Below are 54,682 nucleotides of genomic sequence, written 5' to 3' on the forward strand. Positions count from 1 at the left end.
TTCAACGAGTCGTTCCACGCCGCGGACACCGACGGCGACGGGATCCCCGACCGGAACCTCGAGTCGCTGTACGACGAACTGCTCGAGGCCAATCCCGGGGCTGCCGACGTGGTCTATCAGAACGCCGACGGCGAATACGAGGCGATCCAACTCGTCGTCGCCGTCCGCGGGGATGCGCCGACGAACGATGTTACCGACGACATGCGAGCCATCGCGGCGGACTTCGACGACGACGGGGGCGATAGCCGCTGGAGCGCCACCGCAACCGGGGGTCCGATCGTCAACCACATCGTCGAACAGGATCTGCTCGAGACGGTGCTCGAGAGCCTGCTGATCACGCTCGTCGCGGTGTTCGCGTTCCTCTCGGTCGCCTACTGGCTGACCGGCAACAGCGCCTCGCTGGGGGCGGTGACCCTCTTGCCCGTGGCGTTCTCGGTCAGCTGGATCCTCGGCACGATGTACCTGATCGGGATGCCCTTCAACGTGCTCACGGGGATGATCACCAGCCTCACCATCGGGCTCGGCGTGGCGTACAGCATCCACATCAGTTCCCGGTACACGCTCGAACTCGAGCGCCAGGGCAACGTCTGGACGGCGATGGAAACCACGGTGACCGGCACCGGCGGCGCGCTGCTCGGCAGCGCCGCGACCACGGTCGGCGGCTTCGGCACGCTGGCGCTCGCAATTTTGCCCGTCCTCCGCCAGTTCGGCATCATTACCGGGCTCACGATCATCTACGCCTTCCTCGCGAGCGTGATCGTTCTTCCCTCCCTGCTGGTGCTCTGGACGCGCTACTTCGGCCCCGACGTCTCCTTCGACGCCACACGGGCCGGTGCGAGCGCGCCAGCGGCCAGCGACGGCGGCCGGGACGAACCCGCCGCCTCGAGCGGGGGTGAGGACCGGTGACCTCCGAAACCGACGCCGTCGAGGCGTTCGAGCGACTGGGGCTGACCAGCTACGAGTCGAAGGTGTTCATCGCCCTCCAGCGTCTGGGATCGGGAACCGCCCGCGACGTCGCCGGGGTCGCCGACGTTCCTCGCTCGCAGGTGTACAGCGTCGCCGACAGCCTCGAGTCCCGCGGCTTGCTCGAGGTCCAGCAGTCGAGTCCGATCCGGTACCGGCCGGTGAGCCTCGAGGAGGCTCGGAACACCCTCCGCGACCGCTTCGAGAGCGAGCAGGAACGCGCCTTCGAGTACGTCGAAACGGTCCGCGAGGAGACCGGGGGCGAAGAGGAACAGGAGGACATCTGGACCGTCCGCGGGCGGGACCGCGTCGACGACCGCGTCGTCGACCTGCTCTCGGACGCCGACGACCGGATCCTGTTCGGGACTCGTCTTCCGGCGCTGCTCACCGACGAGGTGCGAGATACGCTCGAAGAGCGGGCGGCCGCCGGCGTCGACGTTGCCGGCGTGAGCAGTTCGGCGGACGTCCGGAGCCGACTCGAGGCGCTCGCGGGGGTGGCGGCGTTCTCGCCGCCCGATCACCGCGCCGACGACGATCGGTCGGGGCGGATCGTCCTCGTCGACGACGACACTCTGCTGCTGAGCGTCGTCGACGACGACGGGAGCGAGACCGCGATCTGGAGCGCCGGATCGCTGTTCGCATCGGTGTTGATCCAGTTGATCGAGGCCAGCGACGAAGCGCTCAGGTAGAGACGAAATGCGACTCACAGAGTCGGAAAACGACGTCTAGGGACCGCGTTCGGCGGAGTGGAAACCGAACTACTCGAGCCGGTAGCGCAACAGCGCGGCGATCCCTCCCAGGTTCGAAAGCTGCTGGCCGGGCGGGAACTCGCTCGAGAACACCGTGACCTCGCCGCCTTTCTGTTCTGCCGTGCGCACCACGTCGTCGACGTCGATGGTCCACTCGCCGTCGGGGCCGCGCTCCTGGCGGAGTCGGTCGTCGACGATCAACAGGCGCTCGATGGCGCCGTACTCGGCGGCTTTTTTCACCTCTTCGGGGCCGTACGCCGCCTTCGCACCCTCGGCGATCCGCTTCGTGAGTTCGTCGATCGCCGCGGCCTCGCTCTCGATCCGGGTCTCCTGCTGGACGTCCGCGACAGCCCCCCGCTTCAGGACCTCGTGGACCCCGCGGTCGCCGACGCCGGCGGTGTCGACCATCGTGATCAGCTCCGCGACCTCGGGTTCGTTCTTCTCGAGGTACTTCCTCGCGTCCTGTTTCGTGAAGCCGGGACCGGCGAGGATGATCGCGTCGACGTCCATCCGCTTGAGCACCTTCGCGAGTTCGGCGAACAGCTCCGAGCGCTCGCGGGCGTACTCGCCCTTCCCGGTGGGGCCGGTTATCGTCGCCCGCTCCTCGGTGCCGTACTGGGCGACCGTGTGAACGAACGCCTGTCCCTCCTCGACGGTGGCGATGGCGACGTCGGGGTTCTCCGTCGACGCCTCGGCCTCCTCGAGGCGGGCCTCCTGGTCGGGCTTGAACCGCTTGTCGATCGAGAGCTCCTCGCGCTCCTCGATGTTGAGGGTGTGATGAAAGCCGAGTTGGTCCTCCCGCGAGCAGGCGACGATCTCGCCGCCGACCCGCAGGCGGTTGGCGAACTTATGGAACTCGATCGTGTCGACCGCGATGGCGACCCACATGTGCTCGCGCTCGCCGCCCGTGTCGCGCATCTGTTCGTCGTTGCGCTGGATCCGGCGGGTCGTGTCGCCCGCGACGCGGTCGCCCGGCTCTAAGACGTACTGGAGGTGCCAGAGGTCGTCGAGGCTCTCGGGGACGACCGTCACCCGCTCGCGTCCGCCCTCGAGCGGTTCCCGGCTTTTGATCTGCATATCCAGAAGTGAGCCCGCGCGGACCAAGTGCGCTCTGGTCTCGCCTGTAGCTTGTGTGGAATGGAACCAACCCACACTATATTTTTTAGATACTGTTTTCAAGAAAAATGTTTATCCAATTAGAGGTTAATATACTCTCGAAGACTGATGGCAACCGAAGTACCCGAAACACCCGACGCACAGTTTCCCGAGACGGACCACGCACCCGCCGAGACGAGCACCGGACTGGACGAGAACGTGCTCGGAGCGCTCGCGTACCTGTTCGCGTTCGTGAGCGGCCTGCTCGTCTACTTCCTCGAGGACGAGAACGAGTTTGCGCGCTATCACGCCGCCCAGAGCATCGTGCTCTCGGCCGCCGGCTTCGCCCTGGCGGTCGGATTCAGCGTGATGAGTTCGGTCGTCGCGCTCGTTCTCGGCGAGATCCCGCTGCTAGGTCTCCTCGTCGGCCTCGGGATGCTGTTCGTCTCGGCCGCCCTGGGGCTGATCGGACTGGTGCTCTGGCTCTACCTGATGGTGTCGGCGTTCAGAGGCAAGCGGACACGGCTCCCGGTCGTGACGAACGTCGCCGAGACCCACCTGCTCTGACGATTCTCGTTTTTCAGCTTCGAAGTTCCTGGAGCGTGTCCTTCGCCTTGTCGACGGCCGTCTCGAACGTCTCCTCGAGTTCCTCGACGGAGCGCTCGACGTACCGGACCCGTTCTTTGGGAACCCGGCGGACGACGTCGTTACCCTCCTCGTCGGTCCCGTAGGCGAACAGCCAGTGGCCCTGGAAGTAGGCGATGTGGTCGTTGTCGACGGTGACCTCCTCGGGGTCGCCGTCGGTCGGTTCGTAGACGATCGTCGCCGTGCCGACCTCGCGGTCGGAGCCCTGCGTATCCGGATCCACCATAGAGACGGCGTCCACGGCCGCCGGGGTAGGGCTGACGCAGGCAGGTGCAGCCTCAGCCGGTGTGACGGAGCCTGCCAAGACGGTATGAGCGGTCCGATTCGGCGGCGTGGGTCGGCGGCGCGGTCCGGTGGAGAGGGCGCCTATCAGGCCCGCTATCTATCCGTGCTGCGGTCAGTCGCATATATTTAACTAGATGGTTAAATATTAGGGCGGCGTACACTCAACCGGATGGTTGAACGACAGGCGGACGAGCCGGATCTCGACGCGATCTTCGGAGCGCTGGCCCACCCGACCCGACGGGCGCTGCTCGAACAGTTGGCCACCGGTCCCTCGAGCGTCGGCGAACTCGCGGACCCCCACGACGTCTCGCTGGCGGCGGTGTCGAAGCACTTGCAGGTACTCGAGGACGCGGGCTTACTCGAGGTCGAGAAAGATGGACGGGTTCGACGGTGTCACCTCGAAGCCGCCCCGCTTTCGGCCGCGTTCGGCTGGCTGACCCGGTACCGCGTCTTCTGGGAAGACCGGCTCGACGCGTTAGCCATCCACCTGGAGGACGAAGACCAATGACCGCAGACGAAACCGAACTCACAGATTTCGACCCGAGCGACTACGACATGACCATCACGCGGACGTTCGACGCGCCACGAGAGCGCGTGTTCGAAGCCTGGACCGACCCCGAAAAGGCCGAGGAGTGGTGGGGGCCGACGGGATTCACGAGCACGGTCCACGAGCTAGACGCCCGCCCCGGCGGTTCCTTCCGCGTCGACATGCACGCCCCCGACGGCACCGTCTACCCGGACGCCGGGGAGTTCCACGAGGTCGAGCCACCCGAACGGCTCGTGATGACCAGCCGGGCGTTCGAAGACGAGGACGGCAGCTACGGACTCGAGGTGTCCAACACCGTCACCTTCGCCGACCGCGACGGGAAGACGGTGCTGACGCTCGAGGCGGAGGTCGTCACGGCGACGCCGGAGGTGGCCGAGGCGCTCGAGGGGATGGAGGAGGGCTGGAGCCAGAGCCTCGACAAGCTCGACGAACAGCTGGCGGCTCACTGATCGACGGAGGTTGGCGGAGGCGTGCCCCTCGTTATTCGTCTTTGATCCGGCTCCCACCCGGCGGCAGGAAGTGCGCAATTTTGTCCGGACTGGCGATCTTGCGGACGAACGACTCGTCGGTGAAGCGCTCGCGCAGCCGGCGGTAGATCCGCTTTGCAACGTCGCCCTGGGCGAAGCGGCCGGGTTCGACTTCGATCGTCGTGACGGCCTTTCCCTCGAGCGACGACGGCGGTCCCCCGATCACGCGGGTGTAGGGCTCACACTGGATGCCGACGGCGGCACCGACCGGCGTATCGTCGAGGTAGCGCCGATCCCCGCGAACCGCGAACCCGCCTTTCTCGAGGTACTCGCCGCTCTCGGGGGTCTTGGACACCTGATCGGAGTCCACCACGTAGACGTCGTCCGCGTAGCGGCCGTCCTTCCACACCGAGGAGTAGGAGACGGCGAACTGGGCGGCCTCCTCGATACTCGTTTCGGGGATCTCGATGTCCGAGGAAGACGCCTCGCTGGGGTCGGTCGCTTTCAGCACCGTAACGGGACCACCGTGGGCCTGCGTGTGGAGCACCTTGTCGCCGCGCTCTAAGTACTTCTTCACTAACTCCTCGTTCTGGTCTGCGTTTCGCCCGCCGATGACGAGGAAGCCGTCGCTGGTGTGGAACCACCGGAACCGGCCGTACCACGGCTCGTTCTCCCGGATCGGGATCGAGGGCTCGTTGAGCCAGTCGGTCGCTTCGGCCTCCTCGTCTCCCTCGTCGTCCGGCTCTCCGGCGTCGTCGGCCTCCCAGGCGTCCCGCTGGCGCTCGATCTCCGCGAGTTCCTCGCGGGTGTCCTCGATGGCGGCGAGCGCGCCCTCCTTCTTCTCGGCGATGGCCTTCGCTTCGGTGTAGAGCCGGTCGGCGTTCTGCTCGACACCCTGGCTCGCGTCGAGTTCGACGTACTCGTCGTCGATCGCCACGGTGACGGTTCCCTCGCTCTCGTCGAACTCGAGGACCGCCTCGGCGGCCTCGATCCCCCGTTCTTTCCCCTCATCGAAGGTCTCGGCGATTTCGGCCCACGGCCGGTCCTGGGCGCGGGCGTTCTGGATCGTCGAGAGGATCTCGTCGACCAGTCCGTAGTTCGCGTACAGGAGTTCGGCCTGCTCGCGGGTGTCCTCCGCCTGCCGCTCGAATCCCTCGATCGCCCCCTGCTGCTGGTCGATGATCCGCTCGTGTTTGGCGATCCGCTCCTCGAAGTCCGGGCGCTGGCTCGTCGGGTCCGGCTCGTCGGCCTCGAGATCCAGCCGGAAGAAGTAGTCGTCGAGCGCCGCGAGGAAGGAGTCGTACGCCTCGGCGGGGAGTTCGGCGTGCTCCTCGAGCGGGAACGGGGTGACGTCGACGACTGTCTCGGGAGTCGCCTCCTCGCCCCGTTCGTTTTCCTCCGTATCCTCGAGGTAGAGCCGCGGATCGAAGTTCCCATTTCGCACGTCGAGCGCGAGCCGTTCGATCGCCTCGTAGATTCGGTCGTACTCTGCCTCCCCTGCCTCCGTGATATCCATCGCCTTCTCGACGCCCGCGCGGGTGCAGACCTCCTCGGCGTACAGTCCGCCGAAGTTGAGCTGGGTCGCCAGCGTGCGCACGACGTCAGTGTCGGAGTCGTCCATCTCGTGGTCGAAGGCCTCCCGCGAGACCGACAGCGGATTCGTCCGGGAGTCGGGGAACTCGTAGCGCGAGCCGGGGACGACGGTTCTGGACTTCAGGCGAACTGTCTCGAGGCAGTCGATCACCTCGTACTCGCCGTCGGTCACCGCGACGTTGCCCTGGCCGAACAGTTCGACGATGATCCTCGTGGTGCCGTCCTCGCGCTCGAAGACGAACTCGAGGATGCGGTCGAACTCGAACTGCTCGACGCCGACGAAGTCAGCCCCCGACAGGCGGTTGCGAAGCATCATCGCGAACTGGGGCGGCCGGCCGGGGGCGTCGGGCACCCGCTCGGGGGCGACGGTGTGGGCGCGTTTGATCTCGCCGACCTCGAGGACGAGCTCGAGGCGACCGCGGTCGAAGTCGCGCATCTTCAGGCGCACGAGGTCGTCGCCGTAGAGGTAGGCCTTGTCGACCTTCGCTCCCTCGTAGGCTCCGAGTTCCCGGACGAGGGCGGCGAGGTCGACGCTCGTAAGTTCCCGCTTGGGATCCATACCGTACCTGCCGGGTCCGATCAAAAAGACGTGTCGCTCTGGGCCGGGGGTTAGCGGTCCTCGACCGCTGAGAGCGCGTTCACGCGTCCGGCGCCGCGTTCGGGATCGCTCTCTCCCGCATCGCCGTCCGCGCTCCCCTTGACGAACCGTTCGATCCGGTTCGAGTTCGCGTCGGGCTCGAGTTCGCGAAGCAGGCCCACGATGCCGGCGACCTGGGGGGCAGCCATCGAGGTGCCGGCCATGTATGCGTACCCGCCGCCGGGGACCGTCGATAGCACCAGGTTCGTCGGGTACGGCCACTCGACGTCCGCATCGGGATCGAGAGACTTCTCCTCGGTTTCGTACCCGCCGCCGGGTGCGGCGACGTCGACCTGGCCCTGCCCGTAGTTCGAGTAGAAGGCCAGTTCGTCGTTCGGCCCGGTTGCACTGATACTCATCGTCGCGGGGAGATCACTCGGCGTCACGAAGTGGCCGCCCTGCAGGTCGGTTTCGCTGTTCCCCGCCGACGCCGTGAGGACCGTTCCGCTGGTGGCCGCGTACTGGTAGACCGGCGTCAGGACGCCCCGATAGCCGCCCGCGTTGAACTCCGGCGGGAGCGGCTGCGTTCCGAGGCTCAGGTTCGCCGCGTCGGCACCGATCTCGGCCGCGTAGACGACGGCGTTGAGGAGGTCTTCGGTCGTCGTCACGAGCACCGGATCGTCCTCGGGGTCGTCGGGTTCGACGAAGTAGAACATCTGTAACGAGACGAGTTCGGCGTCGGGTGCGGTGCCGATCACGCCCACCTCGCCCGTTGCGGCTGCGGTTCCAGCGACGTGTGTCCCGTGGCCGTGCGGATCGCCCTCGTGGGGGAGGACCTCGCCCTCTCTGAACCTCGCGCTCAGCTCCGTGTTGACGTTTCCGAGATCCGGATGACCGTCGTCGATTCCGGTGTCGATGATCGCGATGCGCGTGCCGGACCCGGTCGCGTACTCGTGGGCCGGAACGGCCTCGGTGACGTGCTTGTCCCACTGCAGGTCGTACAGCGCCGGTTCCTCCTGCCCGACAGCGGTCGCGGCCGCCGCGGGCGCTTCGAACTCGAGGCGCAGGTTCGATGTCGCGTGCGAAACGCCGTCGACCGACTCGAGGTCGCTCGGTGCCCCGCCGGTGACGGCGTACACCTTACCGTCGAGGATCTCGCGGCGAACGGTGTATCCCGCCCGCTCGATACGCGTGCGAACGTCGCCGTCGTCCGTGGCTACCAGCGCCGTTTCGGTTCGCTCGGCCGCGGTAACCGACCCCGCCGCTCCGAGTGTTAGTGCCCCTGCTGCAACTCCGTGGATGAACGTTCGTCGTTTCATGTGTGTCTGCACGTGAGTATGAGAATCCCACGCACCGATGGGAATGTTGAACAGCGATTACTTATTGATTCCGGACGATTTCATGGGATGAAAAACGTATGCGCAGATGGAGTATCGACTCCCCGTTCACGCGGCCGATAGTTTTCCAGTGGTAGCCGTTGTCTGTACACGGCATGCCGTCACTCGCCGAGGTGCTCGTCGTTGCCACGGTGGCGGGCTGTGCCACGGGCCTCGGAGCCGTCCCGACGCTGTTTACCGAGCGCGTGAGCCACCGCGTCTACGACGGCGCGCTCGGCTTCGCCGGCGGGATCATGACCGGCGCGGCGGTGTTCGCGCTCGTCGTCCCCGGCCTCGAACTGGGCTCGCCCTGGGAGGTCGTCCTCGGGGTCCTCGTCGGCGGCGGCTTCCTGCTCGTCGCGAACGCCGTCCTGCCGCACCTTCACCTCCGGTTCGGACGGGATCGGCTCGAGGGAACCGCCGCGCTCGAGGTCGAACCCGGAAACGAGGACGCCGTCGACGACCGGCGACGCGCCCTCCTCGTCGGCAGCGCGGTGACGATTCACAACGTTCCCGAGGGGCTCGCCGTCGGTATCGCCTTCGCCAGCGGCGAGGCGGGGCTGGGGCTCGCGATCGCGACCGCGATCGCCGTCCAGAACGTCCCTGACGGGTTCGCGATGGCCGTTCCGGCGGTTCGAGCGGGCGTCTCGCGGCCGCGGACTCTGCTCTACACCACGCTGTCGGGCGGGGCCCCGGAGCCCCTCGCCGCCGCCGTCGGCTTCTCCCTCGTAGTCGTCGTCACCGGCCTCTTTCCGCTCGCCGCCGGGTTCGCCGCGGGCGCGATGATCGCCGTCGTCTTCCGCGAACTCGTCCCCTCGAGTCACGGTCACGGCTACGCCGACACCGCGACGGCGACGTTCGTCCTCGGGTTCGCCGTCATGCTCGTCGTCGACACCGTTCTCGCCGTCTGAACCGACTCGAGGCGGGAGTCTCGCGTCACCGGCACACCGGCGCGCGAACGCGGTCGCTCGGCGTCGGTGGCGGTCGTGATCATCGCCGTCGGCCGACTGTCGCTACGCGTGGCCGACTTGCGTTCCGGGTAGCGAACTGTTATGTAGCTCCGGCATACCGTACACGGTATGGATGGGGCTGGACCGATTTCCCCGCAGCGGACACTATCGACGGCACAAACGATACTCTACGTCGACGGGGATGCGGCCACTCGTGAGACGGCAAAACGCGAACTCGGTGACGGTGACGAGCGGACCACGATCGAGGCGGTAGCGACTGCCACGGAGGCGCTCGAGGTGCTCGAAGCGGAAACGATCGACTGCATCGTGACGGAACTCGACGTCGGTGTGGGGACCGGCGTCGACTTCCTGGACGATCTCGACGCCCAATACCCGGACGTTCCGGTGCTCGTGTTCACGAACGTCGGGAGCGAAACGCTCGCGAGCGAGGCGATATCGGCGGGGGTGAGCAACTACCTCCAGAAGGGTGCAACGCCCGCCGACTTCGACGTGCTGGCGACACAGATCGACGATGCGGTGGCCCGGCGACAGATCCAACGAGAGATGAGCCACGGCTTCCTCGCCATCGAGGCCGCGAACGAGGGCGTCTGCCTGCTGGATGCGAGCGAACAGCTCATCTACGTCAACGAAGCGTTCGCGACGATCTACGGCTACGACCAGGAGGAACTGGTCGGCACGGACTGGGAACGACTCGACCCGAACGGCGTGACAGAGCGGGTCGACGACGAGGTCCGGCCGATTCTCGAGTGCGAGGGTGACTGGTCGGGCGACGTCGAGGGACTTCGAAAGGACGGCTCGACGTTTACCGCCTCGATGACGCTCGCCCAGACCGACGACCACGGACTCGTCTGCGTGGTCCACGACATCACCGAGCGAAAGGAGCGGGAAGAACGCCTCCAGCGCCAGAAAGACCGCCTGGACGACTACGCGGGAACGGTCTCACACGATCTGCGGAACCCGATCGCGATCGCCCGGATGCACCTCGAGCTCGCCCAGGAGACCGGCGACGAGCGACACCTCGAGTCGGTCGCGGACGCGATCGAGCGGATGGAGGCGATAACCTCCGACATGCTCGATCTCGCCAGAAGCGAGGGTGGTGACGCGATCACGGAACCCGTTTCGCTCGCGGACGCCGCCGATACAGCCTGGGCGGACATCAAATCCGAAACCGCCACGCTTGATTGTGATGTCGACGGTGCGACCATCAGCGCCGACGAAACGCTGCTGGTCCAGCTTCTCTCGAATCTGTTTCGGAACGCTGTCGAACACGGTTCGACAAGCCCCGCTTCGAACACTCAGCGGGACGCTGTCGAACACGGTTCGACAAGCCCACCTTCGGCCGCTCAGGAGGACGCTGTCGAACACGGTTCCACGAGCCCACCCCTGAAAACACCGGGGGACGCCGGCGAGCACGCCGGAACTGGCGTCACCGTCACCGTCGAAACCATCGCTGGCGGGTTCGCCGTCGAGGACGACGGTCCTGGAATCCCGGAACCGGACCGGGCCGAGGTCTTCGCCTCGGGCGCCACTTCCTCGGATGGCTCAGGGCTCGGCCTTCATATCGTCGACTGGGTCGTCGACGCACACGGCTGGGAGGCGACAGCCACGAACGGTGACGACGGCGGTGCTCGGTTCGAACTCGAGGGCGTCGAGTTCGTCGACTGATCGACCGTTGCTTCCGAATACAAACGCCGCGAGGCGCTACAGAGACTTCGAGACGTACGGTCCGTCCTGGTGGTAACCGAGCTTGTTCCGATAGTATTCGCGAGCGCCGATGCCCGAGATGACACTTACCTTGTCGTAGCCCGCCTCGCTGGCGAGTTCCTCAGCCCGTTCCATTAGCCGGCGACCGTAGCCCCTGTGTTGGTGCTGGTCGGCCTGGCCGTCGGCACCCATGGAGACCTCCGAGCCGTAGACGTGAAGTTCGCGGACGAGCGCCGCGTTCTCGAGTTCCGGACGGACCGGCTCTCCGGGGAACCGAAGCCGACAGAATCCGACCAGGAGATCGCGGTCGAAGTCCTCGAACGAAACGAAGTGTTCCGTGCCGCCGCAGGCGTCGTACGTCATGACCTCGAGTTCGACGTTCTCCGGCTCCTCGTCGTTCATCCCGGCCTCCCGACAGCGGATACACTCACACGACCAGCCGTGTTCGGCCATCCGTTTCCGTGCGAGCTGGCGCAGGTTCGACTTCCAGACGCCCGCATCGATGAAGTCCGCGGGAATGTCGCGCTGGACCCGCTGGAGCCGGGTGTAGCGGGGCACCATCGACTTGATCTCGGCGACGAGTTCGGCCGCCTCGTCGTTCGTGAGGGGGTCGTACTCGCCCTTGTGCCACCAGTCGTACGTCGCCGTGCCGCGGACGATCAGCGTGGGGTAGATTTTGAGATAATCGGGTTTCCACTGCTCCTGCTCGAAGATGCGCCGGAAATCCTCGAGGCACATCTCTTTGCTCATCCCGGGCTGCCCCGGCATCATGTGGAAGCCGACCTTGAACGCCGAATCCCGGAGCCGTCGATTGGCGTCGATCGACTCCTTCGCGCCGTGGCCGCGGTGCATCTCCCGGTTGATCCGCTCGTAGGTCGTCTGGACGCCCACCTCGACTTTCGTCCCGCCGAGGTCGAGCATTCGGTCGATCTGTTCCGGATCACACCAGTCCGGCTTGGTCTCGAACGTCGTCCCGATGTTCCGAACCGAGTCCGTCTCGTTCTCGGCGATCACGTCCTCGAGGTACTTCCACTCGTACTCCTCGGGGTCCTCCGCGAAGCTCACGCCCTCTGCGGGCTCGGGCTCCTTCTCGACGTCGTAGTCGTTCATCGCCTCCAGGGCCCGCTTGACGAACCACTCCTGGTAGTCATGAGAGCGGGCGGTCATCGTCCCGCCCATCAGGATCAGTTCCACTTTGTCGACCGGGTGGCCGATCTCGCGCAGTTGCTCCAAGCGCAGCGTCACCTGTCCGTAGGGGTCGTAGTCGTTCTGGACCCCGCGAGCGGCCGCGGGCTCCTGGCCGGTGTAGCTCTGGGAGGACGAGAACTCGGAGTCTGGGCCGCCCGGACAGTACAGACACTTCCCGTGCGGGCAGCGCTCGGGCGAGGTCATGATCGCCACCGGCGACACCCCCGAGGCCGTGCGAACCGGCTTGCGCTGGAGGATCGGCTCCAGGTCCTCGCGGTACTCCTGGGGGGCGTAGTCGAGCAGTTCGGAGTTCTTCGGCACCTTCGGCGCGGAGTGCTCCGAACAGGCCTCGAGCTTCGCTTTCTCGACGTCCTCGCGGTCGACGTCGCCGTCGAGAATTCGCTCGACGAGCGTCTCACAGACCGCCTCGAACGCCTCCGACTCGGTGACACCGCTCATCGGCACATAGTCGCCGCGGGTCGCGGTTAAGCGTGTCGCTCTCCCGAATCAGCTCTCGTGATCAGGTTTCGTACTCGAGGTCCCGATCTCGATCGCGGTCCTCGGTTCGCTCCCCGTCGAGGCGACCCCGCTTCCACGCCGCCGCGTCCTCGACGGTCTCGACCTCGAGCAGCCGCTCGAGTTTGTGCTCGAACTGCTCGTCGGTGAGGTCTCCCGCGGCGTAGCGGTTCCTGAGGGTCTCGAGGGCGTCGCGGGTCTGCGGATCGTCGACCCCCTCGGATAGCTCTCCGTTACTGAGGTCGAGTCGCTCGCGCTCGTCCTCGTCCCACCACTCCTCGATGTCGGTTTCGTCACCGTACAGCAGTGCGACGAGCGGCACGACGACGATGTAGCCGACCAGCAAAACGGCGAGCCAGAGCGAGCCGCCGACGCCGGAGAGCAACAGCGCAAGCCAGAGACCGGTCACTCCCAGCGACGCAATCTCCGTCGCGTTGTTTCGTAGCCGAGTCGCCGGATCATCGCGCATAGTATGCACTCCTCAGCCGACGCTGAAAGAGATTACTTTCGAGAAACGAGAGCGAACCGTCCGTGTGGATCAGTCGGCCAGTTCCCCGAGCGCCTCGAGGGCAGCCTCGCGGACTACATCGCGTTCGCCCTGCAGGAACTCGACGTGGCCGTCACGGCCGCCGACGACGGCGACGCCGGCGTCGGGAACCGCCTCGGCGATCGCGTCGCCCAGTTCGCGGACGTCGATCCCGTCGGCACCGCGGACACGGAGTTCGTCCTCGTCGACGCCGAGGGTGAACACCGCGTCGCGACGACGGTGGAGTTCGTCGAGCAGCAGGTCCGTCGTCGGGAAGTCAAAGCGGTGAGTGAACGCCGCCGTGTCGAGGACGGTGACGGTCCCACCGTCGATCTCCCGGCTCTCGAGGTTCTCGGTCGCCGTTCCGAGTTCGGTTTCGAGCTTGTCGCGGAACTGTTCGGAGACGTGCGCCGCGAGATTGCCGTCTCGAGACGTCTCACCGTCGCCGAACAGCAGATCGGTGACGAGTTCGCGCTTGTCCTTGTAGGACTGGTAGTACGCCTCGAGAGCGACGGCCTCTCGGCGCTCGGAGATGCCGGTCTCGTCGTAGCCGGCCTCGGTCGCGAGGTCGGTGTACGCCTCGGGGGTGTCCTCCCAGTAGCTCACGGCAGGGAGGTGAACCAGGTCGTCTCGCACGTCGTCGTTGACGTGGGCGGCGATGTTCGCAGCCAGCGCACTCGAGGTGACGTCCGCGACGTCGGCACCGGCGAGCGACGGCGCGACGGCGACGGAAACCGCGTCGACGATCTCCTCGTCGGCTCGGCTGTCGTCGACGACCATCGACTGCGCGCCGTACAGCTCGAGCAGGTCGTAGCCGTCGACGGACTCGGCGGTCGAACCCGCGTCGACGAGGACGACCAGCGGGAGCGACTCACCGTGGCGGTCGCGTGCCTCGAGCATCGAGGTGACGTCGGCGGTCGCGGCGTCCATGTCGTAGACGCGACCGTCGAGGGGCCGGCGCTCGAAGTAGTGGTACTCGGCGTCGTCGCGCGTGTGTTTCTCCCGGATGAGCGGGAGTGCGGCGCGCTCGATGGCGGCGCCGGCGACGTAGCCGTCGGCCGTCGCGTTGTGACGGACGACGATCGGACGCGCCTCCATGACCGCCCGGCGGATCGCCGTCACGGCGTCGACGAGTTCGTCGCGGACGGCCGAGACGGCGTCGTGGTCGGCCAGCAGGTCGACGCTCGCGGGCGCGGCCTCCTGTTCGAGTGCGTCCTCGAGACGGCTGGAAACCGTCTCGCGCTCGTCGCCGTCGAGGATCTCGAGCGCCTCGGTTTCGATCTGGAGGTCGCCGTGGCGGCGCTCGACCTCGCCCTGGAGCGCGACGACGTCGTCGACGTCGACGTCGGGGTAGGCCCGGACGCCGGCCTCCTCGAAGGCCGCACAGTCGACGGTCGCGGTTTCGTCTCGAAGTTCGAAGATCGTCGGGCCACTCGTCTGGCGAACGCTCGTGATCTCGCCCTCGAGGTGGACGACGCTGCCGATCTGGTCGTCGATGGCGTCGACGGTCGTTCGGTTGAGGCCGCTGTCGGTCTCCTCGGCGAGCGTCTCGCCGGCCGGCTCCGTCTCGGTCGCGGCGGCGCTCGAGCCGCTGCCGTTCGGAACGGGGACATCGGCGGAGGACGCGGCCGTCTCGCCGCCCGAATCGCCGCTTGACTCGGCGTCTGACTCAGCGCTCGCAGTCGGCGTACCGACGTTTGCCTCGGCGGCGTTTCCGTCTTCGTCGTCGACCTCCTCGGGGAGGAATTCGCCATCGGGAGTGTCGATCAGCTTCCCGCGGAAGTCGCGTTCTTCCTGGCGGATCGACCAGCCCAGGTCGACGTTGCCGTTGTCTCTGACGTCCAGTACCTGTACGTAGACCGTCTCGCCCGACTCCCAGTCGAGGCTCTCGAGTCGACGGTCGAGTTCGCTTCGGTGCAGCAGTCCCGTGACGTGGTCGCCGATGTCGATGAAGACGCCGAAGTCGGCGTAGCCATCGACGGTCCCCCGGTAGTAGCGGTCGGGGGTCAGCTGCGAGGGGGAGTTGCCGTCGAATTCGAAGACGACGTCCTCCTGGTGACTCGCACAGACCAAGCCGTCAACGGGCTTGCCGCAGATGATGCAATTACCCATCTAATCGGTACAAGCAGGTTCGCCCTAAAACGGTTGTCGAAATACGGCGGCAATGGTCAGCGGAGACTCTGGCGCATCGATGGACCGGCGACCCCAATCGCTGCTTGCGATCTCGCGGAGACGCACTACTCGAAGACGGGCGAGTCGTCCTCGAGCGCCTCGATGTCGCGGGCGATCCGTCGAACGTCCTCGGGAAACAACGACACCTGGACCTCGTTCCCCTCGCCGTCCTCGAAGACGAGTTTGACCCGTTTGTCGCCGAACTCGCGGGCCTCGGCCGATTCGACGTCGAACAACTTCGCCGTCGCGGACTTGTTCGTCGGGCCGACGTTCTTGATCGATCCCTCCTTCAACTCGAGCATGAACTCCTCGAGGCTCAGTGTGAGCATACCATCGCTTCGGTCGCCGACTAAAAAACGGCACGTCATTGTCGTGCCCTGTCCCTGGGTCGCGTGACGCGCGACCGATACGACCGCGTGGTGTGTCTTCGCTGCGCGGCTCTCGAGCGTACTTACTAGCGGGTGATAAATGGTGGTGATCGTCCATACTCACGCCCAGGTGAGCGCCTTTATAGTCCATGCAGCGGGCTCGGAGGGAGTGCGCTCGAGTCGGCTCGAACGCGTTCTGAGTACGGTTAGTCGACGGCCGGACGACGCTTCGTGGTAGGTTCGCAGTGCTCCCAACCCAGACTCTCCGAGAACGCGGACTATTGGGTTTTGATGGTCGTCTCTTCGGTGAGCACGACGATTCCCTCGGGCACCGTATGGTACACTTTCGGCATGTATGCGTACCCGGCCGGGATCCCGTCTCTGTCCGCTCGATTTTTACTGTGGGTGAACAATCGCGTCCCTTCGACGGCAAGCGCACCGATCAGCGCTTCTCGAGAGACCAGTGCGTGAAGCGCAGGTGCGGCTCTGTCCGGGACTCCCTCGAGAACGATTTTGCGAGCGGGTGACGGAGAAACCGGCCGTACACTGACGGTGTCGGGCTCGGTGTCGGATCCGATGAGGAACGAGGAGAAGTCGATGTAGATCGCATCCGTCGTTGCGCCCCGGACGGGCCACTCGTCTGTCGGAAATGCGTAACATCCGATGGTCGTGTGGCCGTCGGAAACGGCAACAGGGTCACCGGATTCGAGATCCAACTCCGCCATTGTTTCCGGATGAATCAGGCATCTTTCTCTGACGGGGGAGACCCCCACTTTGGCCCGAAGTTCACGCTCGTTCCCCATGGTTGTTCACTGCCGATACTCGAGTTAGTACGGGGGGCGTAGTGAGTCTACCCTTATTCAAGCCAGACTCGCAGTGGAAAGCGACACGCGGGTTCCCGCTGTAGATCGTATTCTACGCGCACTGGAACGAAAAATCCGGGGACACACCATCAACCGCGACCCCTGTTCGGAACGAAGCGGATACCACCGACGCGGCCACTTTTAAGTCGGTCTCCGATGAACCCCCGCGTGGCATGCAACTCACCTGGCACGGCCACTCCACGTGGCACGTCACCGTCGGCGACACCGACCTGTTGATCGACCCCTACTTCGACAACCCGAAGACCGACCTCGAGCCCGCCGACGTCGAGACGCCCGACTACGTACTGCTCACGCACGGTCACGCGGATCACATCGCCCACGCCGGGGAGTTCTCGGAGGCGACGCTGGTCGCGACCCCCGAGTTGGTCTCGTACTGCGAGGAGGAGTTCGGCTTCGAGGACGCCGTCGGCGGCATGGGAATGAACCTCGGCGGTACGGTCGAGTGCGGCGACGCCTACGTGACGATGCACCGGGCTGACCACACGAACGGGATCATGACCGAGCACGACTCCTCGGCGGGGATGCCGGCAGGCTTCGTCGTCTCGGATACGAAGCCGACCCAGATCGAAGACGAAGAGTCGACGACATTCTACCACGCCGGCGACACGAGCCTCATGGTCGAAATGCGCGAGGTTATCGGGCCCTACCTCGAGCCCGACGCCGCCGCCCTGCCCATCGGCGATCACTTCACGATGGGGCCAGCCCAGGCCGCTATCGCCGTCGACTGGCTCGACGTCGACCACGCGTTCCCGATGCACTACGACACGTTCCCGCCGATCGAACAGGATACCGACGACTTCGCCCGCGAAGTTCGAGCGGCCGGCAGCGACGCCGAGGTTCACGTCCTCGAGGCGGGCGACCCCTTCGACCTCTCGACGTAGCGGTCGACCGCTATCGTTTCTCGGCGTCGCTCCCTCGGCCCGAGAACCCCTGGCGCACTCGCCGTCATCGGTCGGGAGAGTGAAATACCGATGACGAGTACCTCAATCCAATGGAGTACGATCGCGCGTTCGGTCGCAGGCTGCTCGTCGGATCGCTCGTTGCGGCGTTGTTCTTCCTCGTCGCCTACGTCGCCGTCTCGTTTCTCGCAGTGATCGTCTTCTCGGTCTTTCTCTACTACGCGGTCCGGCCGATCTACCGGGCGCTCGAGCGCTTCGGTTTCTCGAGACGCCCCAGGGCGATGCTGGCGCTCGTGTTGTTCGGCGTCCCGTTCATCGTGCTCGTCGCCTACACCCTCGTGATCATCGTCCTCGAGACGCAGGCGTTTCTCGAGGCCTACGGGCTACAGGACCAGTTCTTCGAGGGGGCGCTCGCCGAAATCGACGAGCGGGGGCTGGAACTCGAGGAGATCCAGGCGATGCTAACGGAGGCGGCGACGCAGGCCTCGCTCGGACTGGTGCTCGTAAGCCTCAGCGGGATACTCGGTCTGGTCGGCGGAGCGATCATCCAGGTGCTCGTTATGGTCGTGCTGACCTACTACATGCTGATCGACGGCCCGCGGTTCGTCTCCTGGCTGCTGTCGACGTACGACGACTCGGACGTGCTCGACACCTACGCCCGCGCCGTCGACCCGGAGCTCTCGATGACGCTCTTCGGCAACATCGTGAACGTGTTCGTGACGGCCGTCGTCGGCGTCATCACGTTCTACACGTACAATTTCTTCGCGCCGGCAGCCGTCCAGGTTCCGTTTCCGGCGCTGGTCGGCGCGCTCGCGGGCATCGGCAGCCTGATCCCGGTCGTCGGTATCAAGATCGTCTACATCCCGGTGGCGGTCCTGCTTGCTGTCAACGCGTGGCTCGCCGGGGACCTCTCGCTGCTGGTCCCGGTCGCGGTGTTTACGGCGGTAAGCGCCGTCGTCGTCGACTTCATCCCGGACTTCTTCATCCGGGCCCACATCAGCGGCGACCAGACCCATACCGGGATGTTGCTCGTCTCCTACATCGTCGGCCCCGCGGTCTTCGGCTTCTACGGGCTGTTTCTCGCGCCGATCCTCCTGATCCTCGTGATCAACGCGGTGTACATCCTGGTGCCGTACGCACTGACCGGCGACCCGCCCGATACCCGCCAGGCGACCCTGCCGGAGTACGCCGACTCGGGTCCGTCTCCCGAACCCACCCGGCCCGACGTTCTCGCGAGCGCCGACGAACCGGGTAACTGAAAGCGCGATTGTAGCCTGGAGAAGACACTTATCAGCTCGGAGAGACGAGAAGCCGTGCACCGACGCACCGCTCTGCTGGCTGTCGGCACCGTCCTCTCGGCGTCCCTCGGCGGGTGTCTCGAGGACGGGAGCCTCGCAGCCGGCGGCGAAACCGACTCGACTGACCGCCTCGTCGAGTGCGAGCGCCGCTACATACGGAACCGCGTGGTGACGCGGGACGACGAGGCGGTCGACGACCCGCTCGAGCCCGTCGTCGTCAGCACCGACTCTCGATCGTCGGGCGAGGTCGTCGAACTGCGAACCGAATTCGGCGTGACTCGAGCGGCCGACGACGCCCCGGATCCCCATCTGGATTACCGCGTGGAAGCGACGTATCTCGTTTCCGACGACGGGACCTACCGAACCGACGGACTCGAGGAGCCGCGTGACGGAACCGCGGTCGATTGTTGAGGCGATCTGTTACACGGACCGAGTCCGGACACACCGACCGGGAGAACAACGTTTACCCTCCCGGGCGCCCACGTCCCGAACGCAATGTCGAAGCAAGTCACCACCATCTCCGAGGAGGGATTCAGCGCGACGAACGAGATCCGCGACTTCGAGACGCAGATCGACGCCACCGGCGAGGACGCCCCCGACACCCTCGAGGCGCTGCTCGCGGCCTACGGCTCCTGTTACGTGCCCGCCCTGCGCGTCGGCGGCCAGCAGCGCGGCGTCGAGGAACTCGGAAAGATCGAGATCGCCTCCTCCGGCGAACTGAACGACGACGACAAACTCGAGTCGGTCCACTTCGACATCCGCGTCGAGGCCGACGTCGACGACGAGACCGGCCAGAAGATCATCGACCGCGGCTTCGAACTCTGTAAGGTCCACGACGCGCTCAAGGAGAGTCTCCACGCCGACACGAGCTTCGAGGGCGACGCCTTCTAGCGTCCAACCTGGATTTCGACCTGTACACATTCCGGATGCGTGCTGTTTTGCAGAGAGCGTGTCGAATACAGCGTGCACACCCCCCAGCGGGCCGTATCCGGACCGAATCGGCTACTTTAGTCACTAGAGCGAATAGCGATCTCTCCGTTCGAGTGTGGAGAATGTTAACATAGGATGCTGGCGTGCTCATAGAGTAGAGGACTGATGGAAACGATCACGTCAGCAGATGGAACTGAGATCGCCTTCGAACGGACTGGAAACGGGCCACCGCTCGTGCTCGTACACGGGAACGGCGACGTTCGAAGGTTCTGGGATCTGGCCGGAGCGCGTTCCGCTCTCGCGGACCACTGTACGGTCTACGCGATCGAGCGTCGTGGTCGCGGTGAGAGCGGTGATGCTACCGAGTACGGACTGGAACGGGAAGCCGAGGACGTGGTTGCGGTCGTCGGTTCGATCGACGAGCCGGTGACCGTGCTCGGCCATTCCGGAGGAGCACTCTATTCGCTGGAGGCAGCCCTGCGAACTGACAATCTGGGTAGGCTCATCCTGAACGAACCTCCCATTGCGGTCGGCAACCACGAACCCGGCGCCGAAGCGGGAATTGCCGAAATGAATCGGTTACTCGATGACGGTGATAACGAGCGGGTGCTCGTGTTCTTCCTCCGGGAGGTCGCCGGCCTCACGTCAGATGAACTCGACGCCGCTCGCTCCAGTCCGACCTGGCAAGAGATGGTTGACGCCGCACACACGATACCCCGTGAATTGCAAGCGATCGCCGAGTACGAGTTCGATGGGAGCCGGTTCGAAGAGATGAGGACCCCGACCCTGCTGATGACCGGCGGCGAGAGCCCTCCGTTCTACGGGGACGCGATAGAAGCAGTCAGCGATGCGCTCCCCGACAGTCAGACCGTTACCTTCGAGGGCCACCAACACGAACCGATGAACACCGCGCCAGACCGCTTCGTAGACGAGGTACTCACGTTCTGTAACCAGCGCTAAACCCACCCTCTGTATTCAGTACACGTGCTATCAATTTCCGCGTTTTTCAACGAAGCCGGCTCTCTGCTGGCTACAGATTCCAAACGCTTGGAGGAGACGCGTCCGTGACTGTTCGGACTCGGTCGACGTGCCACGAAAAATCTGCGGCGGAGCGAGTTATTCGTCGTCGTTCTCGTCGTCACCCTCACCGTTTTCAGTCTCTTCGCCGTCGTCACCCTCACCGTTTTCAGTCTCTTCGCCGTCGTCTCCTTCACCGTTTTCGGCTTCTTCGCCGTCGGGGGTCGCGCCCTCGAGTTCGAACGTCACTTCCTCGTCCTCGTCACCCATCGTGACGTCCTCTTCGACGGTGTCGAACTCGTCGGCTTCGCTCTCGACGGAAACCGTGTGATCGCCGTCCTCGAGGTCCTCGAACACGATCTGGCCGTCCTCGATGACGTCCGGGCCGCGGCTGTGGGTGACCGGCGAGTCGTGGATTTCGACGTTGACCACGACGTTCTCGGAAATCGGCTCACCGTCCTCGTTCTCGAGGGTGACCGTGAGCGTCGGCTCGTCGTCGCCGTTCGCTTCGGCGCCGTCTGCCCCGTCGTCTGCCTCGGTGTCGTCCGGCTCAGTCTCGTTCGTTTCGTTGTCGGTGTCGTCACCCTCGTCGCCGGCACAGCCCGCGATGGAGAGCGAGAGGGCGGCGGCTGCTGCGGTACCGAACTGGCGGCGTGTGGGTCGGAGGTTTCCCATACTGGGCCCTCGTCCGGAGAGACGTAAAACCGTTCTGAAGGCATGAGTTGACGCCTCTCGCGGCCAACGACACCATTTCACACGGTCGGATACGCGTCGGTTCGAGGTCGCGGCCGACAGCCGACGAACGCGGACGACGATCCCGGAGACGGCGTGAGGGAAACGCTGATACGACCGCCGGTCCAACCGGTGGTCATGACCGAGAACGCGTGGACCGATCGGATCGTCGGCGAGCGAATGACCGTCGACCAGGAGTTCTCGCGGCGCGTCGCGAACTCCCGATTTACGAGCCAGGAGTGGAGCCTGATCATGACCGCGACGGAGTTCGAGATCGAACATCCCGACGATCCCGATCGGGCCCGCATCGTCGCCAACACCGACAAAGTCGAGCAGATCCTTCCCGAACTCGAGAACGTCCGCTCGCAGGTCGGTGCAATGGGCGGAGCGACCCCGGACACCGGAAACTCCGGCGGCCTCGTCGACTCGATCAAGGGCGCACTCGGGATGGGTAGCGGGGGCGGAAGCCACGACGAAGAGCGAGAGGCAGCCGAGACGCTCACCCAGGAGTACGCCGACGAACTCCAGTCACACCTCGAGTCGAACGGGCGCTGGGAGTCGGTCTGTGCCGTCGCAGCCGGCGAGTGATCGGCGAGCGGGTCGTCGCGAGGCCGCACTCGAGCCCTCCGACGATCAGTCGCCCGCGTGATACAGCGTGTACTCGCTGGCCTCGTAGATGTTGATGAGTTCCATGATGAGTTCGTCGTTGGACTCGTCTTCGATACGCAGCGCATCGAGCCGTTCGATCGTCTCCTCCTCGAGTTCGATCGTTGGCATACGAATTGGTACGCTCGGAACGCGCATAAACCCCTCCCGAGCCACAGGGTCTTTAGGTGTGCTCCACGTCAGTGTGGCTATGACAGACGATGTCGAAACCACGACGTTCTCCATCGAATCCGACGACGGCGACGCAGACGAAGTCACGGTTCCAGCGGGGCTAGTCGACCTCGTCGCAGAGGGTGGCCAGTCGCCGAGCGAAACCATCGGCGACATCGTGATGCTCTCGCTGGCCAACCAGGCACACCACGTCGTCCACCACGGCGAGGGGACAGACGAGGCGCTCGAGACACAGGAGGCTCGCGCGATGGAACTGTTCGAGGAGCGCTTCGATACTACTTTCGGCGAGATGACCGGCCACCAGCACTAGCTCCGGAACTCCGTCGGCGCTGACCGCTGACTCCCGTTCGTCCGCCCGAGGCTCCGACCGGAGACCAGCGGCAGCTACGCGAACGCGGACGCTGGCTCCGCCGGGGCGATTTCGATCGCCACCGCAGCCTCGTCGTCGCTCGTCACGACCTCGTGGGTCGAGAGTCCGTCGAGTGCGGTGGCCGGAATCGGGACCGAAAACGAGAGTTCGATCGATTCGCCACCCTCGAGGCTCACCACTGACTCCCCGACTGGCTGGCCGTCGATGCGGTAAACCACCTGGTCCGTCGCCGCGAGGTCGCCCTCGTTGGTCACCGTCGCCGTAACTGTGATGGTCTCACCCGCCAGTGCCGTCTCCGGGGCCGAGAGGTCGCTCACGGCGAAGAACGCGGGCTCACCCTCGTCGGCTGGCTCGAGTTCGACGGTCGTCTCGTCGCTATCGGTGTCGCTCTCGACTAGCACGGTGTACTCGCCCGACTCGAGGTCGGTCGTTTCGACCGTGAACGTGACAAACACCGCCTCGTCGGGTTCGAGAGAGACGTCCGCCGAGTCGACCGTCTCTCCCTCGAGTGCGAGCGAAACGGCGTCAGTTGCCGACTCGGGGCCCTCGTTCGTGACAGCGATCGTCACCTCGAGCTCCTCGCCGACGGCCACCGGTGCGTTGGTCTCGACGACCTCGACGGCGAAACCGGCGTCGGGAACGACCGTGACGACGGCATCCGAAGCGATCAGCGCCCCCTCCCCGTCGACGTACGGTTCGTCGGTCTCGCCCTCGGTTTCGACGTAGCCGAACAGTCCGTCTGCATCGGTATCCTGGAACGCGACCGCAACGAGCGTCTGCTCGCCCGCCGACAGGGAGTCCTCGTCGAACTCGAGGCCAGGGACGTCGAACAGGTCGACGCTCAGGTTCTCGTACTCGCCCGGCTCGAGATAGTCGGAGACGCCGAGAACGCTCTCCCGGAGGGTTTCGTTCACCGTCTCGTCGAGTTCGACCGGCTCCTCGAACTCGTCGAGTTCCTCGAACAGTTGCTCGTCGTGGATCGTGACGAAACCGCCCTCGGGAAGGAACGCCTCCGCGACGACGACCGACTGGCCGTCGCTCTCCTGGGTTCCGAATACGAGCGCAGCCTCGAGTTCGTACTCGATCGTCTCGCTGGCGAGCACGGCGTCCGCATCCGCCGGGAGGTCCGCCTCGTCGGTCGCGACGACCGCGACCTCGAGGGTGGCGCCTGACTCGAGCGGGGGCTCGAGTTCGAGGACGACGTCTTCGATCGTCTCTCCGGCGTCGACGGAGTCGGTCTCCGCGAGCAGTTCGTCCGTTTCGTCGATCACCACCAGCGCGTACTCGACGGACGCGGTGGCCGAGTCGACCAGCAGCGTCTCGCCGTCGCCAACCTGATCGGCGACGGTGAGGGTCGCCTCGAGCGGGATCTCGGGCTCCGGCGGCTCTTCCTCCGCTTCGGGGGGCTCCGCGGGCGGGGCCTCATCCTCGTCTTCAGGTGGCCCTTCCTCATCTTCGGGCGGCACCTCGTCGTCTTCAGGCGGCGCCTCCTCGTCCTCGGGCGGCACCTCCTCGTCTTCCGGCACCGCTTCTTCCTCGTCGGGCGTCGGCTCCGCCGGCTCTTCGATCGGCGGTTCCTCTGCCTCCTCCGGTGGTTCTTCGACCACATCGGCGGGCGGCTCCTCGACCGTTACCTCGGTCTCCAGCGCGATGAGTGCGCGATCGGCGACGAACGCGCCGTTCTCGTCGAGATACGGCTCGTCCTCGAGCCCCTCGCTCTCGAGGTAGTCGAACGTTTCGTCACCGGTCGTCTCGAGGTGGGCGACAGCGAGCACTGACTGGCTCTCCGTCAGGGGTTCTTCGAGTTCGATCTCCACGTTCTCGTGGGTGCCGGCCTCGAGGTAGTCGGAGACGCCGCGGACGCTCTCGACGGGGTCGTCAGCGAACGTTTCGTCGTGGATCGCCACGTACCCGCCATCGGAGAGTTCGATCCGGTCGACGACGACCGATTCGCCGTCGCTCTCCTGGTCGCGTAGCGCCACCGCGGCCGTCTCCCCGCGTTCCTCGACCGTTTCGAACGCCTCGGCGGCGTCGGTCTCGGCGACCTCGGCGATCTCGATCTCCGTCTCGAGGTCGGCGTCGGCCGCCTGAGTGACGGTTTCGGCGGCGGTGTCGGCCGTGATCGCCTGCAGTTGCGTCACGGACACCCGCTGGAACTGGCTCTGGCGTGCCGCCGCCTCGCAGGCGCCCTTCGCCGCCGCCTGGACCTGCTCGACCGTTGCGACCTGCGCCTGCGAGAGCGCGCCGCTCGAGGCGCCTTCGGCGAGCACCTGCACCTGTACGACGTTCACGATCTGGATCTGGGTGACTGCACCCGCGCCCGCGCCGCGGGCGGCAGCCTGAATCTGTTCGACGTCGACGATCTGGTGCTGGACCGCCGACTCGACCGCCCCCTTCGCGGCACCGGTTGCGGCCCGCTGGACCTGCACCACCGACACCTCCTGGTGCTGGACCAGCGTGCCGCCCGCGGCACCCCAGGCGGCGGCCTGGATCTGCTCGACCGTGGCCTGTTGGCTCTGGACGATGGCGCCCTTCGCGGCGCCGAACGCGGTCTCCTGGATCTGCGTGATGGTGATCTTCTGGACCTGCTCGACGTGGATCAGCTGCACCTGGAGCAGCGAGCCCGCCGCCGCCCCGAAGGCGGCAGACTGCGTCTGCTCGATCGTCACCTGCTGTTTCTGAACGAGCGCACCCTTCGCCGCCCCCATCGCGGCCGTCTGTACCTGCTTGATCGTCACCCGCTGGTACTGCTCGATCTCGACGCGCTGCTCCTGTTCGAGCAGGAGTTGGCTCCCCTCGAGCGCTCCCGCGGCCGCCCCCGCCGCAGCGTACTGGGCGTGCTCGAGGGTTACCGTCTGGCGCTGCTCGACGGTGAGTTTCTGGTACTGTTCGAGAACGCCGTAGGCCGATCCCTGGGCGGCCTCCTGGATCTTGCCGATCTCGTCGACGTCCTTCTCCGCAGCGTGGTGAGCCGCACCGGCGGCCGCGCCGCTGGTCGCGACCTGGATCTGTTCGACGGTAACTGCCTGCTGTTGCGTCAGACCCTGGGCGACCGCCCCGTGAGTCGCCCCCCAGGTCGCGCTCTGCAGTTGGGTCGCGTTCGCCCGCTGGTGCTGGGCTAGCGCGCCGTCGGTCGCCCCGCCGACGGCGACCTGCAGCTGCTCGATGTCGACCTGTTGGCTCTGGACGAGCGCACCGTGAACCGCCCCGGTCGTCGCCGCCTGCACCTGTTCGACCTCGGCCGCCTGGTGCTGGGCGACGGATTCGCTCGCGCCCTCGAGGGCCGCTGCGCGCTGTTCCTGGCTCACCTCGACGCCCTGGGCCTGGACGAGCTCGATCCCCTCCTCGACGCCGCGTTCGACGGCCGCTTCGTACTCCTGGGTGAGTGCGGCGGTCGGCTCGAGCGTCGGGGGCGGCACCGAAATCAGGTCGACCGCCTCCGGCGGTGCTGCTTCGGGGTGGACCGCGACACCGCCCTCAGCGGCCGCGGCACCCGCCTGACCCTCCGCTGCTCCGGTGTCGGCCTCGGCGGTAGCCCGCTCGAGCGGTGCAAAACCGCCCCCTAACAGGGGCAGAACCACCAGCCCCGAAACCACTCCCGCGGCGACGAGGACCGCGAGGACGCCCGCGCGCTTCATGGCCGCCCTCTCCGTTTCACAGCTGCCTGTCCTCCGCGTTTCACCGCCGTCCGCGGCTGCCCTCGGGTGTTCGATTCTCGGCCCTCGATCCCCCCGCCTCTCGCCGTGACCGGCCTCCCACCGGTGTACAATGTGCTCATTCCACCCACGCTCGAGGGAGGCGCAGATCCAGTGTATAACGTCGCCGGTCGTTTCAGCAGACCTGGAGACAACAACAGGTGATTACGCGGTGTGGCCCCGTCAGAACGGGTGATCGGTGAACAGACAGGTAGTCTTCGGTTGTCGCGGAATCGGCCGTCCCGTTTGCGATCGGGTCCGCGTAACGCAGCGCCTCATGTGAACGGAGCGCCACGTCGTAAACCAGAGGTTTAATCTAGGTTTACGAGGGAGCCACGGTATGGCAACCGAACACGATTCCGTCGATCTCGTCGGCGCGGACGTGGTGTTCCCGTTCGTGCTGTCGGCGCTGCTTGCCGCGCTGATCGGCGCGAGCGCCTACGTCTCGATTCCGATCCCGCTCTCGCCCGTTCCAGTCACGCTCCAGGTACTGTTCGTCTTCCTGGCGGGACTCGTCCTCGGCCCGTACTGGGGGGCGTTCTCGATGATTCTCTATCTGCTCGCCGGACTGCTCGGCGCGCCGGTGTTCGCCCAGGGAACCGCCGGGCTGGGGGTGCTCGTTGGAGAAACCGGCGGCTACCTCTGGTCGTACCCCCTCGCCGCGTTCCTGATCGGCGTCGTCGTTCACGGCACGGGCGGTCGGGGGAACCCAGCCGAGACGCCGCTACCGATCCTCGTCGGCGCGCTGCTCGCCGCGCTCGCGCTCATCTACACGCTCGGCGTTGGCTGGCTCGCCTGGGTGCTCGCACTCGAGCCCACCGAGGCGATTCTCATCGGGGCCGCCTACTACATCCCGCTGGACCTGCTGAAACTCGTCGTCGCCGTCGTGATCGTTCGCAGCGCCGCGCTGGCGGACGCCTGGTCGTAGGATGATCGAGTTCCGCGACGTCTCCTACGCCTTCGGCGACGTTCCCGTCCTCGAGAACCTCTCGCTGTCGATCGACGACGGCGAGTTCGTCCTCCTCGCGGGCGCGAACGGGAGCGGGAAGACGACCCTGCTGCGCCACTGCAACGGCCTGCTCGAGCCCGACTCGGGCACGGTGCTCGTCGACGGGGTCCCGGTGAGCGAGAACCTCGTCGCCGCCAGAACCCGCGTCGGGATGGTGTTCCAGCACCCGCGCGACCAGTTCGTGACCGCGACCGTCGGCGCGGACGTCGCATTCGGCCCCGAGAACCTCGGGCTCAGCCGCGAGGAGATCGACCGTCGCGTCGAGGCGGCGCTGGCCGCTGTTAACATGACCGGTCGGGGCGACGAGCGGATCGACTCGCTCTCGGGGGGCGAGCAGTCCCGCGTCGCCATCGCCGGCGCGCTCGCGATGGAGCCGACTCACCTCGTGCTGGACGAGCCGTTCACCGGACTCGACCAGCCGGCCCGCGACGCCGTTCTCTCGCGACTCGAGTCGCTCTCGAGGCGAGAAACGGGGATCGTCGTCGCGACCCACGACCTGCGCGACGTCTGGGAACTCGCCGACCGCGTCGTCGCGATGCAGGGAGGGGCGATCGCGATCGACGACCGACCGGCGGCCGCACTCGAGGCGCTCGAGTCGCACAGCATTCGCGTTCCCCGCCGATACCGCGACGAATGCTGAGCTACGAGTCCGACGACACGTTCGCCCACCGGCTCGACCCGCGGTCGAAGCTCGCGTTCCAGGCGACGTTCGCGCTCACCGCGCTGGCACACACCGGACCACGCGCGCTCGCGGCGCTGACCGTCCTGACCTGGCTCGTCCTGACCGCCGCGGGCGTCTCGCTCCGGCGTGCGGTGTACGCCTACCGCTTCGCGGTTCCCGTTCTGCTCGCCGCCCCTCTCGTTTCGGCGCTCACGCTCGGCCCGCCGTGGTTCGATTTCGAGCAGGCGGTCGAACCCGCGCGGGCGAGCTATCGCGTCCTCCTCGTCCTGCTCGTGAGCGCCGCCTACGTGCGGTCGACGCCGGTTCGCGACTCCCGTGCGGCGATCCAGCGAACGGTTCCGGGGAAGCCGGGACAGTTACTCGGGATCGGCGTCGCGCTCGTCTTTCGCTTTCTCCCCGTCCTCCGGGCCGATCTGCGAACGATCCGCGAGGCCGTGGCGACCCGCCTCGGTGATCAACGCGGTCCCGTCGACCGCGCGGGCCGCCTCGGGACGCTCGGACTCGCTCGCGTGTTCACTCGAGCCGACCGCCTCTCCCGTGCGTTACAGGCGCGGTGTTTCTCGTGGAACCCGACACTTCCTCGACTGTCGTTTTCCCGCGACGACGTCCCGGTTCTCGTCGGAGCGATACTGCTGGTCGGCTCCGCGTTGCTGTGAGAGATCGACCCGGGGCGTCGACTACCGCCGCCGGGGAGCCAAGCGACTTCGCGAGCGGTCTCAACGGCCTCGACGCTACTCCTCGAGCGACGCCGAGACGGACGCGTAGAGCGCCTCGAACTGCTCGTCCGGGTGGTATCGAACGAGACTCCGCTCCCGGTCGTGCGTGACGATGTCGTTCGCCGCCAGTCGCGGAAGATGCGTGTGATGGACCGCGATGAACAGTTCCTCGTAACTGGGGACCGAATCGTCCTCGCGTTCGCACTCTGCGATCACGAACTCGAGGAGTTCCTCGGTCGGAACCGAGGAATCCGGCCGCTCGAACAGGTACTCGAGGAGCTTCCGGCGGTGTGAGTCCGTAAGCAACTCGAGATCGCCGTCCGCCGACCGTCTCGAGTCGAGCCCCACCACATTACTTGCAGACTCCAAATTACCAGAAGGATCGTCAGACATTACGATCGTACAACAACATGTAGGCATAAAAGATATTTGCTTGTATGGAGGAATGTGAATGGTAATCGTAATAGAGTTGTCACGTAGGCACCAGTAAGTCCGCCTACACGGATTTGAACACCGGAACGTGGATCGCGTCGCTCCCTCGTTCCGGTGTTAAAAACCCTCTACGGCCGCTCTTCTGCCTCACCTTGCTCGTCAGAAAGAGCCGGTGGAGGGGATTATGAGCCACGGTCGCAGCGAAGCTGCTCCCTGATTCAATTCCTCCACGGCTCGCTTTGCTCCTCACGGTTGTTCGTCACAAAAGGTAAGCCGGTGGAGGGATTTGAACCCTCGACCTAATCCTTACGAAGGATTCGCTCTGCCAGTCTGAGCTACACCGGCGCACCGTCGCTGGCTCGCACTTCTACGTAGGTCCGAACCGAGCCATAAGGGTTGCGAATCGTCCTGCACGTGGCACTGACAGTCGTGGTGCCCAGTTACCCCGCGCGCTCGAGTCGCACGTCCAGACAGACGTTCAGTTCGTGAGGAGCGTACGAACGCACGATTCGGCGGGTTTCGACGGACACCTCGTACTCGGGCTCTGCAGCGGCACGGATCGCCCGCTCGCCCCCTCCGAAGGGGTCGTCCTCGTGCTGGATGTCGTAGTAGTGGATCACACAGGTTTCCCCGGCGAGTCGGACGGCAGTCTCGAGGAACTCGTCGGCGCTGTGTGGGAGGTTCATCACCAGCCGGTCGGCCCAATCCGTATACTCCCCGTCTACCTCCCGCACGTCGCCACTGATCGCCGTCACCCGGTCCTTGACGCCGTTTCGCCGGGCGTTCTCCCGGAGATACTCTACCGCCCGTTCGTTGACGTCGACGCCGACGCACTCAGCGCCACGTTTCGCGAAGGGGATCACGAACGGGCCGACGCCGGCGAACATGTCGAGCGCCCGTTCGCCGGCCGCTACCTGCTCTGTCACCCGGTGGCGCTCGGTCGCCAGCCGCGGCGAGAAGTACACCTCCGCGAGATCGAGTGCGAACTCGCAGCCGTACTCGCGGTGGACGGTTTCGGTCGGCCGGCCGTCGTCGGAGCCGTCGACGAGCACCGCCCAGTCGCGCACCCGCGTCTCGCCCTTGATCTTCGAGCGCTTGTTGAGCACCGTCTCGAGCGGGAGATCCGAGTCGGCGATCGCCCGTGCAATCTCCGCAGCCCGGTCCGCGTCGTCCTCGTCGAGCAGCGCCACGTCCCCGAGGCGTTCGTACGAGGGCTCGAACCCGAGCAGGTCGGCGGGTGTCGTCTGCGTCTCGCGTTCCGGTGGGTCGTAGTCGACGACCTCGAGCCCCGCCGGCACCGCTTCCGGTCGAGCGACGGGAACGTAGAGCCACCCGTCGGAAACGGTGATCTCGAACTCCTCGGCGATGAGATCCGCGTCGGCGAGCTCGCGGCGAGTCGCCTCGCCCTCGGAGGGCCGTACGCGGACACACGGCACGTCCATACCGGCACTCGCGCGCGGCGAGCCGTAACGCTGACGCTTTTCTGGCGCTCGCGGTCCGACGCGGCCCGTCCCACGAGTGCATCGCGAACTGATCGATTCTGCTGAGAGAACCGCTTTCTCCGTAGCCGGCGTCAGTACTCTCACGAGAGCACACGAGAGAACCCGCCTCTCGCCGACTCATGAGTACCGAAGACAACACGCCGAAAATGCTCGCGCGCCGGATGCAAGAAGACGTCTGGAACGAGGGCGACGTCGACGCTATCGACGACCTCCTGGCCGAGGACTTCGTCCAGCACTCGCCCTGGACCCCCTCCGAACTACGCGGTCGCGAGGCGTTCAGGCGACAGGTCGAGGACTTTCACGCCGCGTTTCCCGACTTACACGGTACGGTCGACGACGTGATCGCAGAGGGGAACACGGTCGCGAACCGCTTTACGATGCGCGCGACCCACCAGGGTGAGTTCATGGGCGCCGAGCCGACCGGGAACGAGGTCGAACTCGTCGGCACCATCTTCGCCCGCGTGGAGGACGGCAGGATCGCCGAGCGGTGGGTCGTCGACGACGTGCTCGGCTTCCTCGAGCAACTCGACAAAGTCGAAGAGCGGTAGACCCCGGTCGTTCGCGACTATCGGTCTTCCTCGGCCACCTTCCGCCAGCGGTAGCCGTAGACGGGCGAGAACACCACCGCGTCCGAATGGCGAACCGTCGAGGGGAGCGTCGATACCCGCGTCGAGGCGCTGTCCGGCAGCGGCCCCGGCGGTTTCAGCGAGACGGCCGTCGGGTTTCGCGAGTTCCCGCCGGTGAAGCGCCCCTGATTTTCGTCGTACACCCGTTCGAACGCAGCGTGGCCCTGTATGGCAGCCTTCCGCCCGACCGTAACCGCCTTCACCGCCTGCTGCTGGAGCGCCGCCTCCGTTGCCTCGGTTTCGAGTTCAGAAACGACGTTCTCGAGCTCCGCCGCGGTTTCGGACTCACCGAGTGTACCGCCCGTCGAGTCGTCGCCGACGACGCCTTCGAGCGGGCCGCCCTCCCCCACGACGTCTTCGAGTTCCTTGTCGAACGCCTGCTTCGCCTCCCAGAACTCGACGAGGTCGACGGACCCCCACAGCTCTTTCAGTTTGATCACCTTGCGGAGCTTTTTGAGATCGAGGGCGAGATCCGGATCGTGTTCGCGGATCGCTGCCGGAATCTCGTCGACCTCGACCAGGTCGGGAAGCTCCTCGAGGTCGATGGCGTCCGGAAGTTCGTCCGCGTCGATCGTCCGGAGAACGTTCTCGATCGCTTCCACGACCTCCCAGAGCTCCCGGACAGTCTCCGACACCGTTCCCTCGGCTTCGCCGCGTTCGATCGACTCACCGATCCGATCGAGGACGGCCTCGATCTGCGTCGTCACGTCGCGGAGTTTGGTTGTGCTCATACTGGGGACCTCGTCGAGAGAAACGCTCTCGAGCGGTAAAGTTGTTGTTTGAGTAATATATTCTGGCAGTCAGTTCGGTCGACCGGTCCGCGAGCACCGACTCGAAAGGTTATAGCGAGCGCTCTCACTACGGACGGCCATGCTCACCTTCATCGGTCTCGGTCTCTACGACGAGCGTTCGATCACCGTCGAGGGGCAAGCGGCGCTCCGGGCCGCCGACCGGGTGTACGCCGAGTTCTACACCAGCGAACTGATCGGCACGACCGTCGAGGCGCTCGAGTCCCACCACGGCGTCGACATCGAGGTCAGCGACCGAGCGGGCGTCGAACAACAGCCCGGGGAGATTCTCGAGGCCGCCGCGAGCGAGGACGTCGCCTTCCTCACCGCCGGCGACACCATGATCTCGACGACGCACGTCGATCTCCGATTGCGCGCCCACGAGCGGGGGATCGAGACGCGGGTGATCCACGGCGTGACCGCCCAGACGGCCACGAGTTCGCTCACCGGCCTCCAGAACTACCGCTTCGGGAAAGCGACCACGCTCCCGTTTCCCTACGCCCACGGCGCCGACGGGCTGCCAGCGAGCGTCACCGACACGATCGACGGTAACCGCTCGGAGGGACTCCACACGGTCGTCTACCTCGACATCAAAGTCGACAACGAGGCGGCGATCCGTCGGGCGGAGTCGGCCGGCGGCGAACGCGACGGTGACGGGGCCGACCAGACGTACATGACGGCCGACGTCGGCGCGTCCCTCCTCGCCGAGGCGTACCCCGATCTCGTCGGCGTCGTCGTCGCCCGCGCGGGCAGCCCCGACCCCGTCGTCGAGGCCGCGACGATGACCGAACTCGCCGACCGCGAGTTCGGCGATCCGCTCCACCTGCTCGTCGTTCCGGGCGAGTGTCACCTCCTCGAGGCCGACGCCCTCTGTGAACTCGCCGGGGCAGATCGGGATGCGCTCGACGTCGTCTGAGATCAGGGTTCGAGCGGTCGCTTGCGGCCGGGTGTGGTTTGCGAGTCGAGTGCCAGCCGTCGGGACGAACCGTTCGGTTGCGCCGGTACCGGGAGACTCTTTAGGCGTAATCCGTTACTCGACGTATAGATCAGATGACCGATACTGGTACTCGAAACCGGGAGCAAGCGGTCGGTCGAGTGTACCAGGCGCTGGAGGCAGCGAGTGAGCCGATCGGTCTACTCGACGGGAACGGCGAGTTCGTCTACGTAAACGACGCGTATGCGGCAACGTTCGGCTACGAACCGGCGGCACTGCTCGGCGAATCCCTCACGGTACTCGGTATCGGAGACGATCCTGAGCGGTGCTTGCCGACCGATCCGGACGAAGGAAGGGTAACGCAGCCGGTGACCTGTACCCGTAGCACCGGGGAGGACATCCGTGTCGAACTGTCGTTCACGCTGACCGAAGACGGCGATATCCTCTCTCTCGTTCGCGAGACGAGCGGGGAATCGTCTAACGGTCAAAACGAATCAGCGGCCCAGCTGGACGCCGTCAACAGCGCGGATTCGCTCGGAACGTGGGTCTGGGACATCACCGACGACCGACTCGTCGCCGATGCGTCGTTCGCACAGTTGTTCGGCGTCGAGACGGACGAAGCCGTTGTCCAAACGCCACTCGAGACGTTCACTGAAGGGATCCACGAGGCGGATCGCGAACGAGTCGAGACGATGATCACCGAGGCCATCGATACCGACGGCGAGTTCACCGCGGAGTACCGCGTTCGGACGGTCGACGACGAGGTTCGATGGGTTTCGAGCCACGGCACGGTGAAGTACGACGAGAACGGCGTCCCCGTTCGGTTCCCCGGCGTCGTCGCCGACATCACTCCCCTCCAGGAGGCGATCGCCGAACTGCAGGAACGCGAGGAACGGCTGCGTGCCGTCTTCGACGGCACCTACGAGCTCATCGGCCTCCTGGACGACGAGGGAACGGTGCTCGACGCCAACCGCGCCGCTCTCGAGTGGGACGGTGCGAGCAGGGAGAAGTCGCTCGGCAAACCGCTCTGGGAGACACCCTGGTTCACGCACACGCCAGGGATCCCGGGACAGGTGCGACGAGACGTCGCTCGCGCGGCCGCCGGGGAGTTCGTTCGCTACGAACTGTCGCTCCAGGACGCCTCGGGCGAGGTGACGACGTACGACTTCTCGCTTCACCCGGTCACGGACGAGCACGGAGACGTCGTCTACATCGTTCCGGAGGGACGTGACATCAGCGAGCGCAAACGACGGGAGGAGCGCGATCAGTTCCTGCTCTGGCTCGACCAGGCGCTTCAGCCGCTCTCGGAGCCGAAGGAGATCATGGCCACCGCCTCGGAGCTGCTGTGTGAACAGCTCGAGGCCGACCGCTGTGCGTACGTCGAAGCCAGCGACGACGACCGCCTCAAGATCATCGGAGACTACGCCCGCGGCGAGACTGCAAGCCTTACCGAGCCGTGGACGATCTCCGACTTCGGCAACGAGGCACTCCGATCGATGCGGGAGAACACGGTGTACGTCGTCGACAACGTCGGTGCCGACGAGCGGATAACCGACACGGCTCGAGACGTGTACGAGCGCCTCGGCGTTCGGAGCACGGTCTTTGTCCCGTTGCACAAAGACGGTGCGTTCACGGCCGGGATGGCGATCCATCAGGAAACGCCCCGTGAGTGGCACACCTACGAGGTCGCACTGGCGACGACGGTCGCCCAGCGCTGCTGGGAGTCCTTACAACGGGCACGGACGATGCACAGACTTCGCGACAGCGAAGAGCGACTGCGACTCGCACTCGAGGCGGCGGAGATGGGCGCGTGGGAACTCGATTTACAGACCGAGGACGCCCCCGTTCGCTCGTCCCGTCACGACGAAATCTTCGGCTACGAGGAACCGCTCGACGACTGGAGCCTGGATCGGTTCCTCGAGCACGTTCACCCCGACGACCGCGAGCGGGTTCAGCGTCGCTTCGAGACCGCCCTCGAGACGGGCGAGTGGGAGTTCGAGTGCCGGATCACTCGGGCCGACGACGAACGTCGGTGGATCACGGCCCACGGCGAGTTCTTCTACGACGATGCGGGCGAGCCGATTCGCGCTATCGGGATCGTACGCGACGTCACCGGCCGCAAGGAACGAGAGCGGAAGCTCGAGCAACAGAACAAGCGCCTGGAGAGCTTCGCGAGCATGCTCGCACACGAGCTCCGGAACCCGCTCAGTATCGCCCAGATCTACCTCCAGAACGCCCGACGGGGTGACGAGACCGCGTTCGAGCAGGTCGAGGTCGCTCACGAGCGGATCGAGGAGATGATCAACGTGTTGCTCGTCCTGGCAGAGAGCGGTGAGTCGACTGTCAATCCCGAACCGGTCAGGCTCGAGGAACTGGCGACCGAGGTGTGGGATACGCTGTCGGCGTCCCGCGACCAGCTGGTCGTCGAAACCGACGTCGTTCTCGCGGTGGAGCCCCACCACCTCCGGCACATCCTCGAAAACCTCTTCGAGAACGCCCTCGAGCACGGGTCGGCGCCGCATCTCTCACAGCTAGACGACACGACCGATCCGGGGACGGATGCCCGCGACGACGGCGTCACCATTCGCGTCGGGAACCTCGAGGACGGCTTCTACGTGGCAGACGACGGACGGGGAATCCCCGACTCGAAACGCGAGCGGATCTTCGAGGCCGGGTTCACCACGGATACGAACGGAATCGGCCTCGGCCTGACGTTCATCGGACAGCTCGCGGACGCCTACGGCTGGGAGTGTCGCGCAACCGAAAGCGAGTCCGGGGGTGCCCGGTTCGAGTTCTCGAACGTCGAGATCGCCTCCGACGAGTGACGGACTCGCCTTCGAGCGACGAGGGCTCGAAAAGGACCCTACAGCCGATCGACCACGGCGGCCGTCACGTCTTCGGTAGTGGCGTCGCCACCAAGATCCGGTGTTCGCGGGCCGGACTCGAGGACGTCCTCGACGGCCGTCCGAACCGCCGACCCCTGCTCGTCGTGGCCGAGGAACTCGAGTAACATCGCCGCCGAGAGGACCGTTGCGGCGGGGTTCGCGACGCCCTCGCCCGCGATGTCCGGGGCGGTGCCGTGGACCGGCTCGAACAGTCCGCGTTCGGGGCCCACGTTGGCGCTCGGGAGGAGTCCGAGGCCGCCGACCAGCCCCGCAGCGAGGTCCGAAAGGACGTCGCCCGCGAGGTTCGGACAGACGACGGTATCGAACTGCGCCGGGTCGAGACAGACGTGCGTCGCGAAGGCGTCCATCAGCACCTCGTCGGTCTCGACGCCGTTCTCTTCGGCGACCGCAAGAACGGCATCCCGGAAGCGACCGTCCGTCTCGCGCATCACGTTCGCCTTGTGGGCGACGGTGAAGCCGTCGGCCCCCCGCGTCTCGACGAACTCGCAGGCGAACTCGGCCAGCCGTTCGGAGGCCGAGTCCGTGACGACCCGCGTGAGCGTCGAGAGGTCGTCGCCCAGTCGGTCCTCGTGGCCCGCGTAAACGCCCTCGGTGTTCTCCCGGAGGAAGACGAGATCCGTCTCGGGACGAAGGGCATCGACGCCCGGATACGCTTTGGCAGGGCGGACGTTGACAAACGAGTCGACGGCCTCCCGCAGCGGGAGGATCACGTCGGCGGCCGTCTCGCCGGCCGCGCCGAACAGCGTCGCGTCGGCGCTCGCGGCGAGATCGTAGGTTTCCGACGGCAGGGCCTCACCGGTCTCGTCGGCGACGGCATCGCCCGCCTCAGCGGACGTGAACTCGAACTCGAGGCCCGTCGCCTCGAGCACGTCGACGGCGGCGGGGACGACCTCCTGGCCGATACCGTCGCCCGGAATAACCGCGATTTCGTGGCTCATACGGAACCGCCGTCCTCCACGTACGGCAGCGACGCCGCGGTTTCGCGGACCGATTCGGCGTTGGCCTTCATCAGCGCGGTCGTGTCCCAGACGCCCTCGACGAGGGCCTTCCGCTGGGCCTCGTCGACGCCAACGTCGACGGTTGTCTCGCCGTAGGTGACCGTCTCGCTCGCGACGTCGACCTCGACGTCACTGTCCGGGTTCGCCTCGACCCAGTCCTGGATCGTTTCGACCGTGTCGGCGTCGGCGGTCACCGTCGGGATGCCGAGCGCGAGGCAGTTACCCGCGAAGATCTCGGCGAAGCTCTCGCCGACGAAGGCGTCGATCCCCCAGCGCTGTAGCGCCTGCGGGGCGTGCTCCCTCGAGGAACCGCAGCCGAAGTTGGCGTTGACGACCATCACTGAGGCGTCGCGGTGAGCGGGCTCGTTCAGCGGGTGTTCTTTCTGGGTGTCCGCTACGACGGCTTCGCCGTCTCCGTCTCGCGACTCCTCCGAAGTCGCGCTCTCGAATCGCTGGTCGAAGAAGGCGAACTCGCCCAGCCCGTCGAAGGTGACGACCTTCATGAAGCGGGCGGGGATGATCTGGTCGGTGTCGATGTCGTTGCCGCGAATCGCGACGCCGGTTCCCGACACCGCCTCGACGGACGGAATCTCGACCGTCTCGGTCCCCGTCATTGCAGAGTCACCTCCTTCAACTCGCGAACGTCGGTCACTTCGCCGGTGATCGCCGCCGCGGCGACCATCCGCGGGTTCATCAGGACGGTGCGGCCGTCCTTGCTCCCCTGGCGACCGACGAAGTTGCGGTTCGAGGAGGAGGCGCAGGCCTCGTCGCCCTCGAGCTGGTCCTCGTTCATGCCCAGACACATCGAACAGCCGGCGTTACGCCAGTCGAAGCCGGCCGCCTCGAAGACGTCCTTGAGTCCCTCCTCCTCGGCGACCCGCTGGACGCGCTGGCTGCCGGGGACGACGAGCGCCCGCACCTCGGGGTGGACTTCGCGACCCTCGACGATTCGCGCCGCCCGTCGCAGGTCCGGCAGTCGGGCGTTCGTACAGGAGCCGAGGAAGGCGACGTCGATCTCGTAGCCCGCCATCGTCTCGCCGGGCTCGACGCGCATGTGGTCCTGGGCGCGGCGGGCGGTGTCGCGCTTGTCCGCGGGCAGGTCTTCGGGTGCTGGAACGGGGTCGGTGATGCCGATCCCCTGGCCCGGGGTCGTTCCCCAGGTGACGACCGGCTCGAGGTCGTCCGCGTCGATGGTGACGACGTCGTCGTACGCTGCCGTCTCGTCGCTGCGAACCGACTCCCAGTAGGGCTTGAGCTCGTCGAATTTCTCGGGATTCTCCCGGAAGTAGTCTGTCTCCTCCAGGTAGTCGTAGGTGGTCTCGTCGGGGTTGACGTAGCCCGCGCGAGCGCCCCCCTCGATCGACATGTTACAGATCGACATCCGACCCTCCATACCGAGACTCTCGATCGCGGAGCCGGCGTACTCGTAGACGTAGCCGACGCCGCCCTCGGTGCCCAGCCGGCGGATGATCTCGAGGATGACGTCCTTGGCCTCGACGCCGTCGCCGAGTTCGCCCTGAACCTCGATTTTTCTCACTTTCTGCTTCTCGAAGGCGAGGGTGCCCGTCGCGAGCACGTCGCGGATCTGGCTGGTGCCGATCCCGAACGCGAGCGCGCCGAACGCGCCGTGGGTCGAAGTGTGCGAATCGCCGCAGACGATCGTCTTGCCGGGCTGGGTGAGCCCCTGCTCGGGGCCGACGACGTGGACGATACCCTGGTCGCCGCTGTTCGGGTCCGAGAACTCGATGCCGGCCTCGCGGACGTTCTCCTCGAGTTCGCGCATCATCTCCTCTGCGGCGTCCTCCCGGTAGGGGCGGGACTGGTCGGCGGTCGGGATGATGTGGTCGACCGTCGCGTGGGTCAGTTCGGGGTAGGCGACCTCGAGGTCGCGCTCCTCGAGCATCCCGAACGCCTGCGGGCTCGTCACCTCGTGGATGAGGTGGAGGCCGACGAACAGCTGTTCCTGGCCGGTCGGCAGCGTGGTCACGCTGTGGCGGTCCCACACCTTGTCGTACAGCGTTCGCTCGCTCATTCCTCGTACTCGACGGCGACGTCGTCCTCGCTGCCGCCGCGTTCGAATACCCGGTTGGCGTCCTCGGACTCGTTCGGCGGGGTGTGGCTCACGTCTTTCATCTGCCGTGTTTCATCGTTCATCTGCCGTGTCTCATCACGATCGGCGTCGGGTTCGACGGCGTTGGCGCGTCCCCCGTCGGCGGCCACGATCGGCCCGCGGTTGAACAGCTGACCGGTGCTCTCGCCGGTGTAGGGATTGGTGTGGCTCACGCCTTTCATCGGCTGTCGTCGGGCGGTTCGGGTCTGTCGTCGGTCGTCGGATGCGTCGGTTGCAGTCATTGTCTCAGGTACTCCGTCGTGGTCGCGTTCAGTCGTCCGCCGGCACTTCCGCCGGTTCCGTTTCGTCCTCGGTCTCCTCCCACTCGAACAGATCGCGCAACGGCGCGCCGATCTGCTCGATCTCGTGTTCCTCTTCCTGGCGTTTCAGCTGGGTGTACGCCGGCCGGCCCGCCTGGTTCTCGTTGATCCACTCGCGGGCGAAGGTGCCGTCTTGGACCTCCTCGAGTAGTTCCTCCATGTTCTCGCGCACCGAGTCGTCGATGATGCGGTCGCCGCGGCTGAGCCCGCCGTACTCCGCGGTGTAGCTCACGGAGTGCCACATCCCGCCGAGTCCGTCCTCGTACATCAGATCGACGATCAGTTTGAGCTCGTTCAGACACTCGAAGTACGCCATCTCCGGCGAGTAGCCGTTGTCCACGAGCGTCTCGAAGCCGTGTTTGACGAGCGCGGTAACGCCGCCACAGAGCACGGCCTGTTCGCCGAAGAGGTCCGACTCGACCTCCTCGCGGAACGTCGTCTCGACGACGCCCGCGCGGGTCGCGCCGATCGCCTGCGCGTAGGCGAGGGCTTCGTCCTTCGCCTCGCCCGTGTAGTCCTGATAGACCGCGATCAGGGCGGGCGTGCCGCCGCCGTTCTCGTAGTCCCGGCGGACGATGTGGCCTGGACCCTTCGGGGCGGCCATCGTCACGTTCACGTCCTCGGGTGGCTGGATCTGGTTGTAGTGGATGTTGAACCCGTGGGCGAACATGATCGTGTTTCCGGCCTCGAGTTCCGGCTTGATCGCCTCGAACACCGCGGGCTGGACGGTGTCCGGGACGAGGAAGATCACCACGTCGGCCTGTGCGGCCGCCGCGTCGGGCGTCGTCACTCGCAGGCCGTCGGATTCGGCCTGTGGCCACGAGGACGAGTCCTCGCGGAGGCCGACGACCACGTCGACCCCGCTGTCGTGCAGGTTCCGCGCGTGGGCGTGACCCTGGCTGCCGTAGCCGAGGACGGCAACCGTCTTGTTCTCGATGTGTCCGGAGTCGGCGTCGTCGCCGTAGTAGATGTTCGTCGTGAATGCGTCGTCTGCGTTCGTCTCGGTTGTATCAGTCATTTGTCTGGGGTGCAGTGTACTGCGTGTTCGGTTGTTCTGCGCGCTGTGCGGTCTGGTTCGCCGTCTTTCCGGCGGTGTCCTCGGTGCCGCGGGCGAGCGCCGTCGTTCCCGTCCTCGAGATCTCTCGGATGCCGAACTGGGAGAACGCCTCTATGGCCGAGTCGACCTTCTGGCGGGCGCCCGTGATTTCGACGGTCGCCGTCTCCGGGCTCCCGTCGACGGTCTTTCCGTCGTACATGTCCGCGACGGCGGCGACCTGATCGGGTCGAGTGGCGTTCACCTTCACGAGCGCGAGTTCCCGGCGCATCGCGTCGGGCTCGAGTTCGCGCACGGCGACGACCGGAATCAGCTTCCGCAGCTGTTTTTTCACCTGGTCGATGCCGGGGTCGGTCTCCTCGACGACCAGCGTGATCCGGGCGCGGCCGTCCTCCTCGGTCGGGCCAACGGTGAGGCTCTCGATGTTGAACTGCCGTCTCGAGAACAGCCCCGAGACGTCCGAGAGCACGCCGGGTTCGTGTTCGACGAGCGCCGAGATCACGGTCCGCCGTGGCTCGCGTTCGGCCTCGACTTCGGGATCGATCCGAATCCCCTGGGCGTTCCGGCGTCCCACGGGAGTGGGGCGTTCATCGGGGGCAGGGCCGTCGATCCCGCCGGTTCCGGGCTGCGAGCCCGTCATAGCTGGTCCTCCGACAGCGCGAACTGTCCGTTATCGCCACCGCTCGGCACCATCGGGTAGACGTTCGCCTGCGGGTCGATGTGAACGTCGATCACCGAAGGGCCGTCGTAGTCGACGGCTTCGGCGATGGTCTCGGCGACCTCGTCGTAGTCGTCGATCCGATACCCGTTCGCGCCGAAGGCCTCGGCCAGCTTATCGAAGGCGGGACACCAGTTGTACTCCGAGGCCGAGTGACGGCCCTCGAAGAAGGCGTCCTGCCACTGGCGGACCATGCCGATGTACTCGTTGTTGAGCACGGCGACGGTGATGTCCAGGTTCTCCCGGACCGCGACGGCCAGCTCCTGCATCGTCATCAGGAACGAGCCGTCGCCCTCGACGCAGATCACTTCCTGATCGTCATCGGCCGCGAGCCGCGCCCCGATAGCCGCGGGAAGGCCGTAGCCCATCGTGCCGAGGCCGTGACTCGAGACCCAGGTGCGAGGCTCGGTGAACGTCCAGTACTGGCAGGCCCACATCTGGTGTTGGCCGACGCCGGTCGTCACGATCGCGCGGTCGCTCGTGGCCTCGTCTAACGCCTCGACGACGAACTGGGGTTTGACCGGTTCGTCTGCGGGGGCATCGTAGGCCATCGAGTACTCCGACTTCCACTGCTGGCACTGCGCGCGCCACTTCGTGGCTTTCGGCGACTCCTCGACGGCCTCGGTCAGCTGGGAAACGACCGTCGCGGCGTCGCCGACCAGCGGGTACTCCGCGTGGACGTTCTTGCTCATTTCGGCGGGGTCGATGTCGACGTGGATCACCTCCGCGTCCGGTGCAAAGCTGTCGATGCCGCCGGTGAGGCGGTCGTCGAACCGGGTGCCGACGGCAACCATCGTATCGCAGTGGGTGATCGCCATGTTGGCGTAGCCGGTGCCGTGCATTCCCGCCATCTCCATGGCGAGTTCGTGATCCTCGGGGAACGAACCGATACCGGGCATCGTCGTCACCACGGGAATCTCGTGTTCGATCGCGAACGCGCGACACTCCTCGTGGGCGTCGCCCTTGATCACGCCGCCGCCGAGCAGCATGATCGGTTTCTGTGCGTCCTCGAGCCGTCGGGCCGCCTCGGCGACGATCGTCGGGTCCGCTCGCTCCTGGATGTCGTACGTCTCTGGCGTCTGCGGTTCGCCGGGTTCGCGGTCGGTTTCGGCCAGCGTGACGTCCTTGGGCAGATCGACCAGCGTCGGGCCGGGTCGACCTTCGCCCGCGAGGGCGAACGCCTCGCCGACGTCGTTTCCAACGGTGTGGGGATCGCTCGAGAACGCGTTCGCCTTCGTGATCGGGGCGGTCACGCCGGTGGTGTCGGTCTCCTGGAAGGCGTCGTTGCCGACCAGTTCCGTGGGAACCTGGCCGGTCAGCGCGATCATCGGATCCGAGTCCATGTCGGCGTCGGCGATGCCGGTCACGAGGTTGGTCGCGCCCGGTCCCGACGTCGCGAGACAGACGCCCGGCTCGCCGGTGACGACCCCGTAGGCGTCGGCGGCGTGGGACGCGCCCTGCTCGTGGGCCATCGTTACGTGCCGGATCGGCGAGTCGTAGATGGCGTCGTAGACGGGCATGATCGCCCCGCCCTGGACGCCGAAGGCGTACTCGACGCCCGCGGTTTCCAGGGCGCGAACGACCGCCTCGGCACCCGTGGTCACTGGGCGGGTGTCGGCCGGCGTTTCGGCGTCGGAAGACGCACTCGAGTCCGCCGCGGACTCCTCAGTACTCTCTTCGCGGCTGCGATCCTGTTCGGTTCGTGGCGGGACCGGTTTCGCGCGCTCGCTCATCGATCCCCTCCCGCCGCGGGGGTGCGGCGGTGTCGTTGTGTGTATCGTGTCATCGGCTGGTGGGCTGGTCGCTCTGAAAACGGTGCGGATCCGGGTCGGTGAGAGGGGTGAGTAGGGGCTAGGCGGCCCCTACAATAATGAGCGAAACGGACGCGGCGCTGTCGGCCGTGCGAGCCGAAGCGGATTCGCGTCGCGCCATTACTGTTCTCGTAGCGAGCCCGATCGGTATAAGGCTTGTGTGGGTGGCAACCATTGCACACCCGCCGGTACGCCAGCCGGTGCTCGCCGGTGGTGTGTGCCGGGGGCCGCATCGTCAGGCCCGCACCTCCGGTTGCCGTTCGCGGTCGACGCCCTCGGCCTCGGCGAAGCGCTCGAGGTCCGCCACCGTGACCCGGCGCTTCTCGGCGCCGTAGTCCTTCACGCGGCGGGTGACCGCCCGTACTTCGGCGTCGGTGGGATCGAACCCACACTCGCTCAGGCGCTCCCGTACCGAGTGGGTGCCGGTGTGCTTGCCCATGACCAGCTTTCGCTCCGCGCCGACCATCTCGGGGGTCATGACCCCGGGTTCGAACGTATCGGAGTTCTCGATGACGCCGGCGGCGTGGATGCCGCTCTCGTGGGAGAAGGCGTTCGCGCCGACGATCGGTTTGTTGCCGGGCGTCGCCATCCCGCTTTTCTCCTCGACGACGCGGGAGAGTTCGGTGATCCGGGTCGTGTCGATGCCGGTGTCGGTCTGGTAGACCGACTCGACGGCCATCACGAACTCCTCGTAGGCGGCGTTGCCCGCCCGCTCGCCGATGGAGTTCACCGAGACCTGGGCCTGCTCGGCGCCGGCCTCGACGCCGGCCAGCGCGTTGGCGGTGGCCAGTCCGAAGTCGTCGTGGGTGTGGACGTCGATCCGGGCGTCGGTGTGGTCGCCGATCGTCTCGATCAGGTCGTAAAAGCGCCGCGGAGTGGCGACTCCGCAGGTGTCCGGAACGTTGATCCAGTCGGTGCCCGCCTCGGTGACGGCCTCGACCACCTCGAGCAGGAACGACTCGTCGGTTCGCGTCGCGTCCATCGGCGAGAACATGCAGGTGGTGCCGGTCTCGGTAACTCGTTCGACGGAGTCGACCGCGCGCTGTACGACTTCCTCGCGGGTGGCGTGCATCGAGTCTTCGATCTGGACGTCACTGGTGCTCACGAAGACGTGGACCATCTCGACGCCGGAGTCCAGCGCCGCCTCAACGTCGCCCTCGACGACGCGGGCTAACCCGCAGGTCGTCGTCTGCGTCGAGGACGCGATGTCGCGAACGGCTTCGAACTCGGCCTCGCCGTTGACGGGGAACCCGGCCTCGATGACGTGGGTTCCCATCTCGTCCAGAATAGCTGCGATCTCACGCTTGTCGTCGGAGGAAAACGACGTGCCCGGAGACTGTTCGCCGTCCCGGAGCGTGGTATCGAAAACCCGTGCCGCCTGAATCTCCTCAGTGGAATCTAACGTGCCCTGGAAGAACTCGACCGCCCTGACTGGTGTCAGAGCCGGGTGTGTCTGATGTAGACATTGTATCTCGCTTCGAGGCTCGAGGTAGTATATAAATCTGCCGCTGAAACAGATTTCGGCAGTATTTGTACAGAGCCGTCCGGATATGTACGCCGCCGAAACCGCACGACATCAACGACCTATGTTTCAACATACGTCCTTATACAGTACCGGATGATACTATGCAAATGTCGGACACGGTAGAGCGTGACGTTGTATATTCCGGCCGAGTTCTTGAGAATCAAACATCCAGGGCGCTGACGCGCGGGGACGAGTGGACAGTCGTCCACTCACCTGCCCCTTCGACACCACACGCTCCCGCTCCCCGAGCCGTCGCCCGAGTGCGAGCGCGTGTCAGCATTATACCGCCGCTCGTGGTACGCCGCGTCGCAATGGCATCCGACGACGTGATCGACCTGCTGAGAGATGCGTACATCGACGAACTCGAGACCGTGATGAACTACTTGACGAATTCGATCGTCCTCGACGGCGTCCACGCAGAGGAGGTCAAAGAGAGCCTCGCGGCCGACGTCGAGGAGGAACTCGAGCACGCGCGGCTGCTCGGCCAGCGGCTGAAACAGCTCGAGCACGCCCCGCCCGGCTCCGAGGGGTTCGAGGCGCGCCAGTCGAGTCTGCAGCCCCCCGAGGACACGACGGACGTCCAGTCGGTGATCGACGGCGTCCTCGAGGCCGAGGAGGACGCGATCGGGACGTATCGGTCGCTGCTCGAGGCCGCCGAGGAGGCGAACGATCCCGTCACTGAAGACGTCGCGGTGACGATCCTGGCCGACGAGGAGGCCCATCGAGCCGAGTTCCGCGGATTCAAGAAGGAGTTCCCGTCCGACTGACCGAGTAATTATAAAGGGACACACTCCACTCCAGGGGAACGTTTTTCTCGTCTCCCTTCGACCCACGACCATGAGCGACTTCGACCTCGATCTCAGAGCGGTCGAGGAACACATCGACGAGGAACTCGAACTCGACGGCGAACTCGTCCTCGGCGTCTTAGACGGGACCCACGACCCCGACGAGTGGCTCGAGGCGATCGCGAGCGGCAACGTTCTCGTCCTCTACGTCGACGGCAGCGTCAACGAACTCGCCTCCGGGTTCGCCCGTGACGTCAAAGAATCGGGCGGCAGTCTCGTTCACTTCCGTGGCTTTCTGATCGTCGCACCGCCCGGCATCGACGTGAACACGGATCGACTCTGAGCCGCCCGCTTCCTGCGAGAGTAGTCGTTGAAACGGGTTACACCCGGTCACAGCTGTGCGGCCAGCCGTGGCCGTCGCGACGAGGCTGACCGCCGATGATCGTGACCGGGTGTGCACTGACTGTCACCGACGACGATACTGTGAGTCCGCATCGACGACCGTGAGGTGGTGGCCGTCGGGATCGCGGATCACGACGTCGTCGCCGCGGTCGATTTCACACGCCCGGTCGGCGACGGCATCGGCCGCGGCGTCCGGGTCCGCCGCCGCAAACCCCAGGTCCACGTGAACGCCGCCGCGAGCGTCCGCGATTCCCAGTTGTGGCTCCCAGAGCTCGAGCGCCATCGGCCCGTTCATCCGCACCCGTTTCCGGTCGTCGCCGCGGTCGACCGTCTCGAATCCCAGACCGGCGTAGAACGACTCCGCGCGGGGGAGCGACTCGACCTCGAGGACGACCTCGAAGATCCCGTCGATCCCCGGCCCCGGAAGGCCCTGCTGGCCGAGTTCGACGCAGTTGCCGTCGGGGTCGTAGCAGTAGAGCGATTTCGCGCTGCCGAACGTGAACTCCTCGAGATCGTACTCCTCGCTCAGGCGGTCCCACCAGTCGTCGTACTCCGCGTCGGGAATCGAGAACGCGAAGTGGGTGTGAAGCCCGCCACGGGGGACCCCGGAGGGACGCCGGAGGACCAGGTCGGTCTCGCCCGCGGCGAACGCCACGGCGTCGTCGCGGTCGTCGGTCACCGATAGCTCGAGGCTCTCCTCGTAGAACCGCCGCGCGGGCTCGAGATACTTGACCTCGAGGGCGAGCCAGGCCAGCCGGGTCAGCATACGCCTTTCTACTCCCGCCGGGATCAAAGAGGCGTCGGCGGAACGGACCGGCCAGTGTTGGCCGCGCCCTTATGGCTTCGCCCGTGCTAGCCAGCGCATGGCATTCCGCGTCGACGAGGACGCGACGGCGTTTCGGGAGATCGATCGATTCGAGGGTGGCGTCGGCTGGCTCGCACACTCCGAGGAAACGATGCAGCGAGCGAGCCACGCGCTCACCGTTGACGGCGAGGTGTGGCTGTTCGACCCCGTCGACGCGGACGGGCTCGACGACCTGCTTGCCGAGTTGGGCGAGGTCACCGGCGTCGTCGTCGGCGTCGACCGTCACAAGCGCGACGCCGCTACCATCGCGAACCGCCACGACGCACACGTCTACCTCCCCGAGTTCTTCGAGGGCGTCGCCGAGGAGATAGCGGCACCCATCGTCCGGTTCGGCGACGAACTCGCCGACACCGGTATCGAGGTTCACCCGCTCCACGAAGGGCGGTTCTGGCAGGAGGTCGCGCTGTTCGAGCCGGAACGGGGAACTCTCGTCGTCCCCGAATCGCTGGGGGCGGCCCCCTACTTCCTGGCCGGGGGCGAGCGCCTGGGGGTTCATCCGATGCTGCGAGCGGTACCGCCGCGCGAACAGCTTCGCGGCCTCCACCCGGAACGGGTGCTGGTGGGCCACGGCGAGGGCGTGATGCACGACGGCGCGCGTGCGCTTGAGGACGCGCTCGCCGGTTCGCGTCGGCGGATGCCGCGACTCTACGCCGGGACGCTACGACAGTTCCTCCCGGTGTAGTCGGGACTTCCCGAGTATCGGCCAGCGTGACAATCGGTTATCGACGAATTTCACGCCGTAGAACGCTCCGGGACGCCACTCACGGGGAGTACAACTATTGTCGCGGCCGCCGTGCATATAGTGTGATCTACATAACCCGCGCCCTCGTCGACGTGCTGATCGACCTCGCGAGAGACGCAGACCCCGAGCGGGTGAGTACGGGCGTCTCCACGACCCCTGCGGGCGATCTCGAGGGAGCCGACGAGCTTCCACCCGAGACGCCCGTCTTCACGGATTTCTATCTCCCCGATCCCGGCAATCCAGTCAACGCCGTCTTCGGCGTCGATCTCACGACGCCGGCCGGCCAGACCCAGGGTCAGTTCGTCTCGCATCCCGTCGGCGAACTCGAAGTATCGAAGCGGGACGACCTCGCGCCGGTAGTGTTCGTCGCGACCCTTCCCTGGGGAACCGGCCAGGAGTCCTTCGGCGCGTTCGATCGCCTCGGCGAGCGCCAGCCCCTCGAGTTCGTCGACGCGAAACCGCCGGAGGGGTCGCTCCCCGAGGAGTCCCGCGTCTGACCGGCGAGCCGCGCGTGCGCGGCGAAAACCGTCAATCCAGGTAGCCCAGCCCCTTGAGCTGTTCCGTGATGTCCTCGAACTCGGCCTCCGTTAGCTCCCCCGAGCGCTGGTGCTGGATGACGATGCTCCGGAGCAGAAACCGGACGAGATCGCTCGTACTCTGAAAGCTCGTCCCCTCGATGGTCTCGTCGACCCGTTCGGCCAGATCCTTCGGAATGGAAACCGTCGTGTACTCGGTCATACGGGTATCGAACACCGGCGGCGTCAAATCGTTGTCGACGGCCGCAGGTACGTCCGGTAGGTGGGGCCGTCGGTCGTAGCGATTTTGAGACCCGAGTGTCTATCCGTCGGTATGGGAGTACGGCCACCATCGAACGGAGACTCAGAGGAACCCGACAGCATCGAGTTCGGCATCGCCGCCGTCGACGCCCACCTCAGGCGCAGTGACCTCTCGTTTCCCGCCTCGAGAGACGACGTCTCGGCGGCGCTCGGTGGGAAGCGGATTCCGTACGACGTCCACGGCAACGACGTTGAACTCGACGAAATCCTGAGCGAGGTCGACCGCTCGGAGTTCGCGAGCAGACAGGAACTGCTGAACGCCCTGCACCCACGGTTCGAGGAGTATCGAAAACGTCACTCCGGCGGCGTCGTCGCACAGTTCCGATCGCTCCTTCCGTTCTGACCCGCAGTTCCGACTCCCGGTCTACCGTTCGTTCCGTCCGTTCTCCCGCGTGATTCGCTCGAGTCGACGCCGCTGTTCGCGGTGGAGCGTGACGATCATGTCCGAGAGCACGCCGAACATGAGCAGTTGTACCCCGAGCAAGATCGCGGCCGCGGAGACGACGGCGAGGATCTCGTGGCCGATCCCGTACCAGACCCACTGCGTGAGCACGTAGAGGGCGATGGCGCTTCCCGAGGCGATTCCGGCGAACCCGAACACGCCGAAGTAAAACAGCGGATTGTTCGTCTTGGCAAGGGAGTACAGCGCGAGGAGGATCGTTCCGCCGTCTCTGACCGGATGGAGGTTGGTTTCCGAGTCGTCGGGTCGAGCGCGGTAGCTGATCGGCACCACCGTGGTGTCGATCCCGTGTTTGACACACTCGACGGCGAGTTCCGTCTCGATGGTAAACCCGTCCGAGTCGAGCGAGATGCGCCGAAACGACTCGGTGGTAAACGCCCTGTATCCCGACAGGATGTCCTCGTAGGCCGCCCCGTGGATAAACCGGAACGCCCGGTTGATCAGCCGGTTGCCGACGCCGTTCAATCGTTTCATCGCATCGTCGTCCATGTTCGCAAACCGGTTGCCGATGACGTGCTCGTAGCCATCGGCGAGGGGCTCGAGCATCCTGTCGGCGTCGGCCGGATCGTAGGTCCCGTCGCCGTCGGCCATCAGCACGTAGGGAACCGCGACGGAGGAGAGCGCCTCGCGGACCGCCTGTCCCTTCCCGCTGCCCGACTGGGTGAGTACCTGTGCGCCGCGCTCGCGGGCAATCTCCCGCGTTCGGTCGTTGGAGTCGCCGTCGACGACGAGGACGTTGGTGTAGCCGTAGCTCGCGAAGCCGTCGATCACGTCGCCGATCGTCGCCGCCTCCTCGAGCGTCGGCAACAGGATACAGACCTCGTCGGGGGCGATCGCCCGTTGCTCGCCGGTCACGGTAACACCACCATCGATTCGGGGACTCGTGTCCGTACGAGCCGCGTCGTCGTCCATTGGCATGGTTTCGATGCCGAACGCCGAAAAGCGTACTGATCGAATTCGGCTAGTGACACGTTCGACCGGTAACGCGTCGGGGACCGGCCGTTACCAGGTCAACCCCTCGTACACCTCGAGATCCCGGTCATCGACGTCGATCCGCCGCCCGTCGACGAGCACCCGTCGGGCCATCCCGTCGAACTCGAGGTCGTCGAACTCGGGCCAGTCCGTCGCGACGACGGCGCCGTCGGCACCCTCGAGAGCGTCCTCCGCGGAGTCGGCGTACTCGATCTCGGGGTACTCCCCGCGAACGTTGTCCATCGCCACCGGATCGTAGGCGACGACCGACGCCCCGCGCTCCGCGAGTTCCGTGATGACGTCGAGTGCGCGGGACTTGCGGGTATCGTCGGTGTTCGGCTTGAACGACAGCCCGAGGACGGCGATCCGGGCGCCCGCGAGGTCGACGTGGGACTCGAGGGCGTCGACCAGCCGCACGGGCTGTTTGTCGTTGACCTCGACGACGGCGTCGAGCAACGTCGGTTCGTACCCCTGTTCGCGCGCACCCGCTCGAATCGCGTTGACGTCCTTCGGGAAACAGGAGCCGCCCCAGCCCAGGCCCGAACGGAGGAACCGCTCGGAAATTCGGTCGTCGAGGCCGACCGCCTCGAACACCTCGTACGCGTCGGCACCGTACTCAGTCGAGATGTTGCCGAGTTCGTTCACCAGCGACACCTTCGCCGCGAGGAAGGCGTTGTTGGCGTACTTGATGAGTTCGGCCTCTCTCACGCCGGTTTCGACCAGATGCGTCTCCTCGCGCTCGAGGATCGGCGCGTACAGTTCCCGAAGCGCGGCGAACCCGTCCTCGCTCGTGGCGCCGACGACGACCTTGTCGGGCTCGAGGAAGTCCTGGACAGCAGTGCTCATTCGCAGGAACTCGGGGTTCATTGCGAGGTGGAGGTCCTCGCCGACGCGCTTGCCGGAGCGGTCGGCGACGATCGGTCCGACCACGTCCTCGGTGGTCCCCGGAAGCACCGTCGACTTGACGACGACGAGGTGGTCGTCGTCCTTTTCGGCGAGGGCGTCGCCGAGCGATTCGGCGGCCGCCTCCATGATCGCGAGGTCGAGGCTGCCGTCCTCGGCCTGCGGGGTCGGCAGACAGAGGAAGGTGAGGTCCGTGTCACAGACGGCGCCGTAGTCGGTCGTCGCTCGGAGATTCGATCCGGCGTGTTCGGCGATCCGCTCCTCGAGACCCGGTTCGTGGATCGGAGCCTCGCCCGCGTTGATCGCGTCGACGATCCCCTCGTCGATTTCGACGTTGACGACGTCGTGGCCGATGTCCGCGAGACAGGCGGCGATGGTGGTGCCGACGTAGCCGCTGCCGACGATCGAGACGTTCATGACCGAAGCAACGACGGGAGGGTGTTAGTGGTTTTTGGGTCTGGCCCGGTGCGGGCACTGCGACGGGGTCGAACGACCGGCAGCCGACGGGTCATCGGTAGCCCAGTGACTCGAGGCGATCCAGAGCGGCTTCCTCGTCGTCGTACTCGACTGCGTCGTCACGGGCGGTGGCGGCCGGCGGTTCGTACCGGGCGAGCAGCGCGTCTAGCTCCTCGCGGAGTTCGCGCGTTCGGTCGGGTCGCTTCGCGGCGAGATTGTCCGTCTCCTCGGGGTCCGCCTCGAGGTCGTACACCTGCTCGGCGTCGCCGTGAGTGCGCTCGCAGTACCGGCACGTGGGGTCGTCGACCGCCCGCAGGTACTTCCAGCGGTCGGTTCGCACGCCGCGAAAGCGCTGGGTGTTCGCCTCCTCGAGCAATAGCGACTCCCGCGGCACCCAGCCGTCGCCGCCCTCGAGTAGCGGGCGCAGCGAGCGCCCGTCGGCGTCGGTGGCCGGCACCTCGAGGTAGTCGAGCACCGTCGGGGCCACGTCGACCAGGCTGACGAGTTCCCTCGAGCGATCGGCGGTATCGTCGGGAGTGTGAACGATCAGCGGCACCTGCGTCGTCGGCTCGTAGAGGCCGTGGTGGTCGAAGTAGATGTCGTGCTCGCCGAGGGACTCGCCGTGGTCGGCACAGACGACGACGAGCGTCTCCTCGAGCGCACCCCGGGAGCGAAGCGCCTCGAGCAGCCCCGAAATCGTCCGGTCGGCCTCCGTTGCCGCCGCATCGTACTGCGCGCGTGCGAGTGCGGTACCGACACCGACGTCGTGGTCGCGCCAGCGGTCGTTCTCCTGGTTGACCACGCCCCCCGGTCGGAGGCTGCTGGCCGTGATCGACCCCGCCGGAAACTCCTCGGCGACCACCGACAGCGGCCGGTTCTCGTAGTCGAACCGCTCGAGGTACTCCTCGACGAGCGCGTCGTCGACGTCGTAGGGGGTGTGCGTGTCCATGAGGTGGACGAGCGAGTAAAACCGGTCGGCGTCGTCGACGAACTCCGCGAACTCGGCGACGACCTCGTCCTCGTCGTCGCTCCCCGTCCGGTCGGTTATCGCGTTGTAGACGCCCGAGATCGTATCGCCGATCGCCGGGTGAACCCCGTAGAGGGCGGTACTGACCGCCTTTTCGGCCGCCTTGAGTCGCCAGTGACTCGAGGCGAGTTCGGGGTACCGATCGAACCCCCGACGGTGCCACCGGCCCAGCGGGCGGCCGAACGCCCCGGTCGCGACGCCGGCGCTCGAGAGCGCGGCCGGGAGCGTCGGCGTCCCCTCGACGGCGCGTTTCTCCGCCGGGGTGACGTGCGAGCCGTGGTTGCGCACGCCGTGCGTCCGCGGATAGCGCCCCGTGTGCAGCGAGGTCAGAGCCGGATCCGTCGCGTTCGTCGTGCTGTACGCGCGTTCGAACATCGTTCCCTCGGCCGCGAGCTCGTCGATCGTCGGCGTCACCGGACGCCCGCCGTAGGCGCCGACCCGGTCGGTTCGGAGGGCGTCGACGACCACCAGGAGCACGTTCATCGACAGGTAGATCCACGTCGAGGCGTAATAATACTCCGCGTTCGTGAAACGTGCCACGAGCGGTCGCGGATCGTTGCGTGGTACTCGATCCAGCGCGTTCACTCTCAAGGTGCACGTCCAGTGCCACACCCACGATCGTCCGTCAATTTGTCAATTCTACAGTCATTCGGTACGCTTTTCACGTCGTCCGTAATCACTCAACCGGTACACATATCTCGCTATGGCAACGCAGCGAACCGAAACCGACCATCACTCGGGACCGCGCTGCGGCCGATCGGTCTCGTACCTGGTGGCGGGGCTCTGCTGGAAACTCCTCTATGAGCCGCTGCACCGGGTCCGAGACGCCCCGCGAACGGACGCGGACCCGTACGAGACGATCCGAGTCCCCCCGGAGGCGATCCGGTACGACAACACGTTCCTCGAGAAGTCCCTGCTCGAGCCTGGTCGCGTCTACGGGGGGCCATGGGACACCTCGCGTGTCGAGTTCGAGGAGACAAAGGTATACGAGTCGGTCGTCGATCGGTACGTCCGCGGGAAGCCGTGGGAGGAGACGGACCAGTTCCAGTACAGTCTCCGGAAGATCGAAAACGGAAACGAATCGCGGGGCGCCAGAACGCTTCAGGAACTGCGGGAGCGGTACCGCCGCCTAGACCAGATCTACGAGTCGATCGAGCGAAACGGGTACCGAACGCAGCGGGAGCTCCTGGCCGCCCGCCCCGAGCAGACCGAGGCGATGGCGAACGACGTGGACGACGCGCTGTTCAACGAGATATGCGTCTGCATCGGGCGCGACGGATCGTTCTTTCGACAGGGCGCCGGCCGCCATCGGCTGGCGATCGCGAAGGTGCTTGACCTCGAGACGGTTCCGGTTCAGGTGCGGGTCAGACACACGCGGTGGCAGGCGATCAGGAACGACCTTCGCGACGGCGAGTCGCCGTCGGAGAGCGGACGGCTGTCGGACGATCTGCTGTCGCACCCGGACCTCGCGGACGTCCGGTGATCAGGGAACGATTGTCTCTCACGAGACCGCAGCGTCCCCGCGAAACTCTCAAAGGTCGGGGTGGGATAGCTGTTCGTCGCGCGCGTCCGCAGCGCGCTCCCGTCGTCGCTGCCACTCCTCGTGGCGAACGACGACGCGGACGGGAATCGACTCGAGATCAAGCACCTTCGCGATCGAGAGCCGGTGGTTGCCGCCGCCGCAGAAGATCAACTCACCGTCGCGACCGACGCTGACGCACACCTGATCGAGCGCCGTCGAAACTCGCGCGCCGTCGTCGTACCCTCGAGACGGGTCGTAGCCGTGGCGGCACATGCTCTCGTAGAGGGCGTCGATGCGGTCGTAGCGCCGCCCTAGATCCGCGAGCGAGAAACAGCCGTCGACCTCGCCCTCGGCCTCGAGCTTTCGGCGAAGCGCGTCGTGGCCGTCGGTCTCCGTCCAGTCACGCCCCTCGACGAACCGCTGTTCGACCGACCGGTACTTGAGCGACTGCTCGTAGGGGACGACCCGACGGTCCCAGTCGCCACCCCGGATCGCGCCCGCCTCGAGGTACTTGTCGATGTCTCGGTTGGCGTCTTCGATCGCGTTCGGGTCGACCTCGAGCAGCGAGAACGGGTCGGCGAGCGCCTCGTAGCCGCGGACGAAGCGGTAGTACCTGAGTCGCGACTGCGCAAGCGTGCGGGCGAGAAACGGATGGTGGGCGAGGTACGCCCGACCCGACGAGGCGAGCCCGCGGATCCCTCCGGAGGCGACGACCGACCGGGCTCGCGCCACCAGTGACATGGGTCGGGCATTCGCCCGACCGCGGTAAATACCATCTGGTATCGCCGCGAGCCGTCAGCGATTTGGTCGCCCCCGCTGAACGCAACGATATGTCACTCCGGCGTGCACGTCGCAAGCTCCGTGCCGTCGGACCGGTCGACCTCCTCCGCCGGGGACTCGAGACGGCCGCGAAACCGCGACTGATCGCCGCGATGGTCGCCTCTCGAACCCGGCTTCGATACAGGACTCGAGCGGAGCTTCCCGCAATCGCCACGGATTGTGCTCCCGTCGGCACCGCAGAGACGTTCTCCGTCGCCCCGCCGACGGACGCCCCCGATGAACTCGAGCGGGTCGCCGGGGAGTACCGACTCGAGCGGCCGGTCGTCTGCACCGTCGCGAACGCCCGCCTGCTCGGACCGGACGCCCTCGCGGTCGGGCCGGACGGCGCGTTCCTCCT

The 54,682-nt window shown here is 66.1% G+C and carries 56 protein-coding genes and 1 tRNA gene (2 of these 57 cut by a window edge); 27 read left to right on the plus strand and 30 right to left on the minus strand.

Annotation, left to right across the window (positions count from 1 at the left end):
• Both AC6I6S_RS04400 and AC6I6S_RS04405 read left to right on the plus strand, forming a co-directional pair.
• Positions 1–906: the 3' portion of an efflux RND transporter permease subunit gene (locus tag AC6I6S_RS04400; protein ID WP_497948516.1), read on the plus strand. The gene continues 2,394 nt to the left of window position 1, outside the view; 906 of the gene's 3,300 nt are visible here — the last part of the coding sequence; its start codon lies beyond the left edge, outside the window; its stop codon occupies positions 904–906.
• Complete coding sequence (locus tag AC6I6S_RS04405) at positions 903–1,652, plus strand: TrmB family transcriptional regulator (protein ID WP_497948517.1); 750 nt, start codon at positions 903–905, stop codon at positions 1,650–1,652. The genes AC6I6S_RS04400 and AC6I6S_RS04405 overlap by 4 nt, the downstream gene beginning before the upstream one ends.
• A gap of 69 nt (positions 1,653–1,721) precedes the next feature.
• Here the strand turns inward: AC6I6S_RS04405 and AC6I6S_RS04410 are convergent, their stop codons facing one another.
• Positions 1,722–2,789 (minus strand): mRNA surveillance protein pelota, encoded by a 1,068-nt coding sequence (locus tag AC6I6S_RS04410; RefSeq protein WP_497948518.1) that lies wholly within the window; start codon positions 2,787–2,789, stop codon positions 1,722–1,724.
• A 147-nt stretch (positions 2,790–2,936) separates the two neighbouring features.
• Between AC6I6S_RS04410 and AC6I6S_RS04415 the strand changes: the two genes are divergently transcribed.
• On the plus strand, positions 2,937–3,374 hold the full coding sequence (locus AC6I6S_RS04415) for a DUF4870 domain-containing protein (RefSeq protein WP_497948519.1): 438 nt from the start codon (positions 2,937–2,939) through the stop codon (positions 3,372–3,374).
• A 13-nt stretch (positions 3,375–3,387) separates the two neighbouring features.
• Here AC6I6S_RS04415 and AC6I6S_RS04420 read toward each other — a convergent pair whose 3' ends face one another.
• Complete coding sequence (locus AC6I6S_RS04420; RefSeq protein ID WP_497948520.1) at positions 3,388–3,678, minus strand: hypothetical protein; 291 nt, start codon at positions 3,676–3,678, stop codon at positions 3,388–3,390.
• A gap of 228 nt (positions 3,679–3,906) precedes the next feature.
• Between AC6I6S_RS04420 and AC6I6S_RS04425 the strand changes: the two genes are divergently transcribed.
• Positions 3,907–4,245, plus strand: coding sequence for an ArsR/SmtB family transcription factor (locus tag AC6I6S_RS04425; RefSeq protein WP_497948521.1), 339 nt, complete (start codon positions 3,907–3,909; stop codon positions 4,243–4,245).
• Positions 4,242–4,733, plus strand: a complete 492-nt coding sequence (locus AC6I6S_RS04430) for an SRPBCC domain-containing protein (protein WP_497948522.1) — start codon at positions 4,242–4,244, stop codon at positions 4,731–4,733. Before AC6I6S_RS04425 ends, AC6I6S_RS04430 begins: the two co-directional genes overlap by 4 nt.
• Positions 4,734–4,764: 31 nt before the next feature.
• On the opposite strand, the gene rqcH is transcribed toward AC6I6S_RS04430, so the two are convergent.
• Together rqcH and AC6I6S_RS04440 are read right to left on the minus strand one after the other, a co-directional pair.
• Complete coding sequence (rqcH, locus tag AC6I6S_RS04435; protein WP_497948523.1) at positions 4,765–6,903, minus strand: ribosome rescue protein RqcH; 2,139 nt, start codon at positions 6,901–6,903, stop codon at positions 4,765–4,767.
• A gap of 50 nt (positions 6,904–6,953) precedes the next feature.
• Complete coding sequence (locus tag AC6I6S_RS04440; protein WP_497948524.1) at positions 6,954–8,240, minus strand: S8 family peptidase; 1,287 nt, start codon at positions 8,238–8,240, stop codon at positions 6,954–6,956.
• Between the two features lie 173 nt (positions 8,241–8,413).
• Between AC6I6S_RS04440 and AC6I6S_RS04445 the strand changes: the two genes are divergently transcribed.
• Positions 8,414–9,208, plus strand: a complete 795-nt coding sequence (locus AC6I6S_RS04445; protein ID WP_497948525.1) for a ZIP family metal transporter — start codon at positions 8,414–8,416, stop codon at positions 9,206–9,208.
• A 168-nt stretch (positions 9,209–9,376) separates the two neighbouring features.
• Positions 9,377–10,933, plus strand: a complete 1,557-nt coding sequence (locus AC6I6S_RS04450) for a sensor histidine kinase (RefSeq protein ID WP_497948526.1) — start codon at positions 9,377–9,379, stop codon at positions 10,931–10,933.
• Positions 10,934–10,969: 36 nt separating this feature from the next.
• On the opposite strand, the gene AC6I6S_RS04455 is transcribed toward AC6I6S_RS04450, so the two are convergent.
• From AC6I6S_RS04455 to AC6I6S_RS04475, 5 genes are all read right to left on the minus strand, one after another.
• On the minus strand, positions 10,970–12,619 hold the full coding sequence (locus AC6I6S_RS04455; RefSeq protein WP_497948527.1) for a tRNA uridine(34) 5-carboxymethylaminomethyl modification radical SAM/GNAT enzyme Elp3: 1,650 nt from the start codon (positions 12,617–12,619) through the stop codon (positions 10,970–10,972).
• A gap of 61 nt (positions 12,620–12,680) precedes the next feature.
• Positions 12,681–13,145: an SHOCT domain-containing protein gene (locus tag AC6I6S_RS04460; RefSeq protein ID WP_497948528.1), complete on the minus strand. Its 465-nt coding sequence runs from the start codon at positions 13,143–13,145 to the stop codon at positions 12,681–12,683.
• Positions 13,146–13,214: 69 nt separating this feature from the next.
• Positions 13,215–15,314 (minus strand): DHH family phosphoesterase, encoded by a 2,100-nt coding sequence (locus AC6I6S_RS04465; protein WP_497948529.1) that lies wholly within the window; start codon positions 15,312–15,314, stop codon positions 13,215–13,217.
• A 125-nt stretch (positions 15,315–15,439) separates the two neighbouring features.
• The gene (locus tag AC6I6S_RS04470; protein WP_497948530.1) at positions 15,440–15,703 is read right to left on the minus strand and encodes a hypothetical protein; all 264 of its coding nucleotides are present in this window, start codon (positions 15,701–15,703) and stop codon (positions 15,440–15,442) included.
• Between the two features lie 317 nt (positions 15,704–16,020).
• Entirely contained in the window at positions 16,021–16,467 is a 447-nt protein-coding gene (locus AC6I6S_RS04475; RefSeq protein WP_497948531.1) for a hypothetical protein, read from the minus strand.
• 311 nt (positions 16,468–16,778) lie between these two features.
• Between AC6I6S_RS04475 and AC6I6S_RS04480 the strand changes: the two genes are divergently transcribed.
• The 5 genes from AC6I6S_RS04480 (at position 16,779) to AC6I6S_RS04500 (ending at position 20,713) form a co-directional block, all read left to right on the plus strand.
• Positions 16,779–17,507 carry a metal-dependent hydrolase gene (locus tag AC6I6S_RS04480; RefSeq protein ID WP_497948532.1) on the plus strand — a complete coding sequence of 243 codons (729 nt, stop codon included), beginning with the start codon at positions 16,779–16,781 and terminating at the stop codon, positions 17,505–17,507.
• A gap of 110 nt (positions 17,508–17,617) precedes the next feature.
• On the plus strand, positions 17,618–18,784 hold the full coding sequence (locus AC6I6S_RS04485; protein ID WP_497948533.1) for an AI-2E family transporter: 1,167 nt from the start codon (positions 17,618–17,620) through the stop codon (positions 18,782–18,784).
• 54 nt (positions 18,785–18,838) lie between these two features.
• Entirely contained in the window at positions 18,839–19,234 is a 396-nt protein-coding gene (locus tag AC6I6S_RS04490) for a hypothetical protein (RefSeq protein WP_497948534.1), read from the plus strand.
• An 84-nt stretch (positions 19,235–19,318) separates the two neighbouring features.
• The gene (locus AC6I6S_RS04495) at positions 19,319–19,714 is read left to right on the plus strand and encodes an OsmC family protein (protein ID WP_497948535.1); all 396 of its coding nucleotides are present in this window, start codon (positions 19,319–19,321) and stop codon (positions 19,712–19,714) included.
• 204 nt (positions 19,715–19,918) lie between these two features.
• Positions 19,919–20,713 (plus strand): alpha/beta fold hydrolase, encoded by a 795-nt coding sequence (locus tag AC6I6S_RS04500; RefSeq protein ID WP_497948536.1) that lies wholly within the window; start codon positions 19,919–19,921, stop codon positions 20,711–20,713.
• Between the two features lie 156 nt (positions 20,714–20,869).
• Here the strand turns inward: AC6I6S_RS04500 and AC6I6S_RS04505 are convergent, their stop codons facing one another.
• Positions 20,870–21,445 (minus strand): S-layer protein, encoded by a 576-nt coding sequence (locus tag AC6I6S_RS04505; protein WP_497948537.1) that lies wholly within the window; start codon positions 21,443–21,445, stop codon positions 20,870–20,872.
• 195 nt (positions 21,446–21,640) lie between these two features.
• On the opposite strand from AC6I6S_RS04505, the gene AC6I6S_RS04510 reads away from it, so the two are divergent.
• Complete coding sequence (locus AC6I6S_RS04510; protein WP_497948538.1) at positions 21,641–22,090, plus strand: DUF5799 family protein; 450 nt, start codon at positions 21,641–21,643, stop codon at positions 22,088–22,090.
• Positions 22,091–22,135: 45 nt separating this feature from the next.
• Here the strand turns inward: AC6I6S_RS04510 and AC6I6S_RS04515 are convergent, their stop codons facing one another.
• Positions 22,136–22,279 carry a DUF7557 family protein gene (locus AC6I6S_RS04515; RefSeq protein ID WP_497948539.1) on the minus strand — a complete coding sequence of 48 codons (144 nt, stop codon included), beginning with the start codon at positions 22,277–22,279 and terminating at the stop codon, positions 22,136–22,138.
• Between the two features lie 79 nt (positions 22,280–22,358).
• On the opposite strand from AC6I6S_RS04515, the gene AC6I6S_RS04520 reads away from it, so the two are divergent.
• Positions 22,359–22,649 (plus strand): DUF7545 family protein, encoded by a 291-nt coding sequence (locus AC6I6S_RS04520; RefSeq protein ID WP_497948540.1) that lies wholly within the window; start codon positions 22,359–22,361, stop codon positions 22,647–22,649.
• A 74-nt stretch (positions 22,650–22,723) separates the two neighbouring features.
• Here the strand turns inward: AC6I6S_RS04520 and AC6I6S_RS04525 are convergent, their stop codons facing one another.
• Complete coding sequence (locus AC6I6S_RS04525; protein ID WP_497948541.1) at positions 22,724–26,347, minus strand: DUF7282 domain-containing protein; 3,624 nt, start codon at positions 26,345–26,347, stop codon at positions 22,724–22,726.
• A 397-nt stretch (positions 26,348–26,744) separates the two neighbouring features.
• Here AC6I6S_RS04525 and AC6I6S_RS04530 point away from each other — a divergent pair, with 397 nt between their 5' ends.
• The 3 genes from AC6I6S_RS04530 to AC6I6S_RS04540 are packed head-to-tail and all read left to right on the plus strand — an operon-like array spanning position 26,745 to position 28,751.
• Positions 26,745–27,332, plus strand: a complete 588-nt coding sequence (locus AC6I6S_RS04530) for a biotin transporter BioY (protein ID WP_497948542.1) — start codon at positions 26,745–26,747, stop codon at positions 27,330–27,332.
• A 1-nt stretch (position 27,333) separates the two neighbouring features.
• The gene (locus tag AC6I6S_RS04535; protein ID WP_497948543.1) at positions 27,334–28,053 is read left to right on the plus strand and encodes an energy-coupling factor ABC transporter ATP-binding protein; all 720 of its coding nucleotides are present in this window, start codon (positions 27,334–27,336) and stop codon (positions 28,051–28,053) included.
• Entirely contained in the window at positions 28,047–28,751 is a 705-nt protein-coding gene (locus tag AC6I6S_RS04540; RefSeq protein ID WP_497948544.1) for an energy-coupling factor transporter transmembrane component T family protein, read from the plus strand. Before AC6I6S_RS04535 ends, AC6I6S_RS04540 begins: the two co-directional genes overlap by 7 nt.
• A 75-nt stretch (positions 28,752–28,826) precedes the next feature.
• Here the strand turns inward: AC6I6S_RS04540 and AC6I6S_RS04545 are convergent, their stop codons facing one another.
• From AC6I6S_RS04545 to AC6I6S_RS04555, 3 genes are all read right to left on the minus strand, one after another.
• Complete coding sequence (locus tag AC6I6S_RS04545) at positions 28,827–29,204, minus strand: DUF7344 domain-containing protein (RefSeq protein ID WP_497948545.1); 378 nt, start codon at positions 29,202–29,204, stop codon at positions 28,827–28,829.
• 310 nt (positions 29,205–29,514) lie between these two features.
• Positions 29,515–29,588 (minus strand) — tRNA-Thr (locus AC6I6S_RS04550).
• Between the two features lie 95 nt (positions 29,589–29,683).
• Positions 29,684–30,685, minus strand: a complete 1,002-nt coding sequence (locus tag AC6I6S_RS04555; protein WP_497948546.1) for a class I SAM-dependent methyltransferase — start codon at positions 30,683–30,685, stop codon at positions 29,684–29,686.
• A 179-nt stretch (positions 30,686–30,864) separates the two neighbouring features.
• Here AC6I6S_RS04555 and AC6I6S_RS04560 point away from each other — a divergent pair, with 179 nt between their 5' ends.
• Positions 30,865–31,293, plus strand: coding sequence for an ester cyclase (locus tag AC6I6S_RS04560; protein ID WP_497948547.1), 429 nt, complete (start codon positions 30,865–30,867; stop codon positions 31,291–31,293).
• 17 nt (positions 31,294–31,310) lie between these two features.
• Here AC6I6S_RS04560 and AC6I6S_RS04565 read toward each other — a convergent pair whose 3' ends face one another.
• Positions 31,311–32,102 carry a hypothetical protein gene (locus AC6I6S_RS04565; protein ID WP_497948548.1) on the minus strand — a complete coding sequence of 264 codons (792 nt, stop codon included), beginning with the start codon at positions 32,100–32,102 and terminating at the stop codon, positions 31,311–31,313.
• 139 nt (positions 32,103–32,241) lie between these two features.
• Between AC6I6S_RS04565 and dph5 the strand changes: the two genes are divergently transcribed.
• Both dph5 and AC6I6S_RS04575 read left to right on the plus strand, forming a co-directional pair.
• On the plus strand, positions 32,242–33,075 hold the full coding sequence (gene dph5 / locus AC6I6S_RS04570) for a diphthine synthase (protein ID WP_497948549.1): 834 nt from the start codon (positions 32,242–32,244) through the stop codon (positions 33,073–33,075).
• Between the two features lie 134 nt (positions 33,076–33,209).
• On the plus strand, positions 33,210–35,918 hold the full coding sequence (locus AC6I6S_RS04575) for a PAS domain S-box protein (RefSeq protein WP_497948550.1): 2,709 nt from the start codon (positions 33,210–33,212) through the stop codon (positions 35,916–35,918).
• Between the two features lie 38 nt (positions 35,919–35,956).
• Here AC6I6S_RS04575 and leuB read toward each other — a convergent pair whose 3' ends face one another.
• The 8 genes from leuB to AC6I6S_RS04615 all read right to left on the minus strand — a co-directional run bounded on the left by leuB (position 35,957) and on the right by AC6I6S_RS04615 (position 44,529).
• Positions 35,957–36,937, minus strand: coding sequence for a 3-isopropylmalate dehydrogenase (gene leuB, locus AC6I6S_RS04580; protein ID WP_497948551.1), 981 nt, complete (start codon positions 36,935–36,937; stop codon positions 35,957–35,959).
• The gene (leuD, locus tag AC6I6S_RS04585) at positions 36,934–37,611 is read right to left on the minus strand and encodes a 3-isopropylmalate dehydratase small subunit (protein WP_497948552.1); all 678 of its coding nucleotides are present in this window, start codon (positions 37,609–37,611) and stop codon (positions 36,934–36,936) included. The genes leuB and leuD overlap by 4 nt, the downstream gene beginning before the upstream one ends.
• Positions 37,608–39,029: a 3-isopropylmalate dehydratase large subunit gene (gene leuC / locus AC6I6S_RS04590; protein WP_497948553.1), complete on the minus strand. Its 1,422-nt coding sequence runs from the start codon at positions 39,027–39,029 to the stop codon at positions 37,608–37,610. Before leuC ends, leuD begins: the two co-directional genes overlap by 4 nt.
• A complete protein-coding gene (locus AC6I6S_RS04595) occupies positions 39,026–39,349 on the minus strand; it encodes a DUF7989 family protein (protein WP_497948554.1) in 324 nt (107 codons plus the stop codon). The genes leuC and AC6I6S_RS04595 overlap by 4 nt, the downstream gene beginning before the upstream one ends.
• Before the next feature lie 28 nt (positions 39,350–39,377).
• Entirely contained in the window at positions 39,378–40,445 is a 1,068-nt protein-coding gene (gene ilvC / locus AC6I6S_RS04600; RefSeq protein WP_497948555.1) for a ketol-acid reductoisomerase, read from the minus strand.
• The gene (gene ilvN / locus AC6I6S_RS04605) at positions 40,438–41,121 is read right to left on the minus strand and encodes an acetolactate synthase small subunit (RefSeq protein WP_497948556.1); all 684 of its coding nucleotides are present in this window, start codon (positions 41,119–41,121) and stop codon (positions 40,438–40,440) included. The genes ilvC and ilvN overlap by 8 nt, the downstream gene beginning before the upstream one ends.
• Entirely contained in the window at positions 41,118–42,932 is a 1,815-nt protein-coding gene (gene ilvB, locus AC6I6S_RS04610) for a biosynthetic-type acetolactate synthase large subunit (protein ID WP_497948557.1), read from the minus strand. The genes ilvN and ilvB overlap by 4 nt, the downstream gene beginning before the upstream one ends.
• Positions 42,933–43,245: 313 nt before the next feature.
• Positions 43,246–44,529: a LeuA family protein gene (locus AC6I6S_RS04615; protein ID WP_497949298.1), complete on the minus strand. Its 1,284-nt coding sequence runs from the start codon at positions 44,527–44,529 to the stop codon at positions 43,246–43,248.
• 317 nt (positions 44,530–44,846) lie between these two features.
• Here AC6I6S_RS04615 and AC6I6S_RS04620 point away from each other — a divergent pair, with 317 nt between their 5' ends.
• Both AC6I6S_RS04620 and AC6I6S_RS04625 read left to right on the plus strand, forming a co-directional pair.
• A complete protein-coding gene (locus AC6I6S_RS04620) occupies positions 44,847–45,302 on the plus strand; it encodes a ferritin-like domain-containing protein (protein WP_497948558.1) in 456 nt (151 codons plus the stop codon).
• Between the two features lie 70 nt (positions 45,303–45,372).
• The gene (locus AC6I6S_RS04625) at positions 45,373–45,663 is read left to right on the plus strand and encodes a DUF5779 family protein (protein WP_497948559.1); all 291 of its coding nucleotides are present in this window, start codon (positions 45,373–45,375) and stop codon (positions 45,661–45,663) included.
• Between the two features lie 123 nt (positions 45,664–45,786).
• Here the strand turns inward: AC6I6S_RS04625 and AC6I6S_RS04630 are convergent, their stop codons facing one another.
• Entirely contained in the window at positions 45,787–46,488 is a 702-nt protein-coding gene (locus AC6I6S_RS04630; RefSeq protein WP_497948560.1) for a VOC family protein, read from the minus strand.
• Between the two features lie 97 nt (positions 46,489–46,585).
• Here AC6I6S_RS04630 and AC6I6S_RS04635 point away from each other — a divergent pair, with 97 nt between their 5' ends.
• Both AC6I6S_RS04635 and AC6I6S_RS04640 read left to right on the plus strand, forming a co-directional pair.
• Positions 46,586–47,269 carry a hypothetical protein gene (locus AC6I6S_RS04635; protein ID WP_497948561.1) on the plus strand — a complete coding sequence of 228 codons (684 nt, stop codon included), beginning with the start codon at positions 46,586–46,588 and terminating at the stop codon, positions 47,267–47,269.
• Positions 47,270–47,391: 122 nt separating this feature from the next.
• Complete coding sequence (locus tag AC6I6S_RS04640; RefSeq protein ID WP_497948562.1) at positions 47,392–47,826, plus strand: JAB/MPN domain protein-containing protein; 435 nt, start codon at positions 47,392–47,394, stop codon at positions 47,824–47,826.
• Between the two features lie 31 nt (positions 47,827–47,857).
• On the opposite strand, the gene AC6I6S_RS04645 is transcribed toward AC6I6S_RS04640, so the two are convergent.
• Entirely contained in the window at positions 47,858–48,067 is a 210-nt protein-coding gene (locus tag AC6I6S_RS04645; protein WP_497948563.1) for a ribbon-helix-helix domain-containing protein, read from the minus strand.
• A gap of 111 nt (positions 48,068–48,178) precedes the next feature.
• Here AC6I6S_RS04645 and AC6I6S_RS04650 point away from each other — a divergent pair, with 111 nt between their 5' ends.
• Positions 48,179–48,508: a DUF5789 family protein gene (locus AC6I6S_RS04650; RefSeq protein ID WP_497948564.1), complete on the plus strand. Its 330-nt coding sequence runs from the start codon at positions 48,179–48,181 to the stop codon at positions 48,506–48,508.
• A 21-nt stretch (positions 48,509–48,529) separates the two neighbouring features.
• Here the strand turns inward: AC6I6S_RS04650 and aglJ are convergent, their stop codons facing one another.
• The 3 genes from aglJ to AC6I6S_RS04665 form a co-directional block, all read right to left on the minus strand.
• Positions 48,530–49,537, minus strand: a complete 1,008-nt coding sequence (gene aglJ, locus AC6I6S_RS04655; RefSeq protein ID WP_497948565.1) for an S-layer glycoprotein N-glycosyltransferase AglJ — start codon at positions 49,535–49,537, stop codon at positions 48,530–48,532.
• Positions 49,538–49,627: 90 nt separating this feature from the next.
• Complete coding sequence (aglM, locus tag AC6I6S_RS04660; RefSeq protein ID WP_497948566.1) at positions 49,628–50,917, minus strand: UDP-glucose 6-dehydrogenase AglM; 1,290 nt, start codon at positions 50,915–50,917, stop codon at positions 49,628–49,630.
• A gap of 91 nt (positions 50,918–51,008) precedes the next feature.
• Positions 51,009–52,523, minus strand: a complete 1,515-nt coding sequence (locus tag AC6I6S_RS04665; protein ID WP_497948567.1) for a sulfatase family protein — start codon at positions 52,521–52,523, stop codon at positions 51,009–51,011.
• A 163-nt stretch (positions 52,524–52,686) separates the two neighbouring features.
• Between AC6I6S_RS04665 and AC6I6S_RS04670 the strand changes: the two genes are divergently transcribed.
• Complete coding sequence (locus AC6I6S_RS04670) at positions 52,687–53,466, plus strand: hypothetical protein (protein ID WP_497948568.1); 780 nt, start codon at positions 52,687–52,689, stop codon at positions 53,464–53,466.
• A 48-nt stretch (positions 53,467–53,514) separates the two neighbouring features.
• Here AC6I6S_RS04670 and AC6I6S_RS04675 read toward each other — a convergent pair whose 3' ends face one another.
• Complete coding sequence (locus AC6I6S_RS04675; protein WP_497948569.1) at positions 53,515–54,246, minus strand: hypothetical protein; 732 nt, start codon at positions 54,244–54,246, stop codon at positions 53,515–53,517.
• 89 nt (positions 54,247–54,335) lie between these two features.
• On the opposite strand from AC6I6S_RS04675, the gene AC6I6S_RS04680 reads away from it, so the two are divergent.
• Positions 54,336–54,682, plus strand: the 5' end (the start) of a protein-coding gene (locus AC6I6S_RS04680; RefSeq protein WP_497948570.1) for a glycosyltransferase family 61 protein. Its footprint extends 922 nt past the window's final position; 347 of the gene's 1,269 nt are visible here — the first part of the coding sequence; it begins with the start codon at positions 54,336–54,338; its stop codon lies beyond the right edge, outside the window.

The organism is Natrononativus sp. DTA114, assembly GCF_059736515.1.

Bases quoted from the DNA above. Each gene is read 5' to 3' on its own strand.
- AC6I6S_RS04495 (WP_497948535.1), top strand. From the start codon at position 19,319: ATGTCGAAGCAAGTCACCACCATCTCCGAGGAGGGATTCAGCGCGACG.
- AC6I6S_RS04555 (WP_497948546.1), bottom strand. From the start codon at position 30,685: ATGGACGTGCCGTGTGTCCGCGTACGGCCCTCCGAGGGCGAGGCGACT.
- AC6I6S_RS04480 (WP_497948532.1), top strand. From the start codon at position 16,779: ATGCAACTCACCTGGCACGGCCACTCCACGTGGCACGTCACCGTCGGC.
- AC6I6S_RS04460 (WP_497948528.1), bottom strand. From the start codon at position 13,145: ATGCGCGATGATCCGGCGACTCGGCTACGAAACAACGCGACGGAGATT.
- ilvC (WP_497948555.1), bottom strand. From the start codon at position 40,445: ATGACTGATACAACCGAGACGAACGCAGACGACGCATTCACGACGAAC.
- AC6I6S_RS04420 (WP_497948520.1), bottom strand. From the start codon at position 3,678: ATGGTGGATCCGGATACGCAGGGCTCCGACCGCGAGGTCGGCACGGCG.
- AC6I6S_RS04675 (WP_497948569.1), bottom strand. From the start codon at position 54,246: ATGTCACTGGTGGCGCGAGCCCGGTCGGTCGTCGCCTCCGGAGGGATC.
- AC6I6S_RS04530 (WP_497948542.1), top strand. From the start codon at position 26,745: ATGGCAACCGAACACGATTCCGTCGATCTCGTCGGCGCGGACGTGGTG.
- AC6I6S_RS04595 (WP_497948554.1), bottom strand. From the start codon at position 39,349: ATGACTGCAACCGACGCATCCGACGACCGACGACAGACCCGAACCGCC.
- AC6I6S_RS04415 (WP_497948519.1), top strand. From the start codon at position 2,937: ATGGCAACCGAAGTACCCGAAACACCCGACGCACAGTTTCCCGAGACG.
- AC6I6S_RS04430 (WP_497948522.1), top strand. From the start codon at position 4,242: ATGACCGCAGACGAAACCGAACTCACAGATTTCGACCCGAGCGACTAC.
- AC6I6S_RS04475 (WP_497948531.1), bottom strand. From the start codon at position 16,467: ATGGCGGAGTTGGATCTCGAATCCGGTGACCCTGTTGCCGTTTCCGAC.
- AC6I6S_RS04630 (WP_497948560.1), bottom strand. From the start codon at position 46,488: ATGCTGACCCGGCTGGCCTGGCTCGCCCTCGAGGTCAAGTATCTCGAG.
- dph5 (WP_497948549.1), top strand. From the start codon at position 32,242: ATGCTCACCTTCATCGGTCTCGGTCTCTACGACGAGCGTTCGATCACC.
- AC6I6S_RS04485 (WP_497948533.1), top strand. From the start codon at position 17,618: ATGGAGTACGATCGCGCGTTCGGTCGCAGGCTGCTCGTCGGATCGCTC.
- AC6I6S_RS04525 (WP_497948541.1), bottom strand. From the start codon at position 26,347: ATGAAGCGCGCGGGCGTCCTCGCGGTCCTCGTCGCCGCGGGAGTGGTT.
- leuC (WP_497948553.1), bottom strand. From the start codon at position 39,029: ATGAGCGAGCGAACGCTGTACGACAAGGTGTGGGACCGCCACAGCGTG.
- AC6I6S_RS04510 (WP_497948538.1), top strand. From the start codon at position 21,641: ATGACCGAGAACGCGTGGACCGATCGGATCGTCGGCGAGCGAATGACC.
- AC6I6S_RS04515 (WP_497948539.1), bottom strand. From the start codon at position 22,279: ATGCCAACGATCGAACTCGAGGAGGAGACGATCGAACGGCTCGATGCG.
- AC6I6S_RS04635 (WP_497948561.1), top strand. From the start codon at position 46,586: ATGGCATTCCGCGTCGACGAGGACGCGACGGCGTTTCGGGAGATCGAT.
- aglJ (WP_497948565.1), bottom strand. From the start codon at position 49,537: ATGGACGACGACGCGGCTCGTACGGACACGAGTCCCCGAATCGATGGT.
- ilvB (WP_497948557.1), bottom strand. From the start codon at position 42,932: ATGAGCGAGCGCGCGAAACCGGTCCCGCCACGAACCGAACAGGATCGC.
- AC6I6S_RS04450 (WP_497948526.1), top strand. From the start codon at position 9,377: ATGGATGGGGCTGGACCGATTTCCCCGCAGCGGACACTATCGACGGCA.
- AC6I6S_RS04500 (WP_497948536.1), top strand. From the start codon at position 19,919: ATGGAAACGATCACGTCAGCAGATGGAACTGAGATCGCCTTCGAACGG.
- leuD (WP_497948552.1), bottom strand. From the start codon at position 37,611: ATGACGGGGACCGAGACGGTCGAGATTCCGTCCGTCGAGGCGGTGTCG.
- AC6I6S_RS04440 (WP_497948524.1), bottom strand. From the start codon at position 8,240: ATGAAACGACGAACGTTCATCCACGGAGTTGCAGCAGGGGCACTAACA.
- rqcH (WP_497948523.1), bottom strand. From the start codon at position 6,903: ATGGATCCCAAGCGGGAACTTACGAGCGTCGACCTCGCCGCCCTCGTC.
- AC6I6S_RS04560 (WP_497948547.1), top strand. From the start codon at position 30,865: ATGAGTACCGAAGACAACACGCCGAAAATGCTCGCGCGCCGGATGCAA.
- AC6I6S_RS04565 (WP_497948548.1), bottom strand. From the start codon at position 32,102: ATGAGCACAACCAAACTCCGCGACGTGACGACGCAGATCGAGGCCGTC.
- AC6I6S_RS04465 (WP_497948529.1), bottom strand. From the start codon at position 15,314: ATGGGTAATTGCATCATCTGCGGCAAGCCCGTTGACGGCTTGGTCTGT.
- AC6I6S_RS04650 (WP_497948564.1), top strand. From the start codon at position 48,179: ATGGGAGTACGGCCACCATCGAACGGAGACTCAGAGGAACCCGACAGC.
- AC6I6S_RS04410 (WP_497948518.1), bottom strand. From the start codon at position 2,789: ATGCAGATCAAAAGCCGGGAACCGCTCGAGGGCGGACGCGAGCGGGTG.
- AC6I6S_RS04545 (WP_497948545.1), bottom strand. From the start codon at position 29,204: ATGTCTGACGATCCTTCTGGTAATTTGGAGTCTGCAAGTAATGTGGTG.
- AC6I6S_RS04445 (WP_497948525.1), top strand. From the start codon at position 8,414: ATGCCGTCACTCGCCGAGGTGCTCGTCGTTGCCACGGTGGCGGGCTGT.
- AC6I6S_RS04540 (WP_497948544.1), top strand. From the start codon at position 28,047: ATGCTGAGCTACGAGTCCGACGACACGTTCGCCCACCGGCTCGACCCG.
- AC6I6S_RS04625 (WP_497948559.1), top strand. From the start codon at position 45,373: ATGAGCGACTTCGACCTCGATCTCAGAGCGGTCGAGGAACACATCGAC.
- AC6I6S_RS04575 (WP_497948550.1), top strand. From the start codon at position 33,210: ATGACCGATACTGGTACTCGAAACCGGGAGCAAGCGGTCGGTCGAGTG.
- AC6I6S_RS04505 (WP_497948537.1), bottom strand. From the start codon at position 21,445: ATGGGAAACCTCCGACCCACACGCCGCCAGTTCGGTACCGCAGCAGCC.
- leuB (WP_497948551.1), bottom strand. From the start codon at position 36,937: ATGAGCCACGAAATCGCGGTTATTCCGGGCGACGGTATCGGCCAGGAG.
- AC6I6S_RS04535 (WP_497948543.1), top strand. From the start codon at position 27,334: ATGATCGAGTTCCGCGACGTCTCCTACGCCTTCGGCGACGTTCCCGTC.
- AC6I6S_RS04670 (WP_497948568.1), top strand. From the start codon at position 52,687: ATGGCAACGCAGCGAACCGAAACCGACCATCACTCGGGACCGCGCTGC.
- aglM (WP_497948566.1), bottom strand. From the start codon at position 50,917: ATGAACGTCTCGATCGTCGGCAGCGGCTACGTCGGCACCACCATCGCC.
- AC6I6S_RS04520 (WP_497948540.1), top strand. From the start codon at position 22,359: ATGACAGACGATGTCGAAACCACGACGTTCTCCATCGAATCCGACGAC.
- AC6I6S_RS04645 (WP_497948563.1), bottom strand. From the start codon at position 48,067: ATGACCGAGTACACGACGGTTTCCATTCCGAAGGATCTGGCCGAACGG.
- AC6I6S_RS04470 (WP_497948530.1), bottom strand. From the start codon at position 15,703: ATGCTCACACTGAGCCTCGAGGAGTTCATGCTCGAGTTGAAGGAGGGA.
- ilvN (WP_497948556.1), bottom strand. From the start codon at position 41,121: ATGACGGGCTCGCAGCCCGGAACCGGCGGGATCGACGGCCCTGCCCCC.
- AC6I6S_RS04455 (WP_497948527.1), bottom strand. From the start codon at position 12,619: ATGAGCGGTGTCACCGAGTCGGAGGCGTTCGAGGCGGTCTGTGAGACG.
- AC6I6S_RS04425 (WP_497948521.1), top strand. From the start codon at position 3,907: ATGGTTGAACGACAGGCGGACGAGCCGGATCTCGACGCGATCTTCGGA.
- AC6I6S_RS04620 (WP_497948558.1), top strand. From the start codon at position 44,847: ATGGCATCCGACGACGTGATCGACCTGCTGAGAGATGCGTACATCGAC.